Here is a 57,671-nt window from a genome sequence, read left to right as displayed (position 1 = left end):
TGGCACACCGCGAAGTCGGGCACCGGCACGCCGTGACTAGCCAGCCATTGTCGTTGTGTGGCCTTGTCCCGGCACCGCGCGACGGCCGCCGGGTCGGGCCCCGGCAGACCCAGCTCAGCGGCGACCGACGCTGCGGTGTGCATGAAGTACTCGCTGCTGCTGGTGACACCGGCGAGACCCGTCGGCATCAACTGGCGGCAGACCGCTGTCACCGTTGCGGCACAACAAGTGTCCACCTCGCGGGTGTCCAGGCCCAGTTCGGCTGCGTAGGGATATCGGGCAGGGGAGCGGGCAAGCAGTACCGGCCGCAGCCCGTGCCGCCGGGCCGACTCCGCGAAGTCCTTGCCGGTGCCTGTGGTGTTGCTCTCCACCAAGACAAACCAGGGTTGTGTCATGTGTAGCCGCCCAACTGGCGTACCGCTTCATTCCGTTCGGTCTCGGCTGTTGCCAACCGGTCTGACCAGGCGGCCACCTCTCGCGTATGGCTCCGCCAGGCTGCGGCGAGCCGGTCGTGTGCGGCGGCGAACGACCTCGGTCCAGGGCCACCGCCGAAGTCGGTGGCGGCCAGCACGGCGACCGGGTCGAGGTCCGCACCGGTCAGGTCCACCGGCGTGGCCACCCCCTCGGACCGCAGTAGGTCGCCGAGCCGTTGTCCGGTGGCACAAATGTCCACAGTAGACGGTTTGTGGACGCCCTCGGAGATCAACTCGGTCACCAGCCTGCCCGTCACGCGGTGCGCGATACGGAATGGCACTCCCTGCGCCACCAGGCGATTGGCCACCGCGGTGGCCACGGTGAACCCCTCGTCCGCGCCGCGCAGCATGGCGTCCTGGCACGGCTGGGCTCCGGCGACGACGGAGACGGCCAGCTCGGTCATGCCGGTGAACCGGTCGATGGCGGGCCAGATCGAGGCGACCGCCTCCGTGCTCACCTCGACGGAGTTGCCGAACGGCACGTTCTTGATGTTCGCCACGGCCGCCGTCCACGCGCCGATAAGCGCGCCCGCGCCGCCTTTGATGTGCTCCAACAGGAACGGGTTGCGTTTCTGCGGCATCGCCGAGCTCGAACCGACCAGGCTGTCCGGGAAGCCGACGAGGCCGAACTCGTGCGTGCTCCACAGTTGCAGGTCGGTGCACAGGCGCGACAGGGTCAGGCTGGCCAGTACACAGGCGGAGAGCAGCCTGACCGCGGTGTCCCGGGACGCGACTGCGTAACCCGCGTGGCTCACCGGGGTGGTGAACCCCAGCAGGGCGGCGGTGCGTGCCGGGTCGATGGCCACGTCCGTGCCGCCGCCGCTCGCCGCGCCGAGCGGGCACTGACCCAGGCCCTCGCACGCCTGCCACAGGCCAAGGATGTCCTGGCCGAGCGACTCGCCGACGCCGAGCAGGTAGTACCCGTAGCTGGCGGGCGTGGCCGGCTGGAACTGGCTGTAGGCCGGCATCACGACTGTCCGGAACCTCCTGGCCCGGCTGAGCAGCAACGCCTGCAACCGCAGCAACCCATGCAGCGCCCCGATCACCAGCTCCCGCAGGCGCATGTGGTGCATCGTCGCCTTGAGGTCGTTACGTGAGCGCCCGGTGTGCAGGACTCCGCCGACCCGCATGCCCAACCGGTCGATCAGATGGTCCTCGTAGAGCAGGTAGACACCTCGCGGCGCGGGCCGGCCGCGCAGCGGTGCGAACCCGGTCACGCGCAACTCGTGGATCTCGGTGAGCAACCTGGCCGCGGCGCCGGTGTCGACCAACTGCCGCTCGGTGAGCATGATCAGATGGGCCTCGTCGATCACGGTGATGTACGGCAGTTCGAGATCGATGGCGGCGTCCGCGTTCACACCGAACACCACCCGGTGCGCCCGTCCGCTGAGGGACCGGGAAAGCCGTCCGGTGCCCGCCGTTCGCGCAGGGGAGTCGGTTCTGGTCATCCCGACGCCTTGATGAGATCCGCGCCCGCCGTGACATCGGCCAGAGAACGCCGCCGCCACAACATGCGGCACCAGCTCTGGTCGGCGTCGCGTGGCCCGCGCACGATTCGGGGCGACGGCCGTGGCTCACGGCTGTAGCCGGTCAACCAGGCGTCGTCGTAGACGGTGTCGTGGTACCGGTACCCCTCGTCCGGCAACACGATCACGGTCAGCGAGTCCGGATGGACACCGGCCCACCAGGAACCCACGAGGTAGGACGCGCCGCTCGTCGGCCCCATGAACAGGGCGTGGTCCTGGTGCAGCCGACGGGTGGAGTGGAACACGTCGGCCTCGGTCACCCAGTGCACCTCGTCGAACTGGGTGTGGTCGAGGTTGGCCGGGTGCAGGCTGTTGCCGAGGCCGCGCAGCACGCGATGCCCGTCGGGCTGGCCGAACAGCACGCTGCGGTGGGAGTCGATGCCGATCGACACCAGGCCGGGGTTCGACTGCCGGAGGTAGCGGGTCGTGCCGCACATCGATCCGCCGGAGCCGACCGGGCCGATCAGGCAGTCGACCTGACCCAGCCGGTCGGTGAGCAACTCGGCGATCATCGCGTAGGACCCGGGGTTGTCCGGATTGGAGTACTGCTCAGGGCAGAACGTGTTGGGCAGCGCCGTCTGGATCTCCGCGAGCCTGGCGAGCCTCGACGCCTGGTACCCGCCGGCAGCCGCCTGATGGCGCACGATCTCGACCACGGCACCCAGGTCCTCGAGCTGGCGCCGCAGCCGCTCGTCGATCACCGGGTCGCCGACCAGGATGAGCGGGCGGCCGTCGATCGCGCACTGCATGGCGAGGGCGAGACCGAAGGTCCCCGAGGTCGTCTCCACGACCGAGGTGTCGCGGTCGAGCCGGCCCGACTCCGCGGCGCGGCGCAGGATGTGCCGCGCCGGCACCATCTTCATCAGCCGGTAGGTGAGCGCGTAGAGGTTGGGCGCCAGCCGGACCAGTGTCGGAATACGTTGTGTCTCCACCACATCGGCGAACACTCCGGCGCTCATCGGGCCGGCTCCGGCGGGTCGAGCAGGGTCTCGGCCACCGCGCCGGCCGCGGCGGCCGGATCGTCATACAGGTACTGGTGGCCGCCGGGCATCAGCCGGCACCGGAAGCCGGCGACGGTGAGCTCGGACCACCGCGTGAGCAGCCGCTCGGGGGCGTTCGGGTCGGTTTTCCCGCCCAGTGCGGTGATCGGGACGTCCAGCGGTGGCCGTGGCGTCCAGCGGTAGGACTCGCAGACAGTGAGATCCGCACGCAGCAACGCAAGCAGGATCGACAGCAGGTCCTCGTCATCGAACTGCTCGCCGCCAAGACCGCCGTTGGCTGCCAGGTAGTCCCGCAAGTCCACATCGGACATCCGGGCGACGTGCGTCCGTAGCGGTTTGAGCTCCATCAGGTGGGCCGGCACGTGGGCGGAGACGATCAGGTGCGCCGGTGGCCGGCCGTCGGCAGCGAGTACGCACGCGAGGTCGTAGGCGAGCAACGCGCCCATGCTGTGCCCGAACAACGCGAACGGCTGTCCGGTCTCAGGGCGGACCGCGTCGACGAGCTGAGCGACCAGTTCGCCGGCCGAGGTCACGGGATCCTCGATGAACCTGCTTTCCCGCCCAGGAAGCTGGACCGGAACCACGTCCGTGGCTGGCGCCAGCCGCGTCATCCACGACCGGTACCCGGAGGCGGAGCCTGCTGCGGGCGGCAGGCAGAAGAGCCGGAGATCGGCACCGCTTTGCTTCGTACGGAACGGAAACCACGGCGACCGGACCGACGCGGCGGGCCGCGCCCGCGTCATTGTCCGCTCACCCCGACGGGAGCTTGTTTGCTCGTGGCGTAGTGGTGAATCCGGGCCACCGAGGAGAAGTTCGCGATGTCGAGGTCGTCGTCGACCACCGGAACACCGAGGGTGTTCTCCACGAACATCACGATCTGCACGGCGAACAACGAGTTCACGTGGCCGGTGGCGAACAGGTCCTGCTCGTCGGTGAATTCCAGCCCACCGGTGTGCTTGGTGACGAACGCCCTGATCGTCGCGAGTTGGTCAGTCATGGTCGCTTTCCGTTCCGCTCGTGGCTGATTGGTCGTAGGTGAAGAACCCGCGGCCGCTCTTGCGGCCGAGCAGCCCGGCGTCGACGTATCTCCTGAGCAGGATCGACGGCCGGAACTTGGGATCGTCGAAGTTGTCCAGCAACACGACGAGCGAGTGCAGAACCGTGTCGAGGCCGATCAGGTCGGCAGTCGCGAGCGGTCCCATCCGGTGGCCGAGACACCCGACGAACAGCCGGTCGATCTCGGCCGCCGTCGCCACCCCCTCGTCGAGCAGGCAGATGGCCTCGTTCACGCAGAGCATGGCCACGCGGTTGGTGACGAACCCGGGGGAGTCCGCCACGACCACGCTCTGCTTCCCGACGGCGGTGAGCAGGTTCCGGGTCAGCGTGATCGTGCTCTCGCTGGTGTGAAACCCGCGGATCACCTCGACGAGCGGCTTGAGCTGCGCCGGGTTCATGAAGTGCGTGCCGATGACCCGGTCCGGCCGCGAGGTGTGCGAGGCGATGCGGGTGATCGGGATCGCCGAGGTGTTCACCCCGAAGACACACTCCGCCGGGCAGATCTCGTCGATCTCCTCATAGACCCGCTGCTTGACCAGCGGGCTCTCCGTGACGTTCTCGACCAGGAAACCCACGTCTCGGAGGCTTTCGTACTTCGTGGTCAAGGTGATGCGGGCACCGACCTCGGCCGCCGAGGGCGCCGGTCCGGTGTGGAACATGCCGGCCATGCGCAGGTCAGTCGCGATCGCGCGCTCGGCCTTCGCCAGCGCCTGCTCGGCAACGTCGACCAGCGTGACCGCGCAGCCGCCCAGGGCGAACGCCTGGCTCACCCCGATGCCCATCGTGCCTGCGCCGACGACGCCCACGTGCTGGATCACCGGTTCACCACCTTTCCCGTGCCTGTGCCAGGGTTTGCCGCGTCCCGGCGGGCCAGGCCGCCGGGTCGACGCCGTGCTGGCAGATCACGGCGAAGGCGAGGCGTTCGAGTCCGAAGCCGACGCACCCGGTGTAGGGGGTGGTGTGCCCGTCGGCGAGGGTGATGTCGAAGCAGTCGCCGAAGAACCGCTCGTGGAGGTTGAACGATCCGGCCGCGACGCTGTCGCGTGGCCCGATGTCCAGCTGCAGCTCGTACTTCAGCTCGAGCAACCGTTGCGACGAGGAGCGGGCGCCGCTGTCGGCGGCGCAGAAGAACGGGTCGCCGGCAACCTCGCAGCGCCCGGACAGTTCGAGCGCGTCCACGAGATCCCGGATCCGGTCGAGCAAGCGCGCCCGGGCGGTGAGCACTTCGTCGCGGGCGCCGAAGAACACGATCTCGCGAATGGTGAAGTCCCACAGCCGCGCGAGGGTGCGGTGGTAGCGGGCTTCGTGCCGGAACGACTTGCCCCGCGTGGTGACCACTGACAGCTCCGGTGGCAGTGCCCGGCCCGCGAACTGGTTGAACGTGTGGTAGCACATCGTCGGCGGCAGGCAGTAGGCCACGTCGGCGCACCGGTCCAGGACCTCCGTCCCGACGTCGGCGCCGCCCCGCACGTCGGCGACGAACTCGCGGTAGGTGTCGAGGTCCGCCCGCAGCCGGGTGGCGAACATCGCGAACTGGGGGAACGCGGTGAAGTAGTCGCACCGGTGCAGCGCGTCGATCGGGATCAGGGTGGGGTAGCGGAACTCGGTCGCGCCGAGCTCGCCGACCGCGATCCGCCGGATCAGGTGGTCCAGGTCGTCCATCAGGTCCAGCACCGGCTGCCCGAGCGCCACCTGCCCCTCACCTACCGGGTAGGCGATTGCCTTGTCCACCAACGCCTCGAAGGTCCCATCCGGGCAGTCCCGGCGCGCCGCCGAGCGCCAGATCACCTTGGGCTCCCTGGCCAGTTGCGACAGGACGTCGTTGCGCAGTACGAACCGCAGCTTCTCGGCCAGCCCGTCCGGCAGCCGGCCGTCCACTGTGGTCACTCGAACCGCGTCCACCTGCCCGTCGGTCTCCATCAGCTGGAAGTCGCGGATGTCCTCGGACGCGAAGAACACCCGCTTGGCGAACTCCGTGGCCAGCCGGGCCGGCAGCCGGGCATCCAGGGTGATCACGTGCCCGGCGAACGGGTTCAGGGTCATGACGCCCCCACCACGCCAGTCAGGCCGGCCACCACGTTGCGCTGGATGTCTGATGTGCCGCCGTAGACCGCGCAGCCCATCGCGTCCCGCAGCTCCCGCTCGACGGGGAGGTCGGCGACGTACCCACGGGCCCCGTGGACACGCACCGCGGACAACGCGCTCTCCAGCAGACTTTCGCTCACGAACAGCTTGAGCATCGCGGACTCCAGCAACGCCATGCGTCCCTGCTGTTTGAGCCAGCCGAACTTGTGCAGCATCAGCCTGGCGAGTTCAAGCCGTACCCGCATGTCCGCCAACCGGTGCGACACCGCCTGGAACGCGCCGATCGGGCGGTCGAACTGCCGCCGCTCGCTCGCGTAGCCGACACTGGTGTCGAGCAGCCGGCCAAGCCTGCCGACCTGGCTCGCTGCCATGAATCCGCGTTCCCATTCGATGGTCGAGGTGAAGATCTGGTAGCCGGCTCCCACACCGCCGAGGAGGTTGGCCGCCGGTACCGGGCAGTCGTCGAACCCGACCTCGCCCATCGGGGTTGCGCGCAGCCCGGCCTTGCTGATCGTCCGCCGGATGGTCAGGCCGGGGGTCTCACGCGGCACGAGGAACGCTGACAGTGCCCGCTGGGCGGGGCCGTCGTCGGCGGTCCTGGCGAACACGACGAACAGGTCGGCGCACGGCGCGTTGCTGATGAAGCACTTCGTGCCGGACAGCAGGAACATCTCGCCCTCGCGCCGGGCCGTGGTGCGCAGCGCGAGCACGTCCGAGCCGGTATCCGGCTCGGTCAGCGCGTGCGCCCCGATCATGGACCCGTCGGTCAGGTGGGGCAGCAACCGCGCCTTCTGCTCCGGCGAGCCGTGCCGGAGCAGGTAGATCACGCAGGCCCACAGGTGGTTCTCGATGGCGAAGACCAGCCCGTTGTCCACGCAGCCGTAGCCGAGCGCCTCGCACGCGATGATGGTGGTGAGCGGGTCGTACCCGGACCCGCCGTACTCGCGCGGGACCGGCCAGCCGAGGACGCCGAACTCCGCGCACGCCTGCCAGCCGTCCGCGTCGAACGTCTCGTCGCGGTCGTGCTCGGCGGCCTTGGCGCCAAGCTGGTCGGTGGCGAAGCTGATGACCCGTTGGCGCAGGGCGGTCTGCTCAGCGGCCAGCGAGAAGTCCATGATCATCCCTTTCGTCGGCGTGCGGCGTGGTGACGGGCACGCCGAGTCGCCGGAGCTTTTCCGCGACGGTCAGTAGTGCTGCCAAGTCGTGCTGTGTGTCCGAGGCGCCGGGCAGGGTGGCGAACACCGGCGGGTCGCCGCCGGGACGGCCCGGATGGGTGGCGGCCAGGCTGCCCAGCATCGTGCCCGCGCCAACCTCCACCGCGATCACCGACGGCAGCCGCCACAGCTCGCCGAGACCGGCGTGCAGCCGCACGGTCTGACGCAGGTGCCGGGCCCAGTACGCCGGGCCGGTCGCCTCCTCGTCGGTGATCCAGGTGCCGGTGACGTTGGACAGGAACGGCGTGGTGGGCGGGTGCAGCTCGACGGTGTGCAGGAGTTGTTCCAGCGGCTCGGAAAGCGGCGCCATCATCGCGGAGTGGAAGGCGTGCCGGGTCGGCGTGCGCAGGTTGGCGACGCCGTCCTCGGTCAGCCGGGCTTCCAGCCGCCGCACGGCATCGGGCGTTCCGGCGGCGACACACAGCATGGGTCCGTTGACCGCGGCCAGCCACAGCTCGTCGTCGAGCCGTTCCGCCAGTTCGTCCTCGCCGAGCAGCACCACCAGCATCGCGCCGGGCGGTACCGTCTCGATCAGCTCGGCCCGTCTGGCCACCAGTGCCACCGTGTCCTCGAGCGACATCACTCCGGCCAGGCACGCGGCAACGTACTCGCCGAGGCTGTAGCCGACCATCGCCGATGGGGTGATGCCCCAGCTCATCAGCTGCCGGGCCAACGCGTACTCGATGGTGAACACCAGCGGCTGGGCGAACAGCGTGCGGTCGACGGCGGCCGGCCGCCTGCCGTTGTCCGTTCCGTCGCGGCGGCCGAGCAGCTCGGCCAGGCTCGGCCCGCCGCGTGCGGTGCCCGCCGGGTGGAAGACCTCCCGCAGGTCCTCGCCGAGGTGGCCGGACAGCAGCGCCGTACACTGGTCCACAAAGGACCGGAAGACCGGTTCGGTTTGGTACAGACCGTGTCCCATGCCGGCGTAGTGGTCGCCGACGCCGGGAAACATGAACGCGATTGGCCGGCTCATGCCGGTCACCCCTCCCGCACTCGGTAGTCGATATCGAGGCCGAGCTCGTCGGCCACGTTGGCCAGCAACGGTGCCTCGCCGCCGATGTTGGCCAGCACCACCAGGCCCGAGCCGCTGTGCAGATCGATCGCGGTGAGTGCCTGGTGGGTACGGCGGTCGCCGGGATGCCCGAACCAGTGAGTGCCCGTGCCGCGGGTGATCGTGGTGCCGAGGCCGTACCGCGGACCCGCCGGCAGCACCATCTGCGTGGCCAGCTCGCGAGTGAGGAACCCGGTACCGGCACCGGTGGCCGCTCGCAGGATGGCCAGCTCCAGCGTGGCGAGGTCGTCCGCGGTGGTCCACAGCCCGCTCGACGCGATGTCAGCCACCAGCGACCAGCCGCCCGGGTAGGGCACACCATCGGCATCGTGGCCGTGCGCCGTCCGGTCGGCCCGGGCCTCCGGGAAGTCGTGCTCGAAGCCGCTGTCGGCCATCCCCAGTGGACCGAGCACCAGCGATCGCATCGCGTCGGCGAACGACGTGCCGGTGACATCCGCGACCACCTGCTGGACCACCGCGAAGTGAGCGTTGGAGTAGCGGAAGCCCGTCCCGGGTGGACGGTCCCGCACCACGTGGTCGAGCATGGGGCGCAGGGCTGGACGCGTGCCCCTGGGTTGCTGCACATAGCCGGACGGGGTGACCCCGGACATCAGTCCGGCCGTGTGCCCGAGCAGCTGGCGCAGCGTGACCGGCTCGCCAGGGGGCAGCCGCCAGGAGGTCAGGTACCGGTCCACGGTCTCGTCCAGCGCGATGCTGCCCTGCTGGACCAGCCGCAGCACGCCTGCGGTGGTCACGTGCTTGCTCACCGAGCTGCACGGGAACAACGTGGACGGCTGGACAGGGCGGCTGTGCTCGCCACCGGTGATCCCTTCGCCCCAGCTCGCGACCCGCTCGCCACCGACGATGAGTGCCACGCCGATGGCGGGCACCCGGTGACGGGCCATCGGCACAACGAGCGCGGGGGCGTGTGGGAACAGCCGTTCGGTCAGGCGCCGACCGAGGTCGCCGCCAGGGCCGGGACCCGTGTCATGCCGCTCGGCCAGCGCCCGCAACTCCTCGAGGCAGTAGCCGGCGACCCGTTCGATGGTTGCCCGGTCGTGCGACTCCGGGGAGTAGGTCCAGCGCACCGTCGCCCGGCCGCCGCTCACCCCGGCGTCGATCGTGAGCAGGTGCGGTCGCGGGTCGCGCGGGTCGCGTGACGTGCCAGGGGTCTTGGTGGTCGCCTCGAACAGTGCGTCCGGGCCGAGGGCCGGCCGATCGAATCCCTGCCCGTGGAAGGCGAACGAGACCTGCGAGCAGGCGCGGCCGTCCGAGTCGGTGCTCAGCCCGTGGCCGATGCCACGCTGTGGCACGGCCCGCAGTTGCTCGCGCACGGCGGTCAGCCGGCGGATCGGATCCGGTCCCGGCAGGTGGATGTGCAGCGGGTAGACCACGCTGAGCCAGCCGACCGTCCGGCCGAGATCCATGTCGTCGGTCAGCGGCTCCCGGCCGTGGCTTTCCAGGTCCACCACGACGTTCTGGGCGCCGGTCCACCGGGCGATGGCCGTGGCCACCGCGGACAGCAGCACCTCGTCCAGCCGGGCGCCGAACGTGGTGGGCGCTTCCCGTAGCAGCGTTTCGGTCGACCTGACCGGCAGCGCCGTCTCGACCACCTGCCGTGCGCCTTCGGTGTTGCGGCCACCGGGCCGGTCGACGGGCACCTCGGCTGGCTGTGGCCGCCGGGCCAGCCAGAAGGCGCTCTGCTCGGCGAACCTTGTCGTCCGGGGGTATTCGGCCAGCCGTCGGGCCCAGCGTCGGTACTGCGTGCCGACCGGAGGCAGGGTGGGCTCGGCGCCGCTGTCGAGCTGCCGGTAGGCGGCCGTGAGGTCGTCGAGCAGGATCGACCAGGACACCAGGTCCACCGCGATCTGATGGGCTACGAGAAGCAGTCGCGCGGGCGCGAGGCCGGCCGGGTCGAGTAACAGCGCGGCACGCAGCAGCGGGCCGCCGGACAGGCTCAGGCTCGCGTTCACCTCGTCGGCCACCGCGCCGACGGTGTTGTCCTCGTTCGTCTCGACCACCCGCAGGATCGGGTCGGCGGTCGGCTCGGCCACAGTCAGCCGCGCATCACCGTCCACACGGGACACGCGTAGTCGTGGCCCGTCGTGGTGGGCCATGACGGCTTGAAGCGCCCGCTCCACGAGGTCAGGGTCGGGTGGGCGCCGCCAGGTCAGCAGCACCGACTGGTTGTGGTGGTCGTGGTTGACGTCCCGCTCGATGAAATGCTGCGGGGCAGGCGGCAGCGGGATCTCGCCGGCCGGCTCAGCCGGCGTTTCGGCGGATCGTGCCGGCTGACCCGGCACGACGGACGCGGCCAGCTCGGCGATCTTCCGGTGCCGCAGCGCCTGCTGCACCGTGATGCCGAGACCAGCCTTCTGCGCCAGCGTAACCACCTGGAAGACCAGGATGGAATTGCCGCCGACGTCGAAGAAGTCCTCGTGCACACCGACGTCCTCGACGCCCAGCACCCGCTTCCACACCCCGGCCAGCACCCGTTCGGCGCCGGTGCGGGCAGCGACCCTCGATCCGGCTGGATCCGCCGGCCGCCCGCCGCCGGCCACGGGGACGGGGCCTGCCGGGATCCGGGCGAGGAACTCGCCGAGTGGGGCCTGCGGCGCGTCGAGGATGTCGTGCACCAGCTGTCCGAAGTGGTCAAGTAGCCGCGCGCACTGCGCCTCGTCGAACCGCGAGCGGTCGTAGCTGAGCAGCAACTCGATCCGGTCGTGCTGGTTGAGCTCGATGACCAGCGGCTGGCCGGTCTGCCCGAGCGGCCCTGGCACGGCGCGCAGTTCAATGGGACCGGCCGTGCGAGCGTCCGCCTGGCCGAAGTTCACGTAGTTGACCACGGTGTCGAACAGCGGAGTGCCGGCCGGCACCGGTGACCACCGCTGGACGTCGGCCAGCGCGCAGTGTTCCCGCTCGCGCAGTCCCAGCTGCGCGGTCTGCCTGGCCGGGATGAACTCGGTCAGCGACTGGCTGGGGTCGATGCGCACCCTGGTAGGCACCGTGTTCATCAGCATGCCGACCATGCGCTCGACGCCGGGGATACCGGTCGCGCGCCCGGCGACCGTGGTGCCGAACACGACGTCGCGAGAGCCGGTATGGCCGCTGAGCAGCAGTGCCCACGCCGTTTGCAGGACAGTGCCCGCCGTGCTCCGGCACCGCACCGCGAGCTCGTTCAGCCGCGTGACCAGCTCCGCCGGCAGCTCCCCGAACACCCGTCCGACCCCGCAACCGTCCACAGCGGACCTGGTGGACAGGGGTACCGGTGCGGACAGCCCGGCCAGCTCGGCTCGCCAGAAGTCCGCGTCGGACTCCCGGTCGTGGCCCCAGGCGATGTGGTCGCGGAACGGCGTCACCGCCGGCAGATCTGCTTCGGCGCCCGCGCATGCCGCGCCATAGCCGGCGAGCACCTCGTCCAGCACTGTGGCAATGCTCCACGCGTCCAGCACGATGTGGTGCAGGTTCCACAGTAGATAGTGCTCGTTGCGGGTGGTGATCACGGTGAGCCGCGACGGGCATTCCGCCGCCAGGTCGAAGCCGGCTCGCAGGTCCCGGCGCAGCCGCGCCTGGATGCGGCTGGGTATCTCGGCGGAACGGACCCCGGTCCAGTCCAGCCGTTCGAGCTCGACCGGTCGGTGCCGCCACACCACCTGCACCGGCTGCGGCACCCCCTCCCAGGCGAAGGTGGTGCGCAGTACCGCGTGCCGGTCCACCACTCCTTGCCACGCCGCGACGAACGCGTCCACGTCCAGCGCGCCGGTGATGGCGTAGACCTTCTGGACGAGGTAGTCCGCGGGATCGGTGGCACGGAGAACGTGGAAGAGCATCCCCGACTGCAGCGGCGAGAGGGGATAAACGTCCTCGACGTCCCTGGCACTGTCGGGCAGCATGGCCAGCATCCGGTCGAGAGCCGGCTGGTCCAGGCCGGCGAGGGGGAAGTCGCTCGGCGTCGCGCCGCAGGCACCGGCCGCGCAGTGCTCGATCAGTTCGGTGAGGTGGTGCAGGTACCGCTCGCTGATGCGGCGCACCGTGTCCTCGCGGTGCCGGTGCGTCGAGTAGACCCAGTGCACCCGCAGCTGTCCGCCGCTGATCGCCGCTTCGACGTTGATCAGGTACGAGCGCGGGCTCTCGCCGGCCCGATCGGCAGCGAGCCGGTCGGGCAACTCGCTGAACCGGCCGGCGGGGCCGCGCTGCCGGTCGAGCCGGCCGACGTAGTTGAACAACAGCAGCGGGTCCGGCGTCGCGGCGAGTACCTGCGTGGTGTCTGTGCGGAGATAGCGGGCGAGGCCGTGCCCGATCCCGTGATGCGGGACGGCACGTAGCTGCTCCTTGACCGTCTTGAGCGCCGTGCCCCAACCGCCTTCGACGGCGGGCAGGGTCACCGGGACGAGGTCGGTGAACCAGCCGACGGTGCGGGACAGGTCGACGTCGTCGAACAGTGGCTCGCGTCCGTGGCCTTCCAGTTCGACCAGCGCGCAACTCCCGCCCGTCCACTCGGTGACGGTGCGGGCGAGGGCGGTCAGCAGTACGTCGTTGATCTCGGTGCGGTACGCGGCGGGCACCCGGTGCACGAGCGCGTCGGTCAGCTCGGCAGGCAGCGTCACGGTCACCGCACGAGCGGAGTCTCCGGTGTTCGGTCCGCGGTCGTGATCCACCGGGATGGCCGGTGCCGGTTCGCCGGTTTGCTCCACCCAATACGCGGCCTCGGCGGCGAACTCGGGGGAGTTGGCGTGGTCGGTGAGGCGCTTTGCCCAGTACTGCAAGGAGGTGCTCTTGGGCGGGAGTGTGACAGGGTGGCCGGTTTCGAGCTGCCGGCATGCGGTGTCGAGGTCTTCGAGCAGGATGTTCCAGGACACGGTGTCGACGGCGACGTGGTGGATGACGATCATCAGCTCGGTGCCCCGGTCGCCGCCGGTGAACAGCGCGGCGGCCAGGATCTGTCCGTTCAACATGGACAGTCCGGATTGGATCTCGCTGGCGACCCGTTCGCGGGTCTCCTGCTGCTTCTCGCCGGGCAGGCCGGACAGGTCGGTCACGCGCAGGAGCGGCTCGGTGCCGGCTTCGCGGATCTCGGCGACCCATCGTCCATCCATAGTGGACAAACGGATGCGTAGTGCGTCGTGGTGGTCGGCCAGCGCGGCGAGCGCGCGTTGCAGTACGTCGGGGCGAACGGCCGGTTGGCAGCTCAGCAGTACCGACTGGTTGTAGTGGTCGTGGTGGATCGGCCGTTCGGTGAACCAGTGCAGGATCGGTGTCAGCACCACCGCGCCGGACACGGCGTGCTGGTCGGCCTGAACCGGCGCCGCGGTGTCGGCGGCGATGGCCTGGGCGAGCCGGGCGACGGTGCGATGCTTGAACACCAGGGGCAGGGTCACCGGGACGCCGATCCGCCTGGCCTCCGCGACGATCTGGATGGCGACTATCGAGTCACCGCCCAGGTCGAAGAAGTCGTCGTGGGCGCCGACATGGTCGAGGCCGAGCACACGAGCCCAGATGCCGGCGATGGCTGTCTCCCGCTCGCCGCGCGGTGCGACGTGGCCGTTCGTCGGATCCGTGTCGCCGTCCTCCTCGGCGCCGGATACCGCCACGACCTCATCCATCCAGGCCAGGGCAGGAAGTTCACGCAGGGGGGCGTCCGGGTTCGCGGCCAGGTCGCGCAGGACGGCGACGTAGCGCTCGATCATGGCCACACACGTGTTCTCGTCGAACAGTGACCGGCGGTAGATCGCGGTCACGCACACCGTGTCGTGGTGGTTGACGTTGAGCATGAGCGGACAGCCGGTCTGCTCGAAGTCGTACGGCAGCGGACCGATGTCGAGCTCGGCGTCGGTGTCGGTGCCGACAACGCGACCGGTGAAGTTCCGGTAGCTGAAGAACGTGTCGAACAGCGCGGTCCCGGCCGGGACCGGGGCGTGACGCTGGATCGCGGCGAGCGAGCAGTGCTCGTGCTCCCGCAGGCCCAACTGCGCGGTCTGCTGATCGGCGAGGTAGCCGGCCACGGTCCGGTCTGGATCGACCAGCACCGCGCACGGCAGGGTGTTGATCAGCATCCCGATCATGTGCTCGATGCCGGCGACGGCCGCGGTGCGCCCGGTGACGGTGGTCCCGAAGACCACGTGACGGCGCCCGGTGTGCGCGGCGAGCACCAGCGCCCACGCCGCCTGTAGCACCGTGCCCACCGTGCATCCGCTGCGCAACGCCAGCGACTGCAGCGCGGCCGTCAGCTCCGCTGTCAGCTCTTCGTTCACATGCGCTTCGCCAGGGTCGGCGGCGATTGGAGAGCTGGGGGCGAGCAGCGTCGGTGTGGTCAGCCCGGCGAGTTGACCCCGCCAGAATTCGTCGTCGGCCGCCCGGTCCTGCTTGCCTGTCCACGCGATGTAGTCACGGAACGGTGTGACCGCAGCCGGTTCGGGAGTTTGCCCGGCCCGCAGCGCACGGTAGGTCGCGAGCACCTCGCTCAGCACGGCGGCCACGCTCCACGCGTCCAGCAGGATGTGGTGGAGGCTCCACAGGAAGTAGTGCTCGGTCGCGGATGTGCGGACGATCGTCAACCGGGATGCGCATTCGGCGGTGAGGTCGAAGGCGATGCCGCGGTGCGCCCGCAGCGCGGCATCAAGCCGTTGCGGTATCTCCGCGGGCTCGACGCCGGTCCAGTCCAGTCGCTCGAACCGGACCGGCTGGTGGCGCAGAACGACTTGCAGCGGGTGCGGTAGCGCATCCCACGCGAAGATGGTGCGCAGCGCGGGATGCCGGTCCACCCCCTGCCGCCAGGCTGTCTGGAAAACCTCGGCGTCGAACTCGCCGCGCAGCACGAACCCGGTCTGCTCGAAGTAGTCCGCCGACTCCGGGTCGAAGATCGATCGGAACAGCATTCCCGACTGCAGCGGGGAAAGGGGGTAGAGGTCCGCGACGTCCCCGGCCGGGACGGGCAGCCGGTCCAGCAGCCGGTCGAGGACGGGCTGGTCCAGACCGGCGAGGGGGAAGTCGCTGGGAGTCGCGCCGATCGTGCCGCCGGCGACGCAGTGGTCGATCAGGTCGGTCAGGTGCGCCAGGTACCGCTCCGCGAGCCGGCGCACGGTGTCCTCGGTATGCCGGTTGGCTGAGTAGCTCCAGTACAGCCGCAGTGTGTTCCCAGTGCCGACCTTGGCGACGAACGCGGTGACACCGATGAGGTGCCCGCGCTCACCTTGCGGATCCCGATGCGTGCCAAGCGATTCGTCCCGGCCGATGAATCGGCCGCCCGCCTCGCGTTGCCGGTCGAGGCGGCCGAGGTAGTTGAACGAGACCTCTGGCTGCGGCGCGGCGGCTAGCGCCGAGGCGGTCTCGGTGCGGAGGTGGCGGGCCAGCCCATGGCCGATGCCGTGCCGGGGCACAGCCCGCAGCCGCTCCTTCGTCGCCTTGAGCTGGGCGCCCCAACCGTCGCCGGCCAGCCGTAGCTGCACCGGCAACACGCTGGTGAACCAGCCGACGGTGCGCGAGAGGTCGACGTCGTCGAACAGCGGTTCACGCCCGTGACCTTCCAGCTCCACCAGCGCCGCGTCGCCGCCCGTCCACTCGGTGATCGTGCGGACCAGCGCGGTCAGCAGCACATCGTTGATCTCGGTGCGGTATGCGGCCGGCACCCGTCGCACCAGCGCGTCGGTGACGTCCTCTGGCAGCGCGACCTCTACCACGCGGCCGGACTCCTCGCAGTTCGGGCCGAGGTCGTGGTCGGCCGGGATGGGCGTCGGCGTCGCGGCCGGCGTCGCCCAGAGGGCGGCCTCGGCGGCGAACTCGGGGGAGTTGGCGTGGTCGGTGAGGCGCTTGGCCCAGTACTGCAAGGAGGTGCTCTTGGCCGGCAGCGTCACCGGTTCGCCTGCGTCGAGCTGGCGGTGGGCCGTGTCCAGGTCCTCGAGCAGGATGTTCCAGGACACGGTGTCGACGGCGACGTGGTTGACGGCGATCAGCAGCTCGGTGCCGAGGCCGTTCTCGGTGAACAGGACCGCCGACACGATCGGTCCGCCGGTCAACGACAGTCCGATATGGACACCCTGACCGGCTCGGTCCCTGGTCTCGCGCCGTTGCTCGTCGGACAGCCCGGTCAGGTCCACCACCCGCACCAGCGGGCCGGCTTCTGCCTCCGCGATCTCGGCCCGCCACTGACCGTCTACTCGCGACAAGCGCATGCGCAACGAGTCGTGGTGGTCCACCACCGCGTCCAGCGCACGCGTCAGCACGTCGGGGTGCACGGCCGGCTGGCAGTTCACCAGCACCGACTGGTTGTAGTGGTCGTGACGGACACGCTGTTGGGTGAACCAGCGCAGGATCGGCGTCAATGTCACCGTGCCGGACACCGTGTGCTGGTCGGCCCGCACCGCTACTGGGGCCGCCGAGCCGATCGCGGCCGCCAGCGTGGCCACGGTCCGGTGCTCGAACACCTGCCGCACGGTCACCGCCAGCCCGGCGCGCCTTGCCTGCGCGCCGATCTGGATGGCCAGGATCGAGTCGCCGCCGAGGTGGAAGAAGTCGTCGTGCACGCCGACCCGGTCCACATCGAGCACCCGCGCCCAGATCTCGGCCAGCGCGGCCTCTGTGGGTGTGGTGGGTGCCTGCTGCGAGCAGATCGGCGCGGTGGCGCCTTCGGGGACGGGCAGTGCCCTGCGATCCACCTTGCCGGCCTGGGTCAGCGGCATCCGGTCCAGCACCTGCCACACCCGGGGCACCATGTAGGCAGGCAGTGACTTGGCAGCGGCCGACCGCAGCTCTTCGACGTCGAGATCGCCGGCCGGGACCACGTAGGCCACCAGGCGCTTGTGCCCGGGAACGTCCTCCCGCGCGACCACGACGGCCTCGCTGACCCCCTCGTGCAGCAGCAGCCTGGCCTCGATCTCGCCGAGCTCGATCCGGTAGCCGAGGATCTTGACCTGATGGTCGATCCGGCCGAGGAAGTCGAGGTTCCCGTCCGCCCGGAACCGGGCGAGGTCACCGGTTCGGTACATCCGTTCGCCCGGTGTGGGGGCGAATGGGTCCGGCACGAATTTCTCGGCGGTCAGCCCTCGCCGGTTGAGGTACCCGCGGGCGACTCCCGCGCCACCGATGCACAACTCGCCGACCGCGCCGACAGGCACCGGCTCGAGACGATCGTCGAGCACGTACATTCGTATGTTGGCGATCGGCCTGCCGATGGACACCGGAACCGACGGGTCGAAACTCTCGTCCACCAGGTAGGTCGAGCAGCCGACCACGGTCTCGGTCGGGCCGTACTCGTCGATGATCCGTGCGTTCGGCGCGGCCTTCCGCCACGCGGCAACGGTTTCCGGCCGGACCTCGTCGGCGCCGACCACGAACGTGCGGACGCAGTCCACCCGGTCGGCGTCCGGCAGCATCCCGCGCAGCACGTCGAGGTGCCCCGGCGTGAGTTTGAGCAGGCTGAAGTCCCCGGGGCCACGCAACAGGTCCGCCAGCGCCGACAGGCTCTTGTCCTTGGGCAGCAACGTGACGTCCTTGCCGCCGATGAGCGGCAGGAAGAAGTTGGGCACCGAGAGGTCGAACGCGATGGAGCCGAGCATCGGCGCGCCGGACGCCCCGTCGAGGCCGTATCCGTCGATCGCCCACCAGAGGTAGTTGACCAGCCCGGCGTGCGAGATCATCACGCCCTTGGGCCGGCCGGTCGATCCGGACGTGTACATCACGTAGACCAGGTTGTCCGGGCCGGTGACAGCGACCGGGTCGGTGCCGGGCCGGCCGGCGAGCCGCTCGGCGTCACCGTCGAGTGAGACCAGCGTGCCGTCGAACTCCGCGGGAACGGCCGATGCGGCGGCGTCCTGGGTCACCACCACGCGGGCGCCGGTGTCGGACAGCATGAACGCCAGCCGGTCTGCCGGGTGCTCCGGGTCGAGCGGTACGTAGGCCGCGCCGGCCTTGAGCACACCGAGCAACGCGGCGAACATGTCCACGCTGTGCTCGACGCAGACCCCGACCACGGACTCGGCGCCGATCCCGAGCGCACGCAGGTGATGCGCGAGCCGGTTGGCCCGGGTGTTGAGCGCGCAGTAGCTGACCGTGTCACCGTCCACATCGGTCACGGCGACCGAGTCCGGAGCCCGGCGCACGGCGTTCTCGAACAGGGCGGGCAGGGTGGCGCGCGGGTAGTCGGCCGCGGTGTCGTTCCAGCCGTCGGTCACGATGACGCGCTCACGATCCGGCAGGACGTCCACATCGGGCAAACGTGCGCCCGGGTTCGCGATCACCTGATCGAGGACCCGGACGACCCGGTCGGCGAACCGGTCCGCGGTCTCGGTGAGCAGCAGGTCGGTCGAGTACTCCACCTGCAGCTCAAGCCGCTCGCCGAGGTCGACGGCGAACAGCGCGAGGTCGACCTTTCCGGTGTCGTTGTGCAGGTCGGCGTACCTTGTGTCCAGGCTGGCGAACCGCCACGACTCCTCGCCGCGCTCGATCAGCTGGAACAGCACCTGGAACAGGGGGTTGCGGGCCGGTTCACGGTTCGGTGCGACCGCGGCGACGATCTGGTCGAACGAGACGTCCTGGTGGTCGAGAGCGCCGAGCACGGCACGGTGCGTGCGGTCGAGGAGTTCGGCGAACGTGGGTTCCCCACGCAGGTCGGCCGGAACGGGCACGGTGTTGGCGAACAGGCCGAGCAGGTCGGCCACCTCGGCGTGTCCCCGGCCGGAGGTCAGCGACCCCACCGAGAACGTGTCCTGCCCACTGCACCGGCCCAGCACCACGGCGAACGCCGTGAGCACTGTGGTGAACACGGTGACCCCGTGGTCACGGGCCAGTGCGCGCACGGCTGAGGTCATCGCCGCGGGCAGCGTCCGCTTGACCTGTGCGGCTCGGTGTGAGGGCACCGCGGGATAGGGGCGATCCGTCGGCAGCGCCAGCAACGGCCGGATCTCCTCCAGTGCGGACCGCCAGTAGCCGAGCTGCTGGTCACGCAGCTCACCCGCCACCCGGCGTGCCTGCCAGTGCGCGTAATCCGCGTACTGGATGGGCAACTCGGGCAGTACCGGCCGCCTCCCATGCACGTGCGCCGAGTACAGCTCGCCGAGCTCGCGGCCGAGTACGGCGCAGGACCAGCCATCGCTCACCAAGTGATGCATGTTGAGCAGCAGCAGGTGTTCCTCAATGTCCACTTGGAACAGTGCGGCCCGGAAGACCGGGCCGGCCGCCAGGTCGAACGGCCGGCGCAGCTCGGCCTCGGCCAGCCTGACCGCCCGCTGCTCGCGTTGTCCGCCGGGGACACCGGTGAGGTCCACGACCCGCAAGTCCGCGCCGCGGAACGGATGGATCACCTGGACCGGCTGGTTGTCCCCGGCGTCCAGATAGGTGGTGCGGAGGATCTCGTGCCGGCGCACCAGGTCGTCCAGGGCGCGGCGAAGTGCCCCGGGGTCCAGCCGGCCGCTCAGCCACCACTCCCGGTGCACGCTGTACACCGAGTTGTCGGCGAGTACCTGATCGACGACCCACAGGCTGTGCTGCGCGGGAGGCAACGCAACCGGCTCGCCTTCCGGGCGCCGGGGGATGCCGCCGCCCGCGTTGCCGCCCTCGCCACGCAGCCGGCGTGCCAGCAGGGCGAGCTTGGCGGGGGAGAGCCCATGGGTGTCGAACGGAGTGGTGGTCATCTGTGCACCCCTGACTTGGTCGCTCAGTGCCCGAGCGGTTCGCCGGCCATCCGGCGGCGCAGGCTCAGCGGTCGCATGTCCGTCCACACCTCTTCGATGTGCGCCAGGCAGTCCTCTTTGGACCCGGTGATGCCGGTGCCGCGCCAGCCCGGCGGGTCCGCGCGGTCGGCGAACCAGATCGAGTACTGCTCCTCGTCGTTGAGCACGACCTTGAACCGCTGCTGGCCGTCGTCGTCCGGCATGGTGTCCCCGCTTTCGTTGTGATGGCTACTGCTGGCTCAGCAGCTCGTGTGCCTGCTCGTCGGTGAGCTCGGCGATCTCGGCGAGCAGGATCTCCTCGACCATCGCCGCGGCCCTGGCCGGTGTCGGGCATTCGAACATCAGGGTCAGCGGCAGCGCGGTGGTGAACGCCTGCCGCATCCGTCCGATCGCCCGGGTGGCGAGCAGCGAGTGCCCGCCCTCGGCGAAGAAGTCGTCGTTGACGCCGAGGTTCTCCACGCCGAGCACGCTCGCCCAGATCTCGGTCACGATCCGCTCCGCGCTGGTGCGCGGCGCTACCGGCGGTTCGCCCTGCTCGTCGCGGATCTCCGGCGCGGGCAGGCCGCGCCGATCCAGCTTTCCGTTGGCGTGCCGGGGAAGCGCGTCCACGATCAGGACCGAGCCGGGTACCGCGTAGCCCGGCAGCAGTTCCCTGGCGTGTTCGGTGAGCAGCCTCGGTGAGCACGTCGTGCCTGCCCGGATCACGACGTACGCGGCGAGCCGCTTGTCGCCCGGCACCGCCTCCCAGGCGATGACCGCGGCGTCGGCCACCGAGGGGTGCACGCGTAGGGCGTGCTCGACCTCGCCCAGCTCCACCCGCACGCCGCGCACCTTGACCTGGTCGTCCCGCCGGGACAGGAACGTCAGCGCGCCGTCGGCGCCCAGCCGGCCCCAGTCGCCGGTGCGGTAGATCCGCTCGCCGGCCAGATAGGGGTGCGGCAGGAACACTTCGGCGGTCCGGCGCGGGTCACCCACGTAACCGCGTGCCAGCCCGGCCCCCGCGATGAACAGCTCACCCGAGACCCCGACCGGCAGTTGCTCGAGCCGCTGGTCCAGCACCAGCACCTCGTTGTTGTCGATCGGTACCCCGATCGAAACGCTCTTGGCGGCACCAGCAGCGCCATCTTCGGACAGGCACACCCGGCAGGTCGAGTCGATGGAGACTTCCGTGGCGCCCCAGGTGTTGTCGAGGATCACCCGGTCGCCGAACCGGTCCCCGAACCGCCGCACCAGCGCGGGACGCAGTGCCTCGCCGCTGGACAGGACGCTGCGCAGCTCGCTGAGGCCGGCGGTGTCCGCGTCGGTCAGCGTCTCCAGGAACAGGTCCAGCATGCTCGGCACGAACTGCACGTGTACGGCGCGGTGCCGGACCGCGGCGTCGGCGATGGCTCTCGGGTCGCGGTGCAGCCCGGGACCGAGCATCGCCACCCGAGCGCCGGCCATGAGCGGCCAGAAGATCTCCACGGCCGCGTCGTCGAAGGTGAGCGTGGTCTTGTGCAGCACGGTCTCGCCCGGCCGCAGCGGGTGGTGCTGCTGCATCCAGCACATCCGGTTGACCCACCCGGCATGCGTACAGGCGACGCCCTTCGGCCGGCCGGTCGAGCCGGAGGTGTAGTACACGGCGGCCAGGTTGTCCGGGTAGACGGCCACGGCCGGTGCGGCGGCTGGGCCGTCCCGTTCTGGCAGCGCGAGGGGGTGGCCGCCCGCGGCCATGACGAGACTGGCGTGCGCGGCCGAGACCAGGCACACCGGCGCCGGCCCGTCGGACAGCAGCTGCGCGATCCTGGCGCGCGGAGTGTCAGTCTCGATGGGCAGGTACGCGCCACCCGCCTTGAGCACGCCGAGCAACGCGGCGACCATCCCGGCCGAACGGTCGAGCATGACGCCGACGGGCATGTCCGGCCCGACGCCGTGTTCCCGCAGCAGCACGGCGATCCTGTTCGCCCACGCGTCCAGCTCGGCGTAGGTGAGCTCGCACTCGTCGTCGACCACCGCGACCGCGGCCGGTGCCCTGGCCACCTGATCCTCGACGAGCTGGTGCAGGCGCCGGTCCGGGACGTCGACCGGGCGCCGGGCGGTCAGCTCGCGCACGGTCGCCCGCTCGTCCGGCCCCGCTAGGTCCAGCAGGTCGATCGGGGTCGCCGGGTCGGCCGTCACCGCGCCCAGCAGGGCGGTCAAGTGCCGGATCAGGCGGTCGATGGTGGCGGGCAGGTACAACCCGGTGTCGTACCGCAGCACGGCGGTCATGCCGCCCGTGCCGGTCTCGTGCCGGGTGAAGTCGATCTCGATGTCGTACTTCGCCGGGATCGGCGGCCCCGGCAGCGGTTCGATCGTCAGTCCAGGTAGGACGGTCTCGCGCTGGCGCACGTTGCTCAGCTTGATCATGACCTGGAAGAGGGGGGTCCGCGACAGGTCTCGTTCGCCCACCAGCTCCGCCACCAGCCGGTCGAACGGCACGTCCTGGTTGGCGTACGCGTCGATGGTCCGGTCCCGGGTGCGGGCCAGCAGTTCGGCGAAGGAAGGATTTCCGGACAGGTCGCCACGCAGTACGAGCATGTTGATGAACAGCCCGATCAGCTGCTCCGACTCGGTCACCTGCCGCTCGGCCGCCGTCGTGCCGAGCGTGAGGTCGGTACGCCCGGAATGCCGGTACAGCAAGGTCTGCCACGCGGTGAGCAACGCCATGAACAGGGTCGCCCCGTGCCGGGTCGCCATCCGTTCCAGCCGGCCGGTAACCGTCTCGTCGATGGTGAACTGCACGAGGGCGCCGGGTGCGGTCCGCCGCGGCGGCCTCGGCAGGTCCGGGCTGAGCTCGAACGGTGTGGCGCCGTCCAGTTCGGCCCGCCAGAAGTCCAGCTTCGCGGCGAACTCCGGACCGTGCTGGCAGGCCTCCTGGAAGGCGGCCACGTCGGCGTACTGCACGCGGACGGGCGGCAGCGGCGAGGGCAGTCCGGCGGCGAACGCGCCGTAGAGGATCTCCAGCTCGTCGAAGAAAATTCCGGACGACCAGCCGTCGAACACCATGTGGTGCACGGTCAGGCACAGCACGTGGTCGTGTTCGCCCAGACACAGCAGGCTGGCCCGGATCGGCAGGCCGTGTTCGAGGTCGAACGGCCGGAAGCCTTCCGCCGCGGCGACCCGGGTGAGCCCGTCGGCGGTGGCCAGGAGTGCCGGATCGGGATCGACCAGCTCGACGGTGAGAGTCTCGGCCGGTCGCACCAGGCCGACCGGCTCGTCGTCACGTAGGACCACGCTGGTGCGCAGTACCTCGTGCCGGTCGACGATCTCCCGCAACGCGGCGGTGAGTGCCGGGATGTCCAGTTCGCCGCGGACCCGCACGGCCATGGGCACGAAGTACTCGGTGCTGTCGGCGACGAACTGGTCGAGGAACCACAGCCGTTTCTGGCCGAGCGAAAGCGGAAGCGGGTTCTGCCTGCTGATGACCGGGATCCGGCCGGCCGGCGCACCGGTGGCCGGGCCGGCGGTGATGACGGCCTCGCTCATCCGGTCGGCCAGCACTGCGGCGAACTCGGCGAGAACCGGGTACCGGAGCACGTCGCGCAGCATGCCGCGGGTGGACAGGGTGGGCACCAGTTCACCGATCCTGGCCACCACCTGGCCCGCGGTGAGCGAGTGGCCGCCGAGGTCGAAGAAACTGTCCTCGGCGGCAATGTCGGCTGCGTCGGCCACTTCGAGGATCTCCGCCCAGATCTGGGCGGCCAGTCGCTCGGTCGGGGTGCGCGGCGCCGTCCGGTCGACGGCTTGCTCCCCGACGCTGGGTGGGAGATCTACTGTGTCCACTGCGCCGAGCAGGTCGGCGAGCGGGACAGTGGGGTCCTCGACGACCTGCTCGAGGATGCGCTGGAAGTCCTGCCGCAGATCCTCGATCGTGCCGGCGTCGAACAGTTCGGTCTTGTACTGCCACTGCCCGGACGGACCGTCGTGGCCGTCGCCGACCGTGAGGGTCAGGTCGACGTCGGTCGAGGTCGGCGTCCGGGCTTGCCCGGTGACCGTGAGCCCGGTCAGCCGCAGTGCCTCGGCAGGCGCGTTGTTCACCTGGAAAACCACCTGTACCAACGGTTCCCGGCCCGGCTCCCGGTCCGGCCGCAGGGCCGCGACCAGCCGCGCCAGCGGCACCTGGGGACGGTCGTGGGTGTCGAGCGTGACGTCCCGGACGTGCGACAGCAGGTCGGCGAAGGTGTCCAGGCCGGCCAGGCGGATCCGGAACGGGACGGTGTCCACGAAGCATCCGATGAGGGGTTCCAGGTCCAGCTCGCTCCGGCCGGCGGTGGGCACCCCGATCACCATGTCCCGCTGGCCGCCGCGCTTGGCCAGCAGCCCTGCGAACGCGGCGAGCAGCACCATGAACGCGGATGCCCGTGCCCTGCCGCCCAGCCGCTCCACCTCGTGCATGAGCGGCGCGGGTATCGGGGCGTGGTGGGGATGCCCGGTGAACCCGGTGTCGGCTCGCGCGGGCCGGTCGAAGGGCAGCCGCAGCGTCGACGGAGCGCCGGCCATGGCCTGGACCCACTGGTCGAGGTCCGCGCGCAGGTCCTGCTCGGTGCGTCCGCGCTGGGCGATGGCGTAGTCGGCGTACCGCGTCGCCGCCTGAGCCGGCGGCGGCTCTGCTCCACTGTGGAAAGCCTGGTACAGCGCGGAAAGCTCGGTGTCGATGATCGCCTTGGACCACGCGTCGAACGCGATGTGGTGCAGGACGAGGGTCAACGCGTGCCGGCCTGGGCCCAACGCGTACAGCGTCCACCGCACCGGCGCCTCAGCGGCGAGGTCGAACGGGTGGTTGACCGACTTGTCGAGGAGACGGCGGACCTCGCTGTCCGGATCCGCGCCGGCGCTGAGGTCGCCGAACGGGAGCCGGTAATCATCCGGTGTGGACACCCATTGGCTCGCGCCGTCCGGGTACCGGGTGCGCAGGATCTCGTGGCGCCGGTGCAGTTCGGCGACGGCGGCATTCAGCGCCGGCCGGTCGAGTTCGCCGTCGATCCAGTGCACGAAGGCGAGGTTGTTGGCGGAGGCGCTGGAGTCGAACCCTTCGAACAGATACATCCGCTCCTGCTGGTAGGAAAGCGGCGCGATTCTCTGCGACACGTCAGCCATGTTTTCCATGCTCTGCTTTCCGGTATTGGCGGCCTATCCAACAGATATCCGGGTACGCCGGAGCACCGAAATCGGATCGGCTGTGTAGTCGATCGACACGTTGCCGGCCAGCTCGTGGCACGCGGTTTTCGCGTCGGCGATCTTTCCCGCGTAGCCGGGGTCGTCGTTCGATATCAGAATTCCGAGCACGGTGCCGCTGTGCGCGACGACGACACCGAGCCCGCCGACCTGCCGGCACACGTGGCGCAGCCGGTCGAGATATCGCTTGGGACAACGGGCCTGGTTCATCTGCGCGCTCCTGGTCGCCACCTGGCCGACCGTGGCCAGATCGCCCCCGGCCAGCGCCACCGCCAGCAGGTCGAGCAACCGGGAGTACTCCCGCTGCTCGCCCGCGGTGATCGGCGGACGGGTCGCGTTGAAGCTCACCGTGTCCACCTGGCCGCCCTCGTCCACCCCCACGATGGTCAGCGCGGGCGGCGCGGTGAGGCAGCGGTACAGCTCCACCCTGCGGTGGTAGAAGGCCACTACGTCGCGGTACATGAGTCCGTCGGTCGGCTCGATCGGGCGCAGGAACGCCTCGGCGGTGCGCGGCGTGACCCGGCGCCCGATGGCCCGGCCGGTGGCCCGGATCGTCGCGATCAGGTCAGCGGACGAGCTGGCCATTCCTTTGCCCTCGGGGAGCTGGCTGGTGACCACCAGCCGTCCGCTCGGGGCCATCCCGTGGCAGGCCAGGACCGACCGGGCGATCCGCAGCGACTTGTGCTTGTGTTCCGGTTGTACCCGCAACTCGCCGGTGCCCGGCAGCAGGGTGAGCCGGGCCGTCGACCGGCGCAGGATCGGCAGGGTCACCAGGAAGTCCTGGTCCAGCCCGGGAAGCGCGCCCTGCAGCAGCTCGCCGAAGGTGCCGAACGAGATGCCCACGCCGTGGCGTACGCCGGATTGTTCCGCCTCGCTCGCAGCCTGAGCCGACCGCGAGGTCGACGCCGGAAATGTCACGGCCGGCCTGCCGTGGTGGCGACTGGCGCGGCTGCGGCGGCGGCCCGCCGCAGCCGGGCGAGCACCAGCGGGCCGGCGACGATGTGGATGACGCCCTGGACGGCGACGAGTGGGAGTACGCCGACCGTGGTGGCCAGCGTGCTGGCGACCACAGTGCCCAAGAGCGTCGCCGCCGCGGCCGCCGCGGAGATCGCGCCGAACACGCGGCCGCGGTAGTCCTCTGGCGCCCGCAGCTGCAGCAGGGTGAAGAAACCGGCGTTCAGCGCGGCCAGGGGAAGCCCGACGATCGCGAGCAGCGCGAAGGCCGGCCACATCCCGGGCAGCGCGAGCGGATAGAGCGCGAACAGCAGGGCGAACACGCCGAACACCATGGCGCCGTACCCGAGTAGCTCGGCCGGCTTCATCCGGGCGGCGAACGCCGCGATGGCGACCCCGCCCACGAGCCCGCCGACGGCCTGGATCCCGTTGACGGCACCGAACTCAGCGCCACTCGCCCCGATGACACCGATGACGAACGGCGCGAACAGCGCGCTGAGCACGCCCTCGCCGAAGCGCGACATCACTCGGTAGGTGAGCAGGGCGGACAGGTCGGCGTCGCGGCCGCACAGCCGGACCCCGTCGACCCATTCGCGCCAGGTCCGCCGCATCCCACCGGACGTACCCGGTTCGGTACCGCCGTCCTGCCTGGCCCCGGTGCCGGCCGGGATCCATGCGATCAGCGCGGTCGCGACGGCGTAGCTCGCGATGTTCACGAGCGTGACGGTGATGATCCCGCCGGCGAGCGCGAGCAGCCCACCCAGCGCGGACCCGACCAGCCGGGAGACCTGGTTGTTCTGCCCGTTGAGCGCGTTGGCCACGACCAGCTGGTCCGATGGGACGATGGTGGGCACGAACGCCGCCTCGGCGGAAGTGAAGAGCTGGGTGATCGAGTTCTGCGCCGCGACGGTCAGATAGACGATCCAGAGCTGCCCGGTGCCTTGCACGAACAGCATGGGCAGCAGCGAGACGGCGAGCGACGCGTTCGCGACCACCATGGTGGTCCTGCGGTCCCACCGGTCGGCGAACACACCGGCCACCGAGCCGAGCAGGAAATGGGGCAGCAGGGCGGTGAACACGATCGCACCGGAGGCCAGCGCCGATCCGGTCAGCGCGTAGACGGAGAACATCATGCCGATGCTGAAGATCCAGTCACCGCTCAGCGAGATCAGGCTGGCGCTCAGCAGCAGCCGATAGTTCCGGTTACGCACGATGAGATTCCACGCCGTTCCCATGAAATCCTCTTTTCCGTCGAGCTAATGCCGACCTCGAAACATCAGCACATTCGGCACGATGCCGTCAACACTGTGTTCGAGAATTATCCAGACGATCGCGAACGAATACGAAACAGATAACCTGACAAGTTTTCCTGAGCGTATGTCCGCGCGGACCGACCCAGCGTTTTACGAGACATTTGTCAGGCAGGAGATCGGCATGCCCGACGCCAGCGCATTCATCGGCATCCGGGAGAAGACACACGCCGAGGCAGGTCTGTCATGAGCGCGCCCACGAACCGGAGTCTGGCGCGGCCGACCGACGACGCTCCGCACGTCGACAGTGCCCAGCTGCTCAGCGTCCTGGCGGAGATCTCCCGGATCGGCGCCCGGACGGGAGCGGGCATCACCAGAACCGGTCTGGGCCCCGAGGAGGCACAGGCCCGGGCGTACCTGGCCGAGCGGTATCGCCGCGAGGGCCTGGCCGCCCGGACTGACCCGGCCGGCAACCTGATCGTGCGCAGGCGTGAGGCGGATCCGGCCAAGCCCGTGCTGCTGCTTGGGTCCCATGTGGACACTGTGGTGCATGGCGGCCGGCTGGACGGTACATACGGTGTCGTCGCCGCGTGCGAGGTGGTGCGCGTTCTGGCGCGGCAAGGGATGGAATCGGCGTACGAGCCGGTCGCGGTGGCGTTCAGCAACGAGGAAGGCGCCCGCTTCCCCTACCCGTTCTTCGGTTCGCTGGGCCTGACCGGTCAGCTGGACATCGCCTGCGCGACCACGATGACCGACCGCGACGGCACGGCGCTGTCCACAGCACTGCGTGCGGCCGGTGGTGACCTCGACATGATCGAGGCGGCCGCTTGGCCGGACGGGTCGATCGCCGGTTACCTCGAACTGCACATCGAGCAGGGACCGGTGCTGGAGGACCGGAACATCCCGATCGGGGTCGTCGAGGCGATCACCGGGCGCACCATCATCGACATCACCGTGCAGGGAGTGCAGGGACATGCCGGCACCACGCCGATGTCGCTGCGCAGAGACGCGTTGGTGGCCGCGGCGCAAGTGGTGCTCGCGGTACAGCGGCTGGCCACCACCCGCGGACTGTGTGCGGTCAGCACCGTCGGCTGCCTCGACGGCGAGCCCAACGTCACCAACGTCATCCCCGGCATGGTCCGGCTCACCGCCGAGATCAGGGACGGGCGGGCGGAACGCCTGCGTGCAGCCGAACGTGCGCTCGTCGCCGAGTTGTCGGCGCTCGGCTCGGCGACCGGCACCAGGATCGACATGGACCTGCGTCCGGTGACCCGGCCGACCCAGACCGATCACCGGCTGCGCGAGGCGGTCGCCACCGCGGCGGACGATCTCGGGCTCACACACCTGGAGATGTTCAGCGGCGCGGGACACGACGCGCAGATTGTCGCGCGGTCGGCACCCATCGGGATGGTGTTCGTGCCGAGCCGGGGCGGCATCAGCCACGCGCCGCAGGAGCACACCGACGACGATCTGCTGGTCGCCGGGGCCGACACCCTCCTGCACGCGGCCCTGCGGCTGGTGACGGAAAGATGGTGATGTCATGAACCCGGGCGACGGCGAGGCCCTGACGGAACTGGCCGGACAGGCGTGGCGGGACGTACTGCGCTGCCCCGGACCGTCCTATGTGGACAATTTCTTCGAGCTGGGCGGCCATTCGGTGGCCGGCGCGCGGGTGATGTCCCGCCTGCAGCCCCACATCGCGGTCCGGCTGCCCCTGCGGGTGTTGTTCGACCACCCCGTGTTCGGTGAGTTCGTGGTGGCGATCACCCGTCTCGCCGAGCAGCCGGCGTAAAGGAGTGCGAGTGATGTCAGCTGAGCCTGCCCGTCGGGTCGGGGTGTTCTGTGGCGCGAAACCAGGCCACCGCCCTGACTTTCTCGACAGTGCGCGGGAGCTGGGCACCGCGCTCGGCAGCAGCGGTGTCGATCTGGTGTACGGCGGAAGCGCCGATGGACTCATGGGAGAGGTGGCCGGCGCGGTGCTCCGCTCCGGCGGGCATGTCATCGGGGTGATCCCGCGCCATCTGACCCAGCACGATCCGGTCAAGACGGACATCGACGAGTGCCACCTCGTGGAGACCATGCACGAGCGCAAGTCGATGATGTACGGCCTGGCCGACTCGTTCATCGCGCTGCCCGGTGGTTTCGGCACGCTCGACGAGTTGTTCGAAATCCTGACCTGGCGCAAGATAGGCCTGCACCGCAAATCGATCGTCGTGCTGAACCTGGCAGGCTATTTCGACCCCCTGCTCGGCATGGTCGAACAAGCCACCTGCGAGGGATTCATCTCGCCGGACGACCGGCAACTACTGTCCATAGTTGACACAGTGGCCGCCACCATGGCCGTCGTCGGGCAGGCGGGTGTCCCGGTAGGTTCCTGACAGCCGGTCCGTCACCGAGGCTGATATACCGCCGTTTCACCAGTGATCGCGCCGAGGCGTGACAGCACACCGTCCACAGTGTCCACCACCTTGATCGTGCTCCGCTCGGCCACGGTGACGAAGTCCTCGGCCAGCGCCCGGTCGAGCTGGGCCACCAACGGGTCGAAGAAACCGCCCTGATTGGCCAGGACGACCGGTTTGGCCACGCCGGCGGGATTCCCCGATGTGGCAAGGTCACCCAGCTGGTCGAAGGTGCTCAGGCCGCCGGGCAGCACGATGAAACCATCCGCGAGCCGGCGTACCAGCTGGCGGCAGCCGTCCGTGGAACGCGTGACGTGCACTTCGCACCCGCGGGCGCCTTCTGTGCCGGAACGCAGCGCCATATGCGGCACAACGCAAATGACCTGACCGCCGGCCGCGACAGCCGCCTGCACCGCGGCTGCGGTCATTCCGACCGGAATGCCGCTGTGCACAAGCACGACGTCCGCCTGGACGAGCCCCACGCACAGGTCCCTGGTGAATTCCAGATAGGCCATGCGCGCACCGGCCGTCGCTCCGCACAGCAAACCGACTCGGAACCGACGCCTGTCCAGTCGCATGGGCCGGATGAAACGCGGCGCGCTTATCGACGCATTATCGAGCCGATATTCGAAACGAACGGATATTGTTTCGATACCCGTGTGCCGACACTGGACACGTGGGGAAACTCAAGCTGGACAACAGGAAGTGCGCCGCAGCCCCGGCCCGCGGTGGCCGGCTGAGATTTCTGGTGTCCAGCATGCCGACCGACTCTCATACCTGGAACCTGGTCGTTCTGCAGTTGCTCATCGAAGAAATGGGACACGAGGTCGTCAACCTGGGTTCGTGTGTTCCGGTGCACCTGCTGTTGAGCACCTGCCGGGCCGAGCGCCCGGACTACGTCGTGCTCAGCACGGTCAATGGGCACGGGCAGGTGGACGGGGCCCGGGTGATCCACGCGCTGCGTGCCGACCCCGCGCTGGCCGGACTGATCGTCGTCATCGGCGGCAGGTTCGGCACACGCGGCGACGCCGATCCCGGTCTGTGCCAGGACTTGCTCGCGCACGGCTACGATGCGGTGTTCCCGGTCGATGTGGACCGGCCGGCGAGAGCCGTCGAGCAGCTTCGCGAGTTCGTCGAGTCTCGTGCCGCGGGTGCCAGATGACCACGCTCGGGCCACCGTCCCAGGCCGACCGGTTCAGCGGGTTCATCACCGATCAGCGCCGGGCCGGGAAGCTGACCCTGCAGCCACGGATGGGCTTCGGCGACCCGGCGCGAATGCGGCAAGGGCTGCTGGCCGTCCGGTCGGCTGGCCTGCCCGCCATCGGCACGGTGACCCTGGACAGCTACACCCGGCACAACGAGCACGAGCAGGCCGCCGCGGCCCTGGAAGCCGGAGCGGAGCTCAACGGCTATCCGTTGGTGGCGATCCCGCTGGAGCACACCACGCGGATGCTGGACGGGGTGCGGTGTGCCGGGTTCCCGGTTCAGGTGCGGCACGGTTGCGCACAACCGGAACAGATCTTCGCCACGATGCTGGCGGCAGGACTCACCGCGTCCGAGGGCGGGCCCGTGTCGTACTGCCTGCCGTACAGCCGAATCCCACTGCGCGTGGCCACCGCGGCGTGGTCGCGCGCCGTGCGGATGTTCGCCGCCGCGCGGGACCGGGGCGTGCTGTGCCATCTCGAAAGTTTCGGTGGCTGCATGCTCGGCCAGCTGTGCCCGCCGGGCCTGCTGGTCGCGTTGTCCGTGCTGGAGTGCCTGTTCTTCGCCGAGCGCGGGCTGGGCAGTGTGTCGGCGAGCTATGCCCAGCAGACCAACCCCGACCAGGACGCCGAGGCGCTGTGGGCGCTCCGCCGGCTGTGCGCCGAGGAGCTGTCCACAGTGGAGGATTATCACCTGGTCCTCTACACCTACATGGGGCTGTATCCCACGACCCAGGCCGGAGGCCGGGCCCTGCTCGCCGACAGCGTGCGGCTCGCGGTGCGCACTGGCACCGAACGCCTGATCGTCAAGACCACGGCCGAGGCCCACCGGATCCCGACGATCACCGAGAACATCGAGGCACTCCGGCTGGCACACGAGTGCGCGCTGGCAGCACCAGGCCCCCTACCGCCGCCGGACGGTGACACCGAGGTGTATCTGCAGGCACGCACGTTGGTGGACGAGGTGCGCAACCTTGCGCCGACGCTTACCGAGGCGCTACCGCTCGCGTTCGAGCTGGGGCTGCTGGACGTGCCGTACTGCCTGCATCCCGACAACCGCAACGAAGCCCGGTGTGTCATCGACAAGGACGGCCGTCTCGTGTGGTGGGACACCGGCCTGTTGCCGTTGCCCACCGCACTGGGCGGGCGGCGGCGCACCGAACGGGTCGGCGCGTCGCAACTGCTCGCCGACCTCACCCATCACCGGCGCCGTCTCGACCACGCAGCCGCATCAGCCGGAATCCGACACACTGGGAATGGACGCCATGGTCAACGCGTACCGCACTGAGCTCGACCTCCGCCCGCCCACCTCACCGCGCGAGCACCTGGCATCCCCGGTGACCCGCGGCGTACTGCGGATCCAGAACCGGATACTCTCCGCCGCCCGGGAGTTCCTGGCCGACAGGGGCTTTGTCGAGCTGCTCGCGCCGATCATCGGCCCGGTCACCGATCCTGGCACGCGCGGCTCGAAGCAGGTCGACATCGACTTCTACGGCCACAGGTACAAGCTCATGACGAGCGCGATCCTGTACAAGCAGGCGTCGTTGCTCGCCTTCGACAGGATCTTCTATATCGCGCCGAACGTGCGGCTGGAGCCGTTGGAGACCGCGTCGACCGACCGGCACCTTGCCGAATTCCACCAGATCGACGTCGAGCTCGCCGGTGCTCGCGCACGCGACGTCCAGAACCTGCTGGCCGATCTGCTCCGGCACATCGTGCGCCGGGTCGTGGCCGACCGCGCGGCCGAGCTCGAACTGCTTGGCCGCGATACGGCGACGCTCACCGAGTTCGTGGACCGGCCATTCGACCGGATGTCGCACCCGAAGGCCGTCGCCGCGTTGCGCGAGCTCGGTCATCCGCAGGACCCGCATGCCGAAATCGACTGGGCCGGCGAGCGGATCCTGTCCGAGAAGGCCGGCGCACCGTTCTTCATTGCCGACTATCCCAAGGGTTCCCGGGGGTTCTACGACCGCGAGAGCCGCAGCGAGCCTGGCGTACTGCGGAACTTCGACCTCATCGCACCCGAGGGATACGGCGAGTTGTGCAGCGGCAGCGAGCGTGAGTTCGAGTACTCGCGGATCGTCTCGCGGATGCGGGAGACGGGGGAGAACCCGGCCAAGTACGGCTGGTATCTGCGGATGGTGCGCGAGGGGATCCCGGCCAGTGCGGGCTTCGGCCTCGGTCTGGAGCGGCTGACCCGGTACGTCGCCGGTCTGCCTGCGGTGTGGCAGGCCAGCGCGTATCCGAAACTCCCGGGTGTGGTGTCGCCATGAGCACACGTACGGGATCACTGGTAGGGCTGCGGGCGGAGAACTTTCCGGAGGCCGCGGTCCGGACTCGGGCGAGGATCGGGTGTGAGGCCGTGTTCCCGCCCGACGAAGGTTACGGCACCACGGTGTTCGGCGCGCCGGTCCGGTCCGGCACCGACCTGATCGACTCGGCCCGGCTGGTGCCTCCGGTGTTCACGCCTCGCCGGCTGGAACGGTTGATCGATCTCGCACGTGAACCGACCCATCAGGATGTCGTGCTCGACACTGTTGTCGGCGGGTTTCGTTCGCCGCTGCCGGTGTATCTGTCGGCCTTCGGGTCGACCAGGGTGGCCACCGGCGACCTCGGGCTCGCGGCGAGCCGGCAGGCCGGCCGGCTGGGTATCCCGATGTGCATCGGGGAGAACATCGTGCCGGTGAACGGGTACCGGCAGGCCGCGGAGCCGGCGGCGGCGTTGCTCGGCCGGATCCGGGCCTATGCGGCGGAACTCGGTGACGGCGGGGGAGTGGTGGTTCAGCAGAGCACCGAGGACGCCGACGCCGAAGTCTGGAATCTGGTCTACAGCGATCCCGCTGTCGGGTCGCTGCTCGACTCCGGCAGGCTGGCCTTCGAGCTGAAGGTCGGGCAGGGTGCCAAGCCCGGGCTGGGTGGGATGACCGTGCTGGACCGGGCCACGGCGGCACGCGTCGCCGATCAGTACACATTGGACCCGGTGTTCGGTCCGGATGGCGTTCGGGTGTTGCGGTGCGGGTGTCCCGGGACATTCACCTCGGAGATCCTGCGGCAGCAGATCCGGCTGATGGGTAACAACTTTCCGCGCGCCCGCCGATGGGTGAAGCTGCCTCCGGCGCGTGACGTGCGGGACGCCTGCACAGTGGCGTGGGAGGCCGGTGCGGACGCTGTCAGCGTCGACGGAGCCGAGGCGGGTACTGGCTGGGCGCCACTGGGTTTCCTTGACCACGTCGGGTTGCCATTGGGGGAGTGCCTGGTGCGGATCGGCCGGCAGTCGTCGTGTCTGCTCGCGTCCGGGCGGATGTGGGAGGGCGCCCGGGCGGCCAAGTGCCTTGCGATGGGGGCCACCGGGGTCGGCCTTGGACGTGCCGCTCTGCTTGCGGTCGACGAGGATGCGGACAACGGACTGGTGCGGCTGGCCGACTGCATCGCCCTGGAGCTACGCATGATCATCAGTGCACTGGGCAAGTACACTGTGGACGCGCTCGACATCGAGGATGTCTGGTTTTCGGGTTCGGGCTAGTTCGTGTGGGCCACAGTGGACGGTCGCAGGGACTCGATGTCGAATATCCGGCGCAGTACGGCTACTCGCTCCGCGCGGAGGTCCTCGCCGGCGAGCTGGGTTCGTACGAATATCCGGAGCAGGCCTCGCAGGTGGAACCGGACCTGGCCGTTCGGTTCGCGCGCCACGTCGAGCAGACCGGCGTTCACGAGTTCGGCCAGTGCGTCGTCGGCATCGTCTTCGGTTGTGTCGAGCATCGGTGCGCACACCCAGCCGGCGAAGCCTGCCGGGCCGAGCAGGCTGGCCCGGCGCAGCAGCAGCTGGGCCCCCTCGTCCAGCCGGTCATAGGTTTGCCGGATCACGGTGACCAGGTCCAGGCCGCCGTGTGACAGCTCGTCCAGGCGGCGGTGGTCGTTGCGCATTCGTTCCACCAGTCTGCCGACCGGCCAATGTGGCCGGGCGGCCAGGCGGGCGGCGGCCAGGCGGAGTGCGAGTGGTTCGTCCACGCACAGTTCGGCCAGCCGGCTGAGGTCGGCGGACTGGGGCAGTGCCGTGTCCGGTCCGAGCACGTGGGTGAGCAGTGCGATGGAGTCCGGGCGGCGCATCGGACCCACACTGATGAACGTCGCTCCGGGCAGATTGGTGAGTTTGACCCGGCTGGTGACCACGACCGCACAGCCGATGTTCCCCGGTAGCAGAGGAAGCACCTGTTTCTCGTTCGCCGCGTCGTCCAGCACCACCAGCATTCGACGGTCGCCGATGAGGTTGCGGTACATTTCCGCGCGTTCTTCCAAGCTGTCGGGAATGACCGGGACCGGTACGCCGAGCGCGCCGAGAAAGCGCCGGAGTACTTCGCCGGGGCCTAATGCCTGCTTACTGCCACCGAGCTGTACGAACAGCTGGCCGTCCGGGAACTCGTCGGCCATCAGGTGTGCCGTGTGAACCACCAGGCTGGTCTTTCCCAGCCATGGTCTGCCGTGCACGGCTACCAGGCGGATCGCCCGGGAACCGGTGTGCTGGCCGGAGAGTGCGTCGCGCGTCCGCCTCACCAGGTCCGTGCGGCCGACGAAGTCACCGGCGTCCGCGGGCAGCAGACGGGGGACGCCGGTCGTCGCCGGTGCGGGCGCGAGGTTCGGGTCGGGACCCAGGACGGTTTCGTTGTCTCCGCGCAGGATCGCCTGTTCGATGCGGACCAGTTCGCGACCGGGCTCGAGACCCAGCTTCTCCACGAAAAGCTGCCGGCCGGATCGGTAGGTCTCCAGCGCTTCGGCCCGGCGGCCCGCCCGGTGCAGTGCGATCATGAGCTGGGCGCGCAGCTGTTCGCGGAACGGGTTGGTGGCGACCAGTTCGCCGAGTTCGCTGATCAGTTCGTGCTGCCGGGCCGGATCCTGGCCGTCGTCGAGCCGTAGTTGCGCGGCGACGTACTCCTCGGTGACGGCCAGGCGCCGCTCGTCGAAGCCGACGCCGATGGACTCGATGAGCCGGCTGTTCACCCCGGCCAGAGGGTTTCCCCGCCAGAGCGCGAGTGCTCGGCTGAACGCCTCGGCTGCCTCGGCGTACCGGTGCCGGACCGCATCCGCCCGGCCGTCGGCTACGAAACTTTCGAACGCCAGGAGGTCCAGGTCCTGCTTCGTGCACTTGATGAAGTAGCCGGGCGGGCGGGTGACGATCGGGTTGGGCACGCCCCCGGCGACAAGTTTCCGGCGGATCGACGAGACGCAGATCCGGATCTGCTCCTTGGCCGTGGACGGTGGTGTGGTGTCCCAGACCGCATCCACCAGGCGCTCGACGGCGACCACCCGGTTGGGTTCGACCAGCAGCATCGCCAGCACGATCCGCTGGCGGGGTGAGAACGACAGAGGTTCCCCGTCGTGTCTTACTTCAAGAGGGCCGAGAAGCCGGTACAACATCGTGTCACGCCCCGACAGATCACGGTGGAGCCTGGCCCGGGCCGCGTGGACGGCATCGCGTGGACCGTGGCTACCGCCCGAGCCGAACTCTGACGTCGAGCGGCGATCCCAATCTCCCGCATGAGGTTCATCGAGACGGCATCACGCCGCCACTGCCGATGTTGCCGACATGACGGGAAAGGAGGGACAGTGACGACACAAGCCGATGACGCAGCCGACTGCCGAGTACCGGAAGGTTGGAATGAAAGCCAATCGTACCACTGTTATCTTAGCCGACACCCCATGGACACGTTGTGGGCGGCCCCCTTCAGAGACCTGATGCCCGGCGACCGAGGGATCGCCGTGCGCCGAGGAGCGTGCCGAGCAGGTCCCGGGCGTTGTCCTCCCACACGGGCACCTTGCGGTCGGCGAAGGTGCGCACCGCCCGCTCGGCCAGCGTGATCGCCTCGCCGGACGCGTCCCATTCGTCGAGCAGCGCGGCCAGATCCAGGCTCACCCGGGCCGCTCCGACGAAGTCCATGATCCGTTCCCGGATGTCGATCGCGGCGCGCAGCAGCCGCTCACTTTCGGCATTGTCACCCGTCTCAGCGCAGATGAGGCCCAGTGTGTGCAGCGCGTACCCTTCACCGACCAGGTCGTTGTCGCTTCGCACGACGGCGAGTACTTCACCCATGACCAGCTTGGCCTGGTCGTAACGCCGCTGGCGGAACAGCACCTCGCCGAGCCGGTGGCGGGTCTGGGCCTCGACCCGGGGCACGTTGACCTCCCGGCAGATGGCCAGGGCCGTGTTGAGCCGGTCGACGGCCGACTCGTAGCGGCCGGCATCCAGGTCGATCCGGGCCACCTGGCCCAGCACGTGTGCGTGACCGACGAGATCGCCCTTCTGCCGGAAGCCGTCGAGGGCCTGGCGACACGCACGGGCCGACCGGGCCGTGTCTCCTTCCACGTAGTAGAGCAGCGAGAGATTGCGCAGGGTCATTGCCAGCCCGTGGATGTCGCCGAGTTCTTCGAACAGTTCCTGCGCCCTCGACAGCACCGACCGAGCCGACCCGAGCCGGTTGCGGCTCAGGTGAAGCGAGCCGAGCGAGCACAGCAACGCAGCCTCCCCACGCCGGTTGCCGGCCTCCTGGACCGCGCTGAGCGCACGTAAGTGGGTCTGCTGCCAGTCGTCGAAATAGCTGTGTGCCTCGAACAGGGTCACCAGGCTCACCGCGAGTTCCCAGCTCAGCTCTGACAAGCCGTAGTCGGCCGCCTGCCCGACCGCGAGACAGAGGTTCTGCCGCTCGGTTTCCAGCCAGTTCAGCGGATCCGCCACGACGCCGTCCATATGCCCGCCGTTGAGCCACAAGCGAGGCGCGGATCCGCGCAGGACGGTGAAGTCGCCGCCGTAGATCTTGCGGTGCGCCCACTGGACCTGGGCCAGCCAACCGCCGAGAACCCGCTCCAGCGCGGTGGTCGCGGCCCGCTCCTGCTGATCGTCGGCGAGGAGCTCTCTGGCGAACAGCCGAATGATGTCGTGGAACACGAAGCGGGGGCGGCTGTGCGGGGTGACCACGACGTCGACCAGTTGTGAGTCGACGAGCAGTTCGAGTGCGTCGGCCGACCGGGCGGTGTCGTCGTCGAGCAGCGCCGCGACGACCCACATCGGCAGGCTTTCCACGGCGACGAGTCCGAGCAGCCGGAACAACCGGGCGGCATGAGGGGGCAGTGCATCGTAGGTGAGCCGCAGGCTGGCGCGTACTCCCATGTCCCCGTACGACAGCTCGTCGAGGCGATGCCGATCGTCGGCGAGACGCTTGAGCATGGTGGCCAGCGACCAGTGCGGGCGAGCGGCCAGACGGACGGCGAGGATTCGCACGGCGAGCGGCAGCCCGCCGACCAACCGCACCAGTGCGTCCGCCGCGCCGGCCTCCTCGCGAACCCGGTCGAACCCGATCACGTTGCCGATGAGGCGCACAGCCTGCGCGGTCGACAACGTGTCGACTTTCAGCAGCCTGGCTCCGGGAACCCCGGTCAGCCGCGCCCGGCTGGTCACGATCACCGCGCACCGGTCGCTGCCGGGCAACAGCGGAACGATCTGGGTCTCCGAGGTCACGTCGTCCAGCACGATCAGCATGCGCCGGCCGCCGAGCAGAGTGCGGTACATCTCGGTGCGTTCGTTGAGGTCGTCGGGGATACCCGCGCCGGGCACACCGAGCGCCCGCAGGAAACGGCCGAGCACATCGGCGGGCGTGGCAGGTGCCGCACCCATTCCGGCGACGTTGCAGTAGAGCTGGCCGTCGGCGAAATGGTCAGCGTGCATGCGATGCGCGACATGAACGGCCAGGGTGCTCTTGCCGACTCCGGCCTTTCCCGTGATGACAAGGATTCGCAACCCCGGTGCCCGTTCGTTCTCGCCGGACAACACCGACTCGGCCTGCTCGATCAGCGACTCCCGGTCGACGAAGTCCGCGATGCCGGACGGCAGCTGGTGCGGTACCGAGATCGACTTCGGATCGGCGCCGCCTGGCCCGGGGTGGCCGGACAGCAGCGCGTCGTCCTCGGCCAAAATGGCCGCGTGCAGGCGTTTGAGCTCCTTGCCGGGCTCCAGCCCCACGTTGGCGACCTTGACCACACGCCCGGCGCGATAGACAGCGAGGGCCTCGGCAGGACGGCCGCACCGGTAGAGCGCCAGCATGAGCAGGCCGCGAAGGCGTTCGCGCAGCGGGTACTCCTCGACGAGGCCGCTGATCTCCCCGACGAGCCTGCGATGCCGGCCGAGGCGCAGGTCGAGATCGATGCGCTCCTCCAGCACGCCAAGGCGTTCCTCGTCGAGCCGGGCGGCTCTGGCGCGTAACGGCCTGCTGACCTCACCACCGAGGACCGGCCCTCGCCACAGGGCCAACGCCTCGCGCAGCAAGTCGACCGCTTCCTCCAGCCGCCCGGCACGTTCGGCTGTCGCCGCTCGGGCGGTCAACTGGCCGAACACGCCCACGTCGAGCAGATGGTCGGGTACGCGCATCCGATAGCCGGGAGGACTGGTCACGATCGGGCTGGGTTCGCCCAAGCGCCGAAATATCTGGCGCAACGCCGAAACACAGTTCTGAACCTGGCTGCGCGCGGTCGACGGCGGGTCTCCGTCCCAGATCGCTTCGATCAGCCAGTCGCCGCTGACGACTCTGTTGGCGTCGAGCAGCAAGGCGCCGAGGATTGCCTGCTGCCGGCCCGGCGGAACGGGAACGGACGCATTGGCGATCATGACCTCGAGTGGTCCCAGGATCGCGAATCGAACGTCAGCACGGTGCGCCGGAGGTAAGCCGTCTGTGCCCATGAGTGCCAACCCTCGTGTCGGGCATCCGGTCCACAACCATCGTCTCCGATCACGTTACCGAAGTGGAATCCCGCAGCCGCCCCGTCCAAGTGTGCACAGGGGCGCTAACAGATGTCACCGCCGCGATCGCCCCTGGCCGAAGCACCGATCGCCACGCGATATCCGACCGATACCCGTTGCGGTTTGCCTTGACCACGGCGACACGAGGGAGGTCAGGCGGTGGAGTCGACCAAGTGGCAATTGCTCTGCGATCGGGGACCCGATCTCGTCCTGTGCCTGGATTTCCTGGGTGGGCGCGCCGCTGCCGGCTTCGCCGAGCTGGCCGCGGGGATCCCGGCGGAGCTCTGTTTCCTCCACATCGGACAGTCATTTTCCGGTGGGGATCCGCGATTGGACGCCCAAGCCGACGAGTGGGTGCGGGAGGCGCTGGGAACCGGCCGCCCCGTGCGTGCGGTACTTGGATACTGTGCCGGAGCCGCGCTGGCGACACGTGTCGCGGACGCGATCTGTGTCGCAGTACCCGTCCAGCCGCCCGTGGTCGTGCTCCTCGACGCGGTGGCGGTGACCGGTGCCACGCTGTGCGACCAGTTCGTCTCCGCGGTCGAATCCTCCTCGGCACACCTGGCAGCAGGCGAACTGGACGATGCCCGGCACTGGTCGGACGGGCTGCTTGGCGACCACCCGGACGATCTGCCGTGCCTCGCCGCAGGGTTGACCGACCGGTACGACCGGCTGATGGCGGGCGTGGCCGGCCGACTGTCGCTCGGCGAGTTCTTCCGCCGCGAGCTCACGGCCGGGTTCGCAAGCTACCTGACCTACCTGCTCCTGGCCGGCCAGGGCGGGCTCGACCTGCGTGCCGGAACTCCACTGTTTCTGTCCTCAAGGGACCATGAGCCGGCGATGGATCCGGCCAACAGCGTGTCGTTGGATGTCGACCGTGAGCATCTGCTGCGCGACACCGATGTGTTGAAGCTCGTCGCCGGTCTGCTGACAGAAGAACCCCGTTGGTGAAAACATCCGAATTCACATGTGACAGGTTTTCGCCGCGTTCACGCATCAGCCGGTGCGTGCGCTTCTGGTGAGTGGGGAGCTCACGGACCCTGTGCTCTGATCAGGTCGGGGCGGCGACGAGACCGATCGGCGAGTTGCAAACCACCTCGACATCATCGAGCTCGCGCCGACCGTGCAGTGCGACCCGCGCAACTCCTGCGCGCCGGACTGGACGGCCTGCCCGGACTGCTGCTGCCCGAACCGACACCGGGCTCGGGCCCGAGCTGGTTCGGCTTCGTGATCACCGTCCTGCCCACGGCCGGCTTCACCAGGCAGGAGCTGGTCGCCTTCCTGGAGGGACGGCGGATCGCGACCCGGCGGTTCTTCGGCGGAAACCTCACGCGCCACCCCGCGTACCAAGACGTGCGCTACCGCGTGCACGGAGACCTGACCAACAGCGACATCGTCACCGACGACACCTTCTGGATCGGCGTCTACCCGGGCCTGACCGAGGAGATGATCGCCTACATGGTCGACTCCATCACCGAGTTCACCGGCGCCCGGCCCGCCGCGACCGTCCACTGAGGAGGAACGGCTTGCATGCCGTGGAAGCAGCCGTGCCGGGAGCGTTCGGCATGAAGGAAACGACAGCCTTGACAGACGCCACACGACGGCTGCTGGCCGCCAAGCTCCAACTGCCGCCGATCCCCTGGACCCACGCCCGGGGATCGTGGGTGTACGACGGTGCGAAGCGGTACCTCGACGCGGCCAGCGGCATGATCAACGTGAACATCGGCCACGCCCATCCGGCCGTCGCCGCGGCGATGAGCGATCAGGTCCGCCGCGGCACCTTCGCCAGTCCCGGCGCCCTGTCGGGCACCCTGATGGACGAGCTCGCCGGACAGGTCGCACTCGCCGTGCACCGTCCGGAGGACCGGGTGATGTTCACCTCCAGCGGGACGTCCGGTGTGGAGGGTGCCATCGCGCCGGCTCGCCTGGCGCACCGGTCCCGCGGTGCGGACGGCAGGCGCAAGGTGCTGACTGCTTCTCTTGGCTACCATGGCAACAGCGCTTTCATGCTCGCCCTGTCCGGGCACCGGCGAAGGCGCCCGCACCCGGACGACAGCTTCGGACTCCAACCGGCGTTCGACGCGCCCTACCCCGGCCAGCACCTGGACTGTCCATATGAGACCTGCCAGGCTGAATGCGCGCAAGGTGTCCGCGCGGCCATTGAGCAAGCAGGTCCGGAGACCGTCGCGGCGGTGCTCATCGAAACCGTCAACGGCACAACTGGGGGCGGTTACGTTCCGCCTGCGGGATATCCGCGTGTCGTGCGAGAGATCTGTGCTGAGTACGGGGTCTTGGTGATCCACGACGAGGTCCTCACCGGACTCGGCCGGACCGGGCTGCCGCTCGCCGCGCACCACACACCCGGCAGTTACGCTTCGCACGCTACGGTGAAGCGCGTCGACGTCGCAACCTGACAGGCTGTCCGCGCCCGGCCGGTGGCGACCGAGGCCGAGTCGTGACAGGAGGTCATCCGCGGCCCAGGCCGGTGTAGGCCCGGCTCTGCTCGTCGAGGTCTCCGATCTTGACGGCGATGGCCAATGCGGCGGCGTGGTGGTGGCGTGCCTCGGTGAGCACTCCCATACTGCCGAGCGCGTCGCCGAGGCCGTTGAGTGCTGTGGCGCGGCCGTATTCGTGGCCTGCCAGTTCGCAGAGTGCGAGTGCGTCGGAGTAGTGCGTCGCGGCCTCGGGGTACCGGCCTTGAGCTCGGAGCAGGTCGCCGATGTTGATCAGTGAATGTGCCTCGCCACGCAGGTGACCCAGATCTCGGGAAATGGTCAGTGCACGTTCGTGCTCGCGCATCGCCCGGTCGTAGGCGGCCGAGCGCATGGCGATGATGCCGAGTCTGGTCCGTGCCACGGCTTCTCCCACCCAGTCGCCCAGGTGCAGGAAGAGGTCGAGGGCCTGTTCGTGCAGAGCCGCGGCTGAGCCGAGTTCGCCAAGGCGTTCATTGAGAATGCCGAGGTTGGTCAGTGCTCGTGCTTCCCCGATCAGGTGGTTGGCCGAACGGGCATGCGCCAACGCTTGTGCGTGGTGGGCGGAGGCTTGTTCGTACTGCCCGGTCTGCTCCTCGACATTCCCCAGCCGGGTCAGTGCTCTGGCCGCGCCTGCGTGGTCGGATGCTGCCATGGACAGCGCGAGTGCGCGGCGGTAGTGCTCGGCAGCCTGCTCGTGATGGCCCAACTGCCAATGGACGGAGCCCAGGTTGGTCACGGCGTGGGCTTGTGCGGAAAGGCTGTTCAACTGTAGCGCTGCCTGTTCGGCGTAGGAGTGAATAGTGAGGGCCTCCGCGTGTCTGCCTCCGTCGAGGTAGCGGTAGAGCGCGGTTGCGAGTCGTACTGTGTGCGCTGGCGGCATCTGCGCGCAGATCGCTGTGAGATTCGGCAGTTCCTCGTCCAGCCATGATCGGCTCGCCGGGCTGTCAAGGGAGTTGGCCATCTTGGCGGCTGTTTCGACGTAGTGGTCGAACAGGCGCTCGGTTGCCTCGTGGTCGTCTTTGGCGAGATCGGCGGCGAACGCGCGAAGCAGATCGTGCATGCCCAGCCGGCCTGGCTTCGTCACGTGGACCAGGTGAGCACGGCCGAGCACTTCGAGCAGCAGGGCCGCCTTCGACACTTCCGTCGCGAACAGGGCCGCAGCCGCGGTGGTGTCGATGTCGAGGCCGGGATGCAGGCCCAGCAACCGGAACGCGCGAGCGGCATCCTCGTCGAGGTGCCGGTATGACCAGGAGAACACCTCGCGGACCGCGGCGCGTTCGTCTCCGCCGCCGTCGAGCAGCATCAGTCTCCTGCCGCGGTCAGCCAGTTCGCTGACCAAAGTGGACAGAGGAGTCGCCCCTCTCGAGACGACGAGTTCCGCGGCCACCCGCAGCGCCAACGGCAGCCGGGCACATTGTTCAACAAGTGCTTGCGCGGCTTCGGGCTCATCGTTCGCCCGTGCACCGATCATGTCGCTGAGCAGGGTGAGTGCGTCGCGTGGGGAGAGCACGCCGAGTTCGGCGCGGTGCTGCGCGACGAGTCCGGGCAGCAGGTCACGACTGGTCACCACAACGGTGCATGACGGCGGGCAGGGCAGCACCGGCTGAACCTGGTCTGCCGAGTTCGCGTTGTCCAGCACCAGAAGCACGCGTTTGCCCGCGATCTCTTCCCGCAGCCGCCGCGCCCGGCCGGCCACGTCGGCCGGAACGTCCCGGCCGGTCACCCCGAGGGCTCCCAGGAGCCGGACCAGCACGTCACCCGCGGGCAGTGGTTGTTCGGCGTCGAAGCCGCGAAGATCGATGTACAGCTGCCCGCCGGGGAAGTGGTGCCTGGCTTGGTGCCCGAATCGGATGGCCAGCGCCGTCTTGCCGACGCCCGCGCTGCCGGATATGACACACAGCAGGCCGTCACCGCCATCCCGGGCAAGCGCCGCGTCCAGATCGGCCAGTTCGGCCGTCCTGCCGGTGAATCCACGGACATCCGCGGGCAACTGGGCGGGCGCGGGACGGGCCGATGTCTCGTCGGTGAGCAATGAGGTATAGGCAGAGGTCAGTTCCGGCCCTGGATCGACGCCGAGTTCGTCGGCGAGCCGGCGACGTGCCGCGTGATATGTGTTGAAGGCGGCCGCCCGGCGGCCGATGGACTGGTACGCCCGGATCAGCCGGCCGAGCGCGGCTTCGTCGAGCGGCTGGTCGGCGGATGCCTCCTCAAGCGATGCGATGACCTCACCCGCAGTGCCCGCCGTGATCATCTCCTCGCCGTAGCGGGCCAGCGCGGCCCGGCGCTGTTCGACCAACGCCAGGACCTTCTTGTGCCCTGCCAGCGCGGGCACATCGGCAAGCGGCTGACCGTGCCACAACCTCAGTGCCGCACCCAGTCTCGCGGTGTCGGAGCGCGCCTCGGTGAGCAACTGCTTGAACCGCACGACATCGATGTCAGACGCCCGCAGCGCGTACCCGTCGCCGATCCTGGGCAGGTAGGAACTGTGGCTGTAGGCCCTCCTGCCCGGTTCGAGCACCTGGCGCAGGCTCCGGATGTACGTCTGGATCACGTTCGACGCGCTCGACGGAGGCTGATTGCGCCATAACGCCTCGACGATGTCCGCACGGGACGTGGGCTGCCCGCCGTTGAGCGCGAGCAGGCCCAGTAAGGCACGAACGCCGGCCGAGCCGAGATCGAGTGCGGTACCGTCCCGCCAGACCCGCAGCGGGCCGAGGACTTGAATCCGGATCCCGGTGTTCGCGGTCCCGGCGTGATCACTCACAGCCTGTCCAGCTCTGCTCGCACATTCCCGGCCTGCGGATCGTCCAGCCTGGTGTAGATCTCGAGTGCGACCTCCCAGTGCCGGCGGGCCAGTGCGACGTCACCGGACAGCTGGAAGGTACGAGCCAAACCGTTGTAGGCGCGTGCTTCGTCGTCCTCGTCCCCGGTCTCGACTGCCAGTTCGAGCGCGGTGACATGACGGTCGCGTGCGTCGGTCACGCGACCGGCCGCGGACAAGGCTTCGCCGAGCCCGTTCAGCGCGATGGCGAGCCCACGCTGCTCACCGACTTCCCGGAACAGTGCGATGGCGGCCAGATGCCGGTTGATGGCCGACTGGTTGTGCCCGCTCCACATGTCCAGCTCGCCCAGGTTGGTCAGGGCGTACGCCTCCCCGCGAGGCTCGCCCAACTCTTTGAACAGGTCCATGGCCTGGCTGAAATGCCGGCCGGCGGCCGGATAGTGCTCTCGCCTCTTGTCCACGTAACCGAGGTTCAGCACGGCGTACGCCTCGCCGGACGGGAAACCGATCCTGCGGCACAGCTCCAGGGCGGCGCTGAGATGCCCGGCCGCGGACGGGAACTTGCCTTGCCGCTCGTCGATGATCCCCAGACTGACGTGCGTGCGCACCTCTCCGACGTGATCACCGATCCGCTGGTATATGGCCAGTGCCTGGCGTTGGTGGTCCTCAGCCTGGGCGTAGTGGCTGAGCCGTTCCTCGACGATCCCCAGGTTCGTCAGCACGCGGGCCTCACCGCTGAGCTCTTGCTGTTGCCGGTACAGCGCAAGCGCTCGTGTCAGGTGATCGTCGGAATCGGAATAGCGGCCTGCCCGCCACAGGACCGTGCCGAGGTTGGTCAACGCGTGCGCGCGATCGGTCGGATTGTCCGCGGCATCGAGTGCGTGGCCGTGGATGACAAGCGCTTCGGCGTATCGGCCGCCGTCGAGGTATGGATGGAGTACTGCGGCCAGCGTCCTTGTGTAGGAAGGCCAGCCGTACCCCGACAGCGCGATCAGCGTGGGCAACTCGGTGTCCAGCCATTCCCGTGCCGCCTCGGCGTCCTGCAGCGGACGGCTGCCGGTCCCGGGATCGTCCTGGTGTTTCGGGTGCAGCACATGTATCGCGGTCATGGCCGTGGCGACGTAGTAGTCGAAAGCCCGGACCATGGCCGCGTCCCGCTCCGCGGCGGTGTCCTCCTGATCCGCCAGTTGGACGGCATAGGCCGTCAACAGGTCGTGCATCGATCCGTCGGGCTGTGTCAGATGAGCTCTGGCCAAGCGGTCCAGTATCCGGCTCGCGTCGTCCAATCCGGTATCGGCCAGAGCTGCGAGGACATATCGATCGACATACCTGCCGGGATGCATCCCTGCCAACCGGAACGCACGTGCCGCGTCTCTGGGCAGATATTCGTACGACTGGGAGAAGACCGCGCGGACCGCCGCCCGGTCGTCCCCGCCCGCGTCCAGGATCTCCAGACGCCGCTGCTGGTCGGCCAGTTCCCCGACCAGGTCCGACAGCGGCCTGGCGCTGCTGATGGCCAGCTCGGCGGCGATCCGCAGCGTCAGCGGCAACCTCGCGCACTGCTCGGCGAGCACGGCGATCGCTTCGTCGTCCACACCGATCAGCGTCCGCAGCAACTGCTGGGCATCGGCCGCGGGCAGCAGGTCGAGGTCAAGCCGATGTGCGCCGTGCAGCGCGACCAGCCCTGCCAGGCTGTCGCGACTGGTCACGATGACCGCGCACGACGCCGTGCCGGGCAGCAACGGGCGGATCTGGTCGACTGATCCGGCGTTGTCCAGCACGACAAGCACTCGGCGTCCGGTCAGCTCAGTACGAAGCCGCGCGGCACGATCGGCCACTTCCAGTGGGACGTCCGCGCCTTGCACGCCCAGCGCGGTGAGGAACCGGCCGAGCGCGTCCTGCGCGGACACCGGCCGGCCGGGGGAGTAGCCCTGCAGGTCGATGTACAGCTGGCCGTCGGGATACCGGTCGCGGATCCGATGGGCGAAGCGGACCGCGAGCGCGGTCTTGCCGACTCCCGCGGTCCCGGAGACCAAACAGATCGGCATGCTGGCCGACCCGGCGAGGTAACTGTCCATTGCGGACAGTTCGGCGCCGCGTCCGGTGAACCCGGGCACGTCGGCGGGAAGCTGACCCGGCACCGAACGCTCAACGGTCACGGGGATGTCGTTCGGCTCGTCGCGCAACACGTCTTCGTGGGCCTTGATCAGATCGGGGCCGGGGGTGACACCGAGTTCGTCGGCCAGCCGCCTGCGGATCGCGTGGAACGCCGTGAATGCCTGGGCGCGCCGTCCGGCGGCTTGGTATGCGCGTATCAGCCGGGCCTGTGCGGTCTCGTCCAGTTGTTGTTCGGCTGCGGCCTCCTCCAGGACGGGCAAGGCCTCGGCGGCCGCGCCCAACGAGATCATCATATCGCCGTAACGCGCGATCGCCGCTTGTCGTTCCTTGGCCACCGCAAGGACTCCCGGGTGCTCGGTGAGCGCCGGGATGTCCGCGAGCGGTGGCCCGTGCCACAGCTCGAGCGCTTCCTTGAGCATCTGCGCGGCACCCCAAGGCTCGTCGGCCGCGGCGGATTCTGTTGTCAGCGCGCGGAACCGCGCGAGATCAGTGGTGATCCGTAAGGCGTAACCGTCGCCGACACGCGGCAGAACACCGCTACCGGCTCTCGGAGTACGGTCCGGTTCCAGCAATCGCCGTAGATGCTTCACCCTGGTTTGCAGGATGTTGACGGCTGTCGTCGGCGGTCGCTGACCCCAGACCGCGTCGATCAAGTCGGCGCGTGACATGCCCTGTTCGCCGTTGAGGGCGAGCAGTCCCAGCACCGCACGCTGGCCCACCGGTCCGAGATCGACCTGATCACCGTCGTCACGCCACGCTCGGACCGGCCCCAGCACCTGGACCCGCACGCACCACACCTCCACCGCGTCCAGTCGCCGTTCAGATCTCATCCAGTGGCAATGGCCAATCTGTGTTGGCGACGGTATGAGAACGCCGTTGCCGTGGCAAGAGGAAATCGGCCTGGCACGTCGATTTTCGAAATTGCCACGGGCCGGTGTTGCGATGTTCAGCCGCGTGTAATTGCCGCCATTCGGAGGAGATAACTTCATTCCCGTAGTGCCTTACGAAAGGGGAGAACTCACATGGGCTCACGGTTCAAGAAGCGGCTCGCCGCCGTTGCTGTCGCGGCAGTGGCCGCAGGGACAGTCCTCGTCGGGCTGCCCGCCAGTAGCACCGCCGCTTCCGTGCCCAGCCTGCAGGCCTTCGGAATCCTGTCCAACGGCACTGTCATGTGCGCGTTCAAGACCAGCACGCCAGGACAACTCGACTGGGTCAGGCAGATCGCCGGTTTCACCGGCAACGACACGTCTGCGGCCGGTATCGACATGAGGGTGCAGGACGGGAAACTCTACGCGGTCGGCAACGCCGGCGGCATCTACACGGTCAAACTCCCGACCGGCCCCAACGACCCTGCTCCGCCGACGCTGACGAAGGTGTCGCAGCTGCAGTACCCCTTGCAGGGCAACAAGTTCGGGGTCGACTTCAACCCGGCCGCCGATCGCCTGCGGATCATCAGTGACACCGGTCAGAACCTTCGCCATGATGTCGTCGGCGGCGTCACGGTCCAGGACAAGCTCCTGAACTACAGCGGATCGACGGCGCACGGGGTGACGGCAGCCGCGTACACGAACAACGATCTGAGCGGCGACACCGGGACCTTCTTGTTCGACATCGACACGAACAACGACCAGGAGGTCATCCAGTTGCCCCCCAACGACGGGTTGCTGACCGTCGCCGGGAAACTCGGCGTCCCCTTCGACATCGACGCGGGCTTCGACATCTACAGTGACCTGACCAGCGGCAAGACAGTGACGAACACAGGGTTCGTCGTGGGCGTCATGACCGGCAGCACCTTTGGGTCGCTCTACACCTTCAACGACATCCTGACCGGAACCTTGACCAAGGTGGGCGACTTCCCGTTGCCTGGCGTGCCGGTCCAGGACATCGCGGTGGCACTCGACAACTGACACCACACCGACTGGGCCTGTCCCTGTAAGCCCCCCCGACCAGGGACAGGCTCGCCCATCGACCCTTGGCGACACCGAACCGAGGGGGCGACAGTACGCCTTTCACTTCGCGAGTGAAGTGAAAGGCGTACTGACGGCGATTCGCGGTTCGGCGGTTCATGGTTGGACACCAGGCCGGCGGTATGGCTCAACAGTTGCCGTGGCGTCACGCCCGCCAACTGGCTGGCACGCAAGTCCTGTTCTGCGAGTGCCATGCGACAAGCGTCGCGACGCGCACCTCACTGCGACCATCTGCCAAGCGTCCGGAACCGGCCTCCAGTCGGCTGGAGGTCACCCCGCCGACTGGCTGCAGTCGTGCGGGAGATCCTCTGTGGACGTGTCGGAAAGCACGACACCCCAACGCTGGTGGCTGCTCGTGCGGCCGTCTGCGTTGGGGCGTCGTTGGACGAACGGGGCTATGCCTGCCGCGCGGCTAGAGGTGCCTGCGGCCGTACACCCGGGCCGTCAGACTGACTCCGACGGCGGCGAGGGCGATCTGGATGATCAGCTCGATCCAGTCGATGCCGCGGGTGTCACCCACGCCGAGTACGTTGGCGGCGAACGTGCCGATCAGCGCGGCGGCGATGCCGACCAGGATGGTCAGCCAGATCGGGATGCGTTGTTTGCCTGGCACGACCAGCCTGCCCAGCGTGCCGATGAGCAAACCGATGATGAGTGCGCTGAAGATTCCGGAAATGGCCATGTGGTTCCTCAGGTGATCTGTTCGGCCGGGTGGTCGTGGTCAGGTGCGTCAGCCCTCGTCGTCACCGAAGAACTCGTCGGCGATCCCACCGAGAGCCATGCCGCCGAGCACGCCACCGGCGACGCCGGCAGCACCGGCCGCGAGCATGCCGCCCCTGCCGGCTCCGCGCTGCTGACCGCGCTGGTCGTAGCGGTCGTCGTCATGGCGGTCGTGGCCGTGACGGTCGTAGCCGGGCTGGCCGCCGAACGCCGGGTTGTGGCCGCCGGGTTGCCCACCGAAGGCCGGGTTGTGGCCGCCGGGTTGCCCACCGAAGGCCGGGTTGTGGCCGCCGGGTTGCCCACCGAAGGCCGGGTTCGCGTGACCGCGCTCGGCGGCCTGTGTGAGCCAGCCGCTGATCGCCGCTGTCCAGTCGGTGCCCAACGCTTCCTGGTGGGACACGCGGTGCCAGCCGGACGTGTCGCCGCCGGAGGAGAACGCGCCGCTGTGCTTGTCGGCATCGAGCACGACGTACAGCTCGTGCGGGTTCGCCACGAACGTCAGCTCGACCTGGTTCATCCGGCCCACGAACTGGGCGGGCGGGAAGAACTCGAGCTCCTGGTAGAAGCCGAGCTCCTGTGGCACGCCGGGGAGACGGCCGGTTTCGACGTCAGTGCTGCGGAAGGAGAACCCGAGCTGCCCGAACGCGTCCAGCACCTTGTTCTGCGAGGGCAGCGGGCTGACGATCAGCGGGTCGAGGTCGCCCTTGTCGGGGGCGCCGGCGATCAGGAGTTCGGTCCGCACGCCGACGCTCATCCTCGGCAGCGGTGAGCCGCCGACCGCGGTGATCGGGGTCTCCCATGGGATCTGCAGCTGGAACGGGATCGTGACCAGTTGGCCCGCGGGCACTCGCACGCCCTGCTGCACGACCATCCGGTAGAACTCCGAGGCGCTGCCGCGCTGGTCGTTATCGTCGTCGAACCCGAAGCCGCCGGCGTGCTCGACCTCGACCTGGGTGACGAGCGACAGCACGATCTGGCCGATCTCGGCGTCCGCGCTGCCGCCCTGGATGCGTACCTGGCCGGTGATCGCCTGGCCAGGTACGGCGTGTGGCGAGTCGAGGACGGTGTCGACGGACGGGCCGCCGATGCCGAAGGCATTCAGCATCCGCTTGAACATTGGACTGTCTCCTTCTGGGGGACGGTGTGGAATCAGGTCCGTTCCGGCACGCCCAAGGAACTTCATGCGCGCCAACGACAGTCGTCGGTCGAGCCGATGACTCTCGTTGCACTGCGGTGTGTTCCCTGATCGCCATGACACGAGTCTTGCGGTTCCGGCCCGGTCTTCACAGCTGCCGGGAGTCCGGAAGGACCCGCTACCCGGCTGGTTTCGACCCCGCCGGTCGGCGGAACACCTGTCGGTCCGCGTGACGTGCGGAAACGTGGTTACACGAAGGACTCTGCGCGGAGTTTGCCCAGGACACAGGTCACGGTGACGAGCAGAATGGTGATGGCCGCGAAGCAGAACACCGCGACCTGCCAAGGCACTCCGGATGAGAACGCCAGCACGGTGCTGACGCCCACGATCATCGACGTTGACACCCCCGTGTGGCCCCTCCTAGCATCATGTGGAAATCGCTTTCCGGACACATCCCTGCACCTGGAGAGTCGTGATGCCACGAAGAAGTGGCACGGTGTCAACACTCATGTCGGTGTTCGCCGTCCTCAGCGTGATCGCATCGGTGCCCGCTCAGGCGGCGCCGGTGACAGTGTCCAATGGTGTGCAGTTCACCGATACCTCTGGTGCCGTCGTGCACGCGCACGGCGGCGGCATGCTCAAGGTCGGTGCCTACTACTACTGGTTCGGTGAGAACCGCAACCCGGACAACACTTTTCGTGCTGTATCGGTCTATCGCTCGACCGACCTGCGGACCTGGGAGTTCCGCAACAACGTGCTGACCCAGGCCTCGCATGCCGAGCTGAACCTTGCCAACATCGAGCGTCCCAAGGTGGTCTACAACAGTTCGACCGGCCAGTTCGTGATGTGGATGCACAAGGAGAACGGCCGCGACTACAGCGAGGCCAGGGCGGCCGTGGCCACATCGGCCACAGTGGACGGAAACTACACCTGGCGGGGCAGCTTCCGGCCGCTGGGACACATGTCCAGAGACATCACGGCGTTCCGGGACGACGACGGCACGGGCTACATGATCTCGGCCGCACGCGAGAACGCCGACCTGCATGTCTACCGGCTCACCAACGACTATCTCGGGGTGGCGAGCCTGGTTCATGTCCTGTGGCCAGGATCGTCACGGGAGGCTCCCGCGATGTTCAAGCGCGGCGGGACCTATTTCCTGCTGACCTCGGGGGCCACCTCCTGGTCGCCGAACCAGCAGAAGTACGCAACGGCGAGCAGCGTCGCGGGAACCTGGAGTTCGCTGGGCAATGTCGGCAACTCCACCGCCTACGGCTCGCAGACAGCGTATGTGGTGGCTGTCCAGGGCTCCCAGACGACGTCGTACCTCTACCTCGGTGACCGGTGGGCCGGGGCTTGGAACCGTCCGGTGAACGAGTCGCAGTACGTGTGGCTGCCGCTCCTTTTCCCGACCGCGACCACCATGTCGATGAACTGGTCGCCGCAGGTGAGTATCGACACGAGCACCGGCGTGGTGGCGGGTGCCGGCAGTGGCAGCGTGTACGAGACCTTCGTGGCACGACACAGCGCCAAATGCGCCGACATCTCCAGTTCGTCCACGGCCGACGGTGTCGCGTTGACGCAGTATGCCTGCAACAACGGCTTCAACCAACAGTGGCAACTCCAGGACGCGGGCAACGGCTACTACCGTCTCATTGCCCGGCACAGTGGCAAATGCCTCGACGTGACCGCATCGTCTACTTCGGACGGCGCGGTGGTCGCGCAGCGGACCTGCGGTGGCGGGGCGAATCAGCAGTGGCAACTGCAGGACGCGGGTGGCGGATATCATCGTATCGTCGCCCGGCACAGCGGCAAGTGCCTCGATGTCACCAGTGCGTCTACTTCGGACGGAGCCACGATCAAGCAGTACACCTGCAACGGCGGGACGAACCAACAGTGGACCCGGCGGGCGAGCTGATCGCTGCGGACACCGCGAGTGTGTTGACCCAACTGGGCTTCCCACTTGGTCTTGGAGCCGGACGCGTCGGCCGGGAGGCGGTCCGTGCGGCGGTGTCTGTCGGGCCAGGAGGTCAGCGGGCCGTGGGTGACCATGCCGCCAAGCGAGTGGCCTGAGACGCCGACCAAGCCGTGGGTGAAGTGGTCGATGCTGCCGCAGGACTACGAGTTCAAAGCGGGGCACCGGCTGGGTCTGATCCTGACCGGAACCAACGACGACGAACCCGGCATCGGAGCCAAGGTCACCATCGACCTGGCCGGCACCTCGGTCTCGCTGCCACTGGTCACCGCAACGTCCAACGGGAAATAAGCCCCGTCCGTCGGGTCGTCGCGATCCACGGTATCCTCGGAAAACATGCGCGTACGCAAACGTGCGCACGCGCATGTTTTCCATGCTACCTGCGCGAGTTACTGGAGATCTTTGACGCCGAAGGCGTTGACAGCGCCTTCGTGTATCTCTTCGCGCTCTACAACTACCCGCACCGCCCTCACGACTCCCGCCGCGACCTCGACCTGGCCAGTCTCGGCATCGTCAAGGTTCTCGAAGGCCGCAGCGGCGACACCTACCCGGACATGCCGTGGGAACCCAAGGCCGCCTTCACCGCCCTCGGCGACTACTACCGCGGCTGACCAAACCGGGTCCTCGAAAGTGGACGTACGGTCGTGCCGATAGGCGGACGTTGTGGTTCGGTTCGTCAGGAGATGGGTTCGGCGTGTGCCCTGAACGTCGTGCGGTAGTCCCGTGGCCGGTGCCCGGCCAGGCGGGTGAAGATGGTGCTGAACGCCCCGGGGTCGCGATAGCCGACATCGGCGGCGATGCCGGCGACTGTCCGCTCAGTGGTCTCGAGCAGGTGTTTCGCCCTGCGCACCCGTTCCGCCTGCAGGTATCCGAGCGGGGTCTGGCCGGTCTCGGCGCGAAACCGCCGCAGGAGGGTTCGTGTGCTGACGTGGAACGTCGCGGAGAGCAGCCCGAGGTCGTAGCGCTCGCGCATGTTCTGGTCCAGCCAGCGTTTGACGCCTTGCGAGAACTGGCTGCCTGTGGCCGGCAACAGTTCCGTGTCGACGTACGGAGCCTGGCTGGGCCGCGCATCGTCGACGAGCGCGACACGCGCGGTGGCGCGGGCGACGCGGCTGCCGTTGTGCTCGCGGATGAGGCCGAGGGTGAAGTCGTACATTGCGCTGAACGCGCCTGTTGTGGTCACCCCGCTGTCGGTGACCACAAGTTTCTCCGGTCTGACGTCGGTGCCCGGGCAACGGTCTGCCAGCCGGCCGGCGAACAGCCACGAGGTCGTCGACTCTCGCCCGTCGAGCAGGCCGGCATCTGCCAGCAGGAACGCGCCGACACAGATCGACACCAGCGCGACTCCCAATTGCGAGCTGGATCTGATGGTGTCGATCTCCGGGCTGAGCGACGTGAGTGTCGCGTCCAGGTCGAGTCCGGGGTACAGCTCGAACCCGGGTACGACGAGGACATCGACCTGCCGTACCGGCACGACCGTGATCGCCGCGCCGCCGGAGGCGACCACGCGCCGCCGCGGCGACAGGATCGACACGTCGTACAGCGGATCCCTGGTCGCGGCAATGTGCGAGGCCATCGTGAGCAGGTCGGGAACCCCGAAGATCTCCGAGGCGAAGCATCCTGGATAGGCGAGCACACCGACGCGAAGCGGGGCCACCATGCTGGCGAGATTACCTGGACTTGTGGCGATCTCGCCACTGGCCGGACCGGACACTTCAGCCCGACGATGCCGCTATGGCGATTACTGAACCGCACGCGGACGACGCTCTCGCGGACTTCTCGACGCGGCTTGTCGACACTGGGGGTGTCAGCAAGACCGTCTACGTCGACGGGTCCGGGCCGGCTGTCGTGCTAATGCCGGAGATGCCCGGCATCAGCCCGGACGTCGTCCGCTTGGCGCGCTGGATTCGAGACGCGGGATTCACGGTCTACCTTCCGTCGCTGTTCGGTGTCGACGGCGTCTTGCCCACCACCGCCGAAGGGGAGAAGGTCGTCCGCCGTGCGTGCGTCAGCGCCGAGTTCCGTGCGTTCGCCGGTGGCGGCACAAGCCCGATCACGGCCTGGCTTCGGGGGTTGGCCAGGACGGCGCTGACCGAGTGCAGCGGGCCTGGTGTGGGAGCGATCGGGCTGTGCTTCACCGGCAACTTCGCGCTCACCATGACACTCGAACCGGCCGTCATCGCGCCTGTGGTCAACCACCCCTCGCTGCCGCTGGACGACCCCGCCGGACTGGAGGTCAGCGACGAGGACGCCGCGATGGTGCGCGAGCGCATCGAGCGTGATGGCCTGAAGGTGCTCGCCTACCGTTTCGACAACGACCGGTGGTGCACCGGCCAACGGTTCGCCGCCTATCAGGCGCTCCTAGGCGACGCGTTCGACGGACGCGTCATCCCGGGCGAGACGGCCAACCCCGAGCCACCCCCATTCTTCCGTGATGTCGTCGGCTGCCCCCACAGCGTCGTCACAGCCCACCTCGTCGACCAGCAGGGACACCCCACACTGCGCGCCAGAGACGAGATCCTGGCCTTCCTTGCCGAACGGCTCGGCCACGACGATTCCATTCCGGCGAATGCTCTTGTTGCCGAGGCGACGGGAATTGACTGACCGAACATGCCGACTTGCCTTCACTGAGTGATTCGCATGCGACCTGACGTTACATAAGGCTCCGGCGAACACGCGTGATGGGGTCAGATTCCTTCCGACGCCAACTCGATTTCGGTGCGGTAGTTCAAGGCAGTCGTCACTACGCACGCGCGGTATGTCCGGTTGCCTCTGACGGCTGAGAAGTAGTCCACGAGGTTGCGCGCGTACTTGACCAGATATGACAAACCAGGGATGAATCCAGGCGGTTTCGGCACCAACGCGAATGCTTCTGAGCACCTCAGGATGGCTTGGGTGGCGCGGGAAAGAACGTCTGCGACATCATTGTTCATATTCCAGCCGGCGGCCAGCTCTGGAGTCCAGATCGCCGCTGCCACCGATCTCAGCGCTTCCTGCTCCTCCGGTGTCGGATCGCTGGGAACGGCCATCTCAGCTGTGGCCGCATTTGCCAGGGATACGCCAGAGGTGGTCATGATGACTCCCAACGCCACCACGACCGAGAGAAGCGCACCGAGCACCTTGTGCTTCACGGTTCCCCTTCCCGCACAACGAAGCCGGAGACCTCAGCACATCACATGCCAGACCATGCCACATCTACCGAACGGACGAACAAGCCTGTCGGTCGCCCTCTTCCCCTTGCAGGAGAAGGGATTCACCCGGACAGCCTTGAGAGGGTTACTGCTGTCCGTTCCAACCATGTTGCTACGCCGTGACATCAGCAAGGGCGCCGAACTACTCGTGCCCTGGCGCGAGAACGCCGACCTGAGCCGCCAGATCGTTTCTGGTTTGCCACGCTGTCGATGAGGTGATGCAACAGCAGAACTGGCCGTACGCATGCCGCCACCTGCCGCGCCGGCAACACCGTGGAGTACTCCTCAGCGCATCCGAGGTGCAAGGCGTCTTCCCCGTCGAGGGCTCGTGGCCAATGGGGCCGCGGTTGTCCTGCTCGCTGTGGGAGCATCCTGGCGTGAGCGGCTTGATCGGAGCGGTGAAGGTGAGGGCGGCGCGGCCGGACGAAGCCGAGGCGTTGAGCGGGCTGGTAATGCGTTCCAAGGCGTACTGGGGCTATGACGAGGAGTTTCTGGCCGGCTGCCGGGAGTCTCTCCGGCTTCGGTGTGCTGACGTGGTCGAACGGCGCACGGTGGTGGCCGAACGGGATGGTGTGGTCCTGGGTGTGGCCACTTTGGAGGGTGCCCCGCCGGACGGTGAGCTCGGCCTGCTGTTCGTGGAGCCGGACGCGATCGGCGGCGGCGTCGGGCGCGTGCTGTATCGGCATGTGATGGCCGAGGCAGGGCGGCTGGGGTTTGCCCGGGTGACGATTGAATCCGACCCCAACGCCGAGCAGTTCTACCTGGCGATGGGCGCGCAGCAATGCGGCGACGCCCAGCAGGGCCCAGGTCCTGCCTTGCCTGTGCTTGTAGCGTGGCCGGTCCGGCCAGAGCCGTCTTGGTCGGTGGCGTTCAGCGCGGGAAGATCGACAGTCCATGTCGGCAACGTCGCCGAATTCAACGGCCAGTTCGCCGGTGGTGTGCAAGGGCCGGATCACTATTCCTGTCTGGCCGCGTTCTGCGGTCCACGCCCTGCGATGATCGTTCTTCCGCAGCGGGTCGAGGATTGGTGGGTCCGGGATATCGGTGCTGTGCTCGGCTGGGGCGAAGTGGAGGTGCACAGTGGGATCGCCGGTGACGGCCGCGTGTCCGAGGCGATCCTGGCTCGGCCGGACATGTTGGAACGTCTCACCTCGCGGGGGTTGCCTGTGTTGCCGTGGGGGCGGACGACGGCGTTCGACCCGATTGCCCCGTCACCGGATGGTGTGGTGGCGGCGGTCAGGCGGTATGAGTCGAAGAGGCATGCGCACGCGTTGTTCCGTGCGCTGGCGTCGCAACACCCAGGAGTCGTCGTCTCCGAACAACGGCTGGCCGGTTCGCGTCGCGCGCTGGCACGGGAACTGGCCGCAGGAGCCCGGGTGGTGCTGAAGAAGGAGTACGGCGTCGGTGGGTCCGGCACGCTGATCGTGTCTCCCGGGAGGGAAGGGCTGTGGGCACTGGCACGG

Annotated in this window: 40 protein-coding genes and 1 pseudogene (2 of these 41 running past the window's edge); 17 read left to right on the top strand and 24 right to left on the bottom strand. The window is 68.7% G+C overall.

Annotation, left to right across the window (positions count from 1 at the left end):
• The 14 genes in view from JOF56_RS44130 to JOF56_RS44065 are tightly spaced (at most 33 nt apart) and all read right to left on the bottom strand, a layout consistent with a single transcriptional unit that may run on beyond the window.
• Window positions 1–371: the 5' portion of an ATP-grasp domain-containing protein gene (locus JOF56_RS44130; RefSeq protein WP_307855529.1), read on the bottom strand. 844 nt of this gene lie to the left of the window's left edge; only the first 371 of its 1,215 coding nucleotides appear in the window; its start codon is at window positions 369–371; the stop codon falls past the left edge of the window.
• Window positions 372–391: 20 nt separating this feature from the next.
• Window positions 392–1,921: a lyase family protein gene (locus JOF56_RS44125; RefSeq protein WP_209645515.1), complete on the bottom strand. Its 1,530-nt coding sequence runs from the start codon at window positions 1,919–1,921 to the stop codon at window positions 392–394.
• On the bottom strand, window positions 1,918–2,958 hold the full coding sequence (locus tag JOF56_RS44120; protein ID WP_209645514.1) for a pyridoxal-phosphate dependent enzyme: 1,041 nt from the start codon (window positions 2,956–2,958) through the stop codon (window positions 1,918–1,920). The genes JOF56_RS44125 and JOF56_RS44120 overlap by 4 nt, the downstream gene beginning before the upstream one ends.
• Window positions 2,955–3,743, bottom strand: coding sequence for a thioesterase II family protein (locus JOF56_RS44115; RefSeq protein ID WP_209645513.1), 789 nt, complete (start codon window positions 3,741–3,743; stop codon window positions 2,955–2,957). The genes JOF56_RS44120 and JOF56_RS44115 overlap by 4 nt, the downstream gene beginning before the upstream one ends.
• On the bottom strand, window positions 3,740–3,997 hold the full coding sequence (locus JOF56_RS44110) for an acyl carrier protein (protein WP_209645512.1): 258 nt from the start codon (window positions 3,995–3,997) through the stop codon (window positions 3,740–3,742). Before JOF56_RS44110 ends, JOF56_RS44115 begins: the two co-directional genes overlap by 4 nt.
• Entirely contained in the window at window positions 3,990–4,874 is an 885-nt protein-coding gene (locus tag JOF56_RS44105) for a 3-hydroxyacyl-CoA dehydrogenase family protein (protein WP_209645511.1), read from the bottom strand. The genes JOF56_RS44110 and JOF56_RS44105 overlap by 8 nt, the downstream gene beginning before the upstream one ends.
• 4 nt (window positions 4,875–4,878) lie before the next feature.
• On the bottom strand, window positions 4,879–6,099 hold the full coding sequence (locus JOF56_RS44100) for a class-II aminoacyl-tRNA synthetase family protein (RefSeq protein ID WP_209645510.1): 1,221 nt from the start codon (window positions 6,097–6,099) through the stop codon (window positions 4,879–4,881).
• Window positions 6,096–7,256, bottom strand: a complete 1,161-nt coding sequence (locus tag JOF56_RS44095; RefSeq protein WP_209645509.1) for an acyl-CoA dehydrogenase family protein — start codon at window positions 7,254–7,256, stop codon at window positions 6,096–6,098. The genes JOF56_RS44100 and JOF56_RS44095 overlap by 4 nt, the downstream gene beginning before the upstream one ends.
• Window positions 7,234–8,328, bottom strand: a complete 1,095-nt coding sequence (locus JOF56_RS44090; protein WP_209645508.1) for an acyltransferase domain-containing protein — start codon at window positions 8,326–8,328, stop codon at window positions 7,234–7,236. The genes JOF56_RS44095 and JOF56_RS44090 overlap by 23 nt, the downstream gene beginning before the upstream one ends.
• A 5-nt stretch (window positions 8,329–8,333) precedes the next feature.
• On the bottom strand, window positions 8,334–20,030 hold the full coding sequence (locus JOF56_RS44085) for a non-ribosomal peptide synthetase (RefSeq protein WP_209645507.1): 11,697 nt from the start codon (window positions 20,028–20,030) through the stop codon (window positions 8,334–8,336).
• 23 nt (window positions 20,031–20,053) lie between these two features.
• Window positions 20,054–20,272, bottom strand: coding sequence for an MbtH family protein (locus JOF56_RS44080; RefSeq protein ID WP_209645506.1), 219 nt, complete (start codon window positions 20,270–20,272; stop codon window positions 20,054–20,056).
• A gap of 25 nt (window positions 20,273–20,297) precedes the next feature.
• Entirely contained in the window at window positions 20,298–25,184 is a 4,887-nt protein-coding gene (locus JOF56_RS44075) for a non-ribosomal peptide synthetase (protein WP_209645505.1), read from the bottom strand.
• Window positions 25,185–25,217: 33 nt separating this feature from the next.
• Entirely contained in the window at window positions 25,218–26,180 is a 963-nt protein-coding gene (locus tag JOF56_RS44070) for a GHMP family kinase ATP-binding protein (RefSeq protein ID WP_209645504.1), read from the bottom strand.
• A complete protein-coding gene (locus JOF56_RS44065; protein ID WP_209645503.1) occupies window positions 26,177–27,451 on the bottom strand; it encodes an MFS transporter in 1,275 nt (424 codons plus the stop codon). Before JOF56_RS44065 ends, JOF56_RS44070 begins: the two co-directional genes overlap by 4 nt.
• Window positions 27,452–27,593: 142 nt before the next feature.
• On the opposite strand from JOF56_RS44065, the gene JOF56_RS59745 reads away from it, so the two are divergent.
• Genes JOF56_RS59745 through JOF56_RS44050 form a run of 4 tightly spaced genes read left to right on the top strand, consistent with a single transcriptional unit; the run spans window position 27,594 to window position 29,844 of the window.
• Window positions 27,594–27,716 (top strand): hypothetical protein, encoded by a 123-nt coding sequence (locus JOF56_RS59745; RefSeq protein ID WP_281065582.1) that lies wholly within the window; start codon window positions 27,594–27,596, stop codon window positions 27,714–27,716.
• Window positions 27,713–29,002: a Zn-dependent hydrolase gene (locus JOF56_RS44060; RefSeq protein ID WP_209645502.1), complete on the top strand. Its 1,290-nt coding sequence runs from the start codon at window positions 27,713–27,715 to the stop codon at window positions 29,000–29,002. Before JOF56_RS59745 ends, JOF56_RS44060 begins: the two co-directional genes overlap by 4 nt.
• A 4-nt stretch (window positions 29,003–29,006) precedes the next feature.
• The gene (locus JOF56_RS44055) at window positions 29,007–29,258 is read left to right on the top strand and encodes a phosphopantetheine-binding protein (RefSeq protein WP_209645501.1); all 252 of its coding nucleotides are present in this window, start codon (window positions 29,007–29,009) and stop codon (window positions 29,256–29,258) included.
• 13 nt (window positions 29,259–29,271) lie between these two features.
• Complete coding sequence (locus JOF56_RS44050) at window positions 29,272–29,844, top strand: LOG family protein (RefSeq protein ID WP_209645500.1); 573 nt, start codon at window positions 29,272–29,274, stop codon at window positions 29,842–29,844.
• Between the two features lie 11 nt (window positions 29,845–29,855).
• On the opposite strand, the gene JOF56_RS44045 is transcribed toward JOF56_RS44050, so the two are convergent.
• Window positions 29,856–30,443, bottom strand: coding sequence for an LOG family protein (locus JOF56_RS44045; protein ID WP_209645499.1), 588 nt, complete (start codon window positions 30,441–30,443; stop codon window positions 29,856–29,858).
• A gap of 98 nt (window positions 30,444–30,541) precedes the next feature.
• On the opposite strand from JOF56_RS44045, the gene JOF56_RS44040 reads away from it, so the two are divergent.
• Genes JOF56_RS44040 through JOF56_RS44025 form a run of 4 tightly spaced genes read left to right on the top strand, consistent with a single transcriptional unit; the run spans window position 30,542 to window position 34,590 of the window.
• Window positions 30,542–31,027: a cobalamin B12-binding domain-containing protein gene (locus JOF56_RS44040; RefSeq protein ID WP_307855528.1), complete on the top strand. Its 486-nt coding sequence runs from the start codon at window positions 30,542–30,544 to the stop codon at window positions 31,025–31,027.
• A complete protein-coding gene (locus JOF56_RS44035) occupies window positions 31,024–32,355 on the top strand; it encodes a methylaspartate mutase (protein WP_209645498.1) in 1,332 nt (443 codons plus the stop codon). The genes JOF56_RS44040 and JOF56_RS44035 overlap by 4 nt, the downstream gene beginning before the upstream one ends.
• A complete protein-coding gene (locus JOF56_RS44030) occupies window positions 32,333–33,340 on the top strand; it encodes an asparagine synthetase A (protein ID WP_209648844.1) in 1,008 nt (335 codons plus the stop codon). Before JOF56_RS44035 ends, JOF56_RS44030 begins: the two co-directional genes overlap by 23 nt.
• Entirely contained in the window at window positions 33,337–34,590 is a 1,254-nt protein-coding gene (locus tag JOF56_RS44025; protein WP_209645497.1) for a glutamate synthase-related protein, read from the top strand. The genes JOF56_RS44030 and JOF56_RS44025 overlap by 4 nt, the downstream gene beginning before the upstream one ends.
• Here the strand turns inward: JOF56_RS44025 and JOF56_RS44020 are convergent.
• Together JOF56_RS44020 and JOF56_RS44015 are read right to left on the bottom strand one after the other, a co-directional pair.
• On the bottom strand, window positions 34,587–36,479 hold the full coding sequence (locus tag JOF56_RS44020) for an AfsR/SARP family transcriptional regulator (RefSeq protein WP_209645496.1): 1,893 nt from the start codon (window positions 36,477–36,479) through the stop codon (window positions 34,587–34,589). The two genes, JOF56_RS44025 and JOF56_RS44020, sit on opposite strands and share 4 nt — an antisense overlap.
• A gap of 307 nt (window positions 36,480–36,786) precedes the next feature.
• Window positions 36,787–39,717, bottom strand: a complete 2,931-nt coding sequence (locus JOF56_RS44015; RefSeq protein WP_245378645.1) for an AfsR/SARP family transcriptional regulator — start codon at window positions 39,715–39,717, stop codon at window positions 36,787–36,789.
• A gap of 291 nt (window positions 39,718–40,008) precedes the next feature.
• Between JOF56_RS44015 and JOF56_RS44010 the strand changes: the two genes are divergently transcribed.
• From JOF56_RS44010 to JOF56_RS44000, 3 genes are all read left to right on the top strand, one after another.
• Window positions 40,009–40,800: a hypothetical protein gene (locus JOF56_RS44010; RefSeq protein WP_209645495.1), complete on the top strand. Its 792-nt coding sequence runs from the start codon at window positions 40,009–40,011 to the stop codon at window positions 40,798–40,800.
• Between the two features lie 177 nt (window positions 40,801–40,977).
• A complete protein-coding gene (locus JOF56_RS58735; RefSeq protein ID WP_307855527.1) occupies window positions 40,978–41,364 on the top strand; it encodes a DegT/DnrJ/EryC1/StrS family aminotransferase in 387 nt (128 codons plus the stop codon).
• 50 nt (window positions 41,365–41,414) lie between these two features.
• Window positions 41,415–42,263 (top strand): aminotransferase class III-fold pyridoxal phosphate-dependent enzyme, encoded by an 849-nt coding sequence (locus JOF56_RS44000; RefSeq protein WP_209645493.1) that lies wholly within the window; start codon window positions 41,415–41,417, stop codon window positions 42,261–42,263.
• 52 nt (window positions 42,264–42,315) lie between these two features.
• Here the strand turns inward: JOF56_RS44000 and JOF56_RS43995 are convergent, their stop codons facing one another.
• Window positions 42,316–45,087 (bottom strand): AfsR/SARP family transcriptional regulator, encoded by a 2,772-nt coding sequence (locus JOF56_RS43995; RefSeq protein WP_209645492.1) that lies wholly within the window; start codon window positions 45,085–45,087, stop codon window positions 42,316–42,318.
• Window positions 45,084–48,053 (bottom strand): AfsR/SARP family transcriptional regulator, encoded by a 2,970-nt coding sequence (locus tag JOF56_RS43990; RefSeq protein WP_245378644.1) that lies wholly within the window; start codon window positions 48,051–48,053, stop codon window positions 45,084–45,086. Before JOF56_RS43990 ends, JOF56_RS43995 begins: the two co-directional genes overlap by 4 nt.
• 192 nt (window positions 48,054–48,245) lie before the next feature.
• Here JOF56_RS43990 and JOF56_RS43985 point away from each other — a divergent pair, with 192 nt between their 5' ends.
• Complete coding sequence (locus JOF56_RS43985; RefSeq protein WP_209645491.1) at window positions 48,246–49,130, top strand: DUF4394 domain-containing protein; 885 nt, start codon at window positions 48,246–48,248, stop codon at window positions 49,128–49,130.
• A gap of 472 nt (window positions 49,131–49,602) precedes the next feature.
• On the opposite strand, the gene JOF56_RS43980 is transcribed toward JOF56_RS43985, so the two are convergent.
• The 3 genes from JOF56_RS43980 to JOF56_RS43970 form a co-directional block, all read right to left on the bottom strand.
• Complete coding sequence (locus JOF56_RS43980) at window positions 49,603–49,872, bottom strand: GlsB/YeaQ/YmgE family stress response membrane protein (protein WP_209645490.1); 270 nt, start codon at window positions 49,870–49,872, stop codon at window positions 49,603–49,605.
• Between the two features lie 48 nt (window positions 49,873–49,920).
• Complete coding sequence (locus JOF56_RS43975) at window positions 49,921–51,027, bottom strand: sporulation protein (RefSeq protein ID WP_209645489.1); 1,107 nt, start codon at window positions 51,025–51,027, stop codon at window positions 49,921–49,923.
• A gap of 266 nt (window positions 51,028–51,293) precedes the next feature.
• Window positions 51,294–51,449, bottom strand: coding sequence for a hypothetical protein (locus JOF56_RS43970; RefSeq protein ID WP_209645488.1), 156 nt, complete (start codon window positions 51,447–51,449; stop codon window positions 51,294–51,296).
• Between the two features lie 92 nt (window positions 51,450–51,541).
• Between JOF56_RS43970 and JOF56_RS43965 the strand changes: the two genes are divergently transcribed.
• The 3 genes and pseudogenes from JOF56_RS43965 to JOF56_RS43955 form a co-directional block, all read left to right on the top strand.
• Window positions 51,542–52,960, top strand: coding sequence for an RICIN domain-containing protein (locus tag JOF56_RS43965; protein ID WP_307855526.1), 1,419 nt, complete (start codon window positions 51,542–51,544; stop codon window positions 52,958–52,960).
• 84 nt (window positions 52,961–53,044) lie between these two features.
• The gene (locus tag JOF56_RS43960) at window positions 53,045–53,308 is read left to right on the top strand and encodes a hypothetical protein (protein ID WP_209649139.1); all 264 of its coding nucleotides are present in this window, start codon (window positions 53,045–53,047) and stop codon (window positions 53,306–53,308) included.
• 86 nt (window positions 53,309–53,394) lie between these two features.
• A pseudogene (locus JOF56_RS43955) lies at window positions 53,395–53,628 on the top strand (hypothetical protein); the annotation flags it as partial.
• A gap of 65 nt (window positions 53,629–53,693) precedes the next feature.
• On the opposite strand, the gene JOF56_RS43950 reads toward JOF56_RS43955, so the two are convergent.
• The gene (locus JOF56_RS43950) at window positions 53,694–54,677 is read right to left on the bottom strand and encodes a GlxA family transcriptional regulator (RefSeq protein ID WP_209645487.1); all 984 of its coding nucleotides are present in this window, start codon (window positions 54,675–54,677) and stop codon (window positions 53,694–53,696) included.
• Between the two features lie 74 nt (window positions 54,678–54,751).
• On the opposite strand from JOF56_RS43950, the gene JOF56_RS43945 reads away from it, so the two are divergent.
• On the top strand, window positions 54,752–55,621 hold the full coding sequence (locus JOF56_RS43945) for a dienelactone hydrolase family protein (protein WP_209645486.1): 870 nt from the start codon (window positions 54,752–54,754) through the stop codon (window positions 55,619–55,621).
• Between the two features lie 83 nt (window positions 55,622–55,704).
• Here JOF56_RS43945 and JOF56_RS43940 read toward each other — a convergent pair whose 3' ends face one another.
• Window positions 55,705–56,148: a hypothetical protein gene (locus JOF56_RS43940; RefSeq protein WP_209645485.1), complete on the bottom strand. Its 444-nt coding sequence runs from the start codon at window positions 56,146–56,148 to the stop codon at window positions 55,705–55,707.
• Between the two features lie 437 nt (window positions 56,149–56,585).
• Between JOF56_RS43940 and JOF56_RS43935 the strand changes: the two genes are divergently transcribed.
• A protein-coding gene (locus tag JOF56_RS43935) for a GNAT family N-acetyltransferase (RefSeq protein ID WP_307855525.1) crosses the window boundary here: on the top strand, window positions 56,586–57,671 show its 5' portion. Its footprint extends 708 nt past the window's final position; 1,086 of the gene's 1,794 nt are visible here — the first part of the coding sequence; it begins with the start codon at window positions 56,586–56,588; the stop codon falls past the right edge of the window.

Source organism: Kibdelosporangium banguiense (assembly GCF_017876405.1).
GTDB lineage: Bacteria > Actinomycetota > Actinomycetes > Mycobacteriales > Pseudonocardiaceae > Kibdelosporangium > Kibdelosporangium banguiense.
This window is presented reverse-complemented; position numbering and strand designations above follow the sequence as displayed.

Bases quoted from the DNA above. Each gene is read 5' to 3' on its own strand.
- JOF56_RS44125 (WP_209645515.1), bottom strand. From the start codon at position 1,921: ATGACCAGAACCGACTCCCCTGCGCGAACGGCGGGCACCGGACGGCTT.
- JOF56_RS44120 (WP_209645514.1), bottom strand. From the start codon at position 2,958: ATGAGCGCCGGAGTGTTCGCCGATGTGGTGGAGACACAACGTATTCCG.
- JOF56_RS44115 (WP_209645513.1), bottom strand. From the start codon at position 3,743: ATGACGCGGGCGCGGCCCGCCGCGTCGGTCCGGTCGCCGTGGTTTCCG.
- JOF56_RS44110 (WP_209645512.1), bottom strand. From the start codon at position 3,997: ATGACTGACCAACTCGCGACGATCAGGGCGTTCGTCACCAAGCACACC.
- JOF56_RS44100 (WP_209645510.1), bottom strand. From the start codon at position 6,099: ATGACCCTGAACCCGTTCGCCGGGCACGTGATCACCCTGGATGCCCGG.
- JOF56_RS44095 (WP_209645509.1), bottom strand. From the start codon at position 7,256: ATGGACTTCTCGCTGGCCGCTGAGCAGACCGCCCTGCGCCAACGGGTC.
- JOF56_RS44090 (WP_209645508.1), bottom strand. From the start codon at position 8,328: ATGAGCCGGCCAATCGCGTTCATGTTTCCCGGCGTCGGCGACCACTAC.
- JOF56_RS44085 (WP_209645507.1), bottom strand. From the start codon at position 20,030: ATGACCACCACTCCGTTCGACACCCATGGGCTCTCCCCCGCCAAGCTC.
- JOF56_RS44080 (WP_209645506.1), bottom strand. From the start codon at position 20,272: ATGCCGGACGACGACGGCCAGCAGCGGTTCAAGGTCGTGCTCAACGAC.
- JOF56_RS44075 (WP_209645505.1), bottom strand. From the start codon at position 25,184: ATGGCTGACGTGTCGCAGAGAATCGCGCCGCTTTCCTACCAGCAGGAG.
- JOF56_RS44065 (WP_209645503.1), bottom strand. From the start codon at position 27,451: ATGGGAACGGCGTGGAATCTCATCGTGCGTAACCGGAACTATCGGCTG.
- JOF56_RS59745 (WP_281065582.1), top strand. From the start codon at position 27,594: ATGTCCGCGCGGACCGACCCAGCGTTTTACGAGACATTTGTCAGGCAG.
- JOF56_RS44060 (WP_209645502.1), top strand. From the start codon at position 27,713: ATGAGCGCGCCCACGAACCGGAGTCTGGCGCGGCCGACCGACGACGCT.
- JOF56_RS44055 (WP_209645501.1), top strand. From the start codon at position 29,007: ATGAACCCGGGCGACGGCGAGGCCCTGACGGAACTGGCCGGACAGGCG.
- JOF56_RS44050 (WP_209645500.1), top strand. From the start codon at position 29,272: ATGTCAGCTGAGCCTGCCCGTCGGGTCGGGGTGTTCTGTGGCGCGAAA.
- JOF56_RS44045 (WP_209645499.1), bottom strand. From the start codon at position 30,443: ATGCGACTGGACAGGCGTCGGTTCCGAGTCGGTTTGCTGTGCGGAGCG.
- JOF56_RS44035 (WP_209645498.1), top strand. From the start codon at position 31,024: ATGACCACGCTCGGGCCACCGTCCCAGGCCGACCGGTTCAGCGGGTTC.
- JOF56_RS44030 (WP_209648844.1), top strand. From the start codon at position 32,333: ATGGTCAACGCGTACCGCACTGAGCTCGACCTCCGCCCGCCCACCTCA.
- JOF56_RS44025 (WP_209645497.1), top strand. From the start codon at position 33,337: ATGAGCACACGTACGGGATCACTGGTAGGGCTGCGGGCGGAGAACTTT.
- JOF56_RS44020 (WP_209645496.1), bottom strand. From the start codon at position 36,479: ATGTTGTACCGGCTTCTCGGCCCTCTTGAAGTAAGACACGACGGGGAA.
- JOF56_RS44015 (WP_245378645.1), bottom strand. From the start codon at position 39,717: ATGATCGCCAATGCGTCCGTTCCCGTTCCGCCGGGCCGGCAGCAGGCA.
- JOF56_RS44000 (WP_209645493.1), top strand. From the start codon at position 41,415: ATGAAGGAAACGACAGCCTTGACAGACGCCACACGACGGCTGCTGGCC.
- JOF56_RS43990 (WP_245378644.1), bottom strand. From the start codon at position 48,053: ATGAGATCTGAACGGCGACTGGACGCGGTGGAGGTGTGGTGCGTGCGG.
- JOF56_RS43985 (WP_209645491.1), top strand. From the start codon at position 48,246: ATGGGCTCACGGTTCAAGAAGCGGCTCGCCGCCGTTGCTGTCGCGGCA.
- JOF56_RS43980 (WP_209645490.1), bottom strand. From the start codon at position 49,872: ATGGCCATTTCCGGAATCTTCAGCGCACTCATCATCGGTTTGCTCATC.
- JOF56_RS43975 (WP_209645489.1), bottom strand. From the start codon at position 51,027: ATGTTCAAGCGGATGCTGAATGCCTTCGGCATCGGCGGCCCGTCCGTC.
- JOF56_RS43950 (WP_209645487.1), bottom strand. From the start codon at position 54,677: ATGGTGGCCCCGCTTCGCGTCGGTGTGCTCGCCTATCCAGGATGCTTC.
- JOF56_RS43945 (WP_209645486.1), top strand. From the start codon at position 54,752: ATGGCGATTACTGAACCGCACGCGGACGACGCTCTCGCGGACTTCTCG.